Origin of the sequence: Actinomycetospora chlora (genome assembly GCF_039542135.1) — a bacterium.
GTDB lineage: Bacteria > Actinomycetota > Actinomycetes > Mycobacteriales > Pseudonocardiaceae > Actinomycetospora > Actinomycetospora chlora.
The window spans coordinates 1-56,304 of sequence record NZ_BAABHO010000028.1 but is presented as its reverse complement, the minus strand read 5'-3'; the positions used below and the strand labels follow the sequence as shown (position 1 = coordinate 56,304).

Here is a 56,304-nt window from a genome sequence, read left to right as displayed (position 1 = left end):
CTCAAGGACGTCGCCCTCGCGAACGCCGAGAAGGGCAAGGACTACTCCAAGAAGATCCTCGACAAGGCCGTCTCGCGCGGGAAGTCGACCCAGGAGAAGGCCGACGAGGTCCTCGCCCGGATCACGCCCACCGAGAAGGCCGAGGACGCCGCCGGCGCCGACCTCGTCATCGAGGCCGTCTTCGAGAGCCCCGACCTCAAGAAGCAGGTGTTCGCCGAGATCCTCCCGCACCTGGCGCCCGACGCCGTGCTGGGCTCGAACACCTCGACGCTGCCGATCACCGGCCTCGCCGAGGGCGTCGACCGCCCCGAGGACTTCATCGGCCTGCACTTCTTCTCGCCGGTCGACAAGATGCCGCTCCTGGAGATCATCCGCGGCGAGCGGACGAGCGACGCGACGCTGGCCAAGGCCGTCGACATCGCGCTGCAGATCAAGAAGACCCCGATCGTCGTCTCCGACAGTCGCGGGTTCTTCACCAGCCGCGTCATCGGCACGTTCATCAACGAGGCCGTGGCGATGCTGGGCGAGGGCGCCGCGCCGTCGTCGATCGAGCAGGCGGGCTCGCAGGCCGGCTACCCGGCCCCGCCGCTGCAGCTGATGGACGAGCTGACCCTGACGCTGCCGCAGCACATCCGCGAGGAGACGCGCAAGGGCGTCGAGGCCGCGGGCGGCACCTGGGTGGCGCACCCCTCCGAGGCGATCATCGACCGCATGGTCGAGCTCGGCCGCAAGGGCCGCTCGTCGGGTGCCGGGTTCTACGAGTACGACGAGTCCGGCAAGCGCACGCGCCTGTGGCCGGGGCTGTCCGAGGAGTTCGGCGCCGCCACCGGCGACCTGCCGTTCGAGGACATGCAGGAGCGCATGCTCTTCGCCGAGGCCCTCGAGACCGTGAAGTGCTTCGACGAGGGTGTCCTGCACACCATCGCCGACGCCAACATCGGCTCGATCATGGGCATCGGCTTCCCGGCCTGGACCGGCGGCGTGGCGCAGTACATCGACGGCTACCCCGGCGGCCTGCCCGGGTTCGTCGAGCGCGCCCGCATCCTGGCCAAGGCCTACGGCGACCGCTTCCAGCCCCCGGCGTCGCTGGTCGAGAAGGCGGAGAAGGGTCAGTCGCTGCGCGGCGAGTGACCCGCACGGCATAGCCGGCTCGCCCGGCTGCGCCCACCCCGCGAGAACGAACGGCGCCTTCGCTGCTTCCGAAGCAGCGGGGGCGCCGTTCGTTCGTCTCGGGGGACCGACGCCGCGCCCCCATACCGTCAGAGCTGACTGTCTCGTAGGCTCGGCGCCATGGGTGTGCTGGACGGCGTCAAGGTCATCGAGGTGGCGGGGATCGGTCCCGGGCCGTTCGCGGCGATGATGCTCGCGGACATGGGCGCCGACGTGCTGCGCGTCGACCGGCCCGCCGGGGGCCGCGGCCTGTCGCTCGGGGACCCGACGAAGGACGTCCTCGGGCGCGGGCGGCGGTCGGTGGCCCTGGACCTCAAGAGCGCCGAGGGCCTCGCGGTGCTGCTCGACCTCGTCGAGAGCGCCGACGTCCTGCTCGAGGGCTACCGCCCCGGGGTGGCCGAGCGGCTCGGGTTCGGGCCGGACGACTGCCACGCCCGCAACGAGCGGCTGGTCTACGGCCGGATGACCGGCTGGGGCCAGGACGGCCCGCAGGCCTCCCGCGCCGGGCACGACCTGACGTACCTCTCGACGGCCGGGGTCGTCGCGCACATGGCCGGCCCTGACGGGGCGCCGGCGATCCCGATCAACCTCGTCGGCGACTTCGGCGGCGGCGGGATGCTGCTCGTGGTCGGCGTGCTGGGCGCGCTGGTCGAGCGGGGCATCTCGGGCCGCGGGCAGGTGGTCGACGCCGCCATCGTCGACGGCGCCGCGATCCAGATGGCGATGATCTACGGCATGCGGGCGGGCGGCGTCTGGCCGAACCCGCGCGGCGGCAACATCCTCGACGGCGGCGCGCCGTTCTACCGGTCCTACCGCTGCTCCGACGGCGGCTGGGTCGCGGTCGGCGCGCTCGAGCCGCAGTTCTACGCCGCGCTGATGGCGGGCCTGGCCCTCGAGGGCGAGGACATCGCCACGAACCAGTGGGACCTGTCGCGCTGGCCGGAGTTCCACGCGCGGCTCGCCGAGGTGTTCGCGACGCGGACGCGCGACGAGTGGGCCGCCGACCTCGAGCCGACCGACGCGTGCGTCGCCGCCGTCCTCGAGATGGAGGAGGCCGTCGAGCACCCGCACAACCAGGCCCGCGGCCTGCACGTCGAGGCGTTCGGCGTGCGCCAGCCCGCGCCCGCCCCGCGCTTCAGCCGCACCCCGAGCGCCACCCCGACCCCGCCGGCGGCGCCGGGCCAGCACTCGACGGAGGTCCTCGCCGACTGGGGCATCGACCCCGATCGGGTGGCCAAGCTGCAGGAGGCGGGCGTCGTCCACCAGACCTAGGCTCTGCGGTCGGCCGTAGCGCAGAGGAGGGCCCGTGATCCTGACCCCGGCCGGGGCGTGGCGTGCCGCGGGCAACATGCGCGCCCGCGTCCTCGAGGGGCCGTTCGCGGACCTGCGCCGCATGCCCCGCTCCGCGTTCGACACCGGTCCCGGCGACGCCGGCGCGGCCGAGGTCGGACGCGCGCACGGGCTCGCGCGCGCCGGGTCCGTGAGCACCTACCGCTACGCCGTGCACCCGTCCGCGCGGCTGCGGGGCTCGCCGATCGTGCTGGTCTCGCCGCTGGGGGCGTGCGGCGTCGCGTTCGACCTGCGCCGCGGCAACAGCCTCGTCGAGCACCTCGTCGGCGAGGGCCGCTCGGTGTACCAGATCGACGACGAGGACCTCGTCGGCCACGGCGGCACCATCTCGCCCGGCCCCGCGGACCTCGAGCGGTGGGTCGACGAGATCCTCCCCCACGTCGTGCGCACCGTCAGCGCGCACCACGACGGCGCGCCGGTGCACCTCGTCGGCTGGTCGATCGGCGGGCTGCACGCCCTGCTGTCGGCGGCTGCGCACCCCGAGCTCCCGCTCGCGTCGGTCACGGCGATCGCGACGCCGTTCACGCTGGAGGACGTGCCCCCGGTGGTGGGCGCCCGCCCGCTGGCGGTGTCCGAGGGCGGTCCGGTGCTCGCCACGCTGCAGACGCTGCTGGCCCTCATGCCGCTGCCACGCCTGCTCAAGGCCCTCGGTCTGGGCTCGCTCGACGAGCTGCTGACCGCCCCGCTCACGGTGATCGCGCGGCTCGACGACCGCGACTTCCTCGCCCAGCTCGAGGCCGTCGACGACCTGCGCGCCCTCATCGGCGACCAGGCGCGCCTGGTGGGGACGTTCTTCCGGGCCATGGTCGCGCCCGAGGACCTCGCGGCCGGGCGGGTCCCCGTCGGCCACACCGTCGTCGACCTCGCGGACCTGCACCGGCCGGTCCTGCTGATCGCCGGCGAGAGCGACCGCGTCGTGCCGCCCCGGGCCGTGCGCAGCGGCGCCCGCCGGCTCATCGGCGCCGACACGCGGCTGACCACGGCTCCGGGCGGGCACCTCGGCGTCCTCACCGGCCGCGACGCCAAGGCCACGACGTGGGCGCGGATGTGCGGGTTCTTCGACCGCCACGACGCGCAGCCCACCGTCGAGGGCAGCTCGCCGGGCAGCCGCCGCGTGCTGCGTCCGGCCCACACGCGGCCCCGGTCCGCGGTCGAACCGCTGCGCCCGGCACCGGCGCTCCCGCCGGCGGCGGAGGTGACCGACGACGAGGCGCACGACACGCCGGACGCCGACGACGCGCCGCGCACCGCGCCGGTGCGCCCGGCCCGCCGGTCGGCCCGGCTGCCGGCGCCGAAACGGGCGGCCCGGTCGCCCCGGCGGCGCTGATCACGGTCCGTCGAGGACGTCGTCTACTGTGACGACGTGGTCTCGTTGCGCGATGCCCGCCGCGATCGCGGGTGGTCGCAGACCACGGCCGTCGCCCGGCTGCGGGAGCTGGCGGACCGCGGGCGGGTCGACGTCGCCAGCGCGGCCAGCCTGAAGACCCAGCTGTCGCGCTGGGAGAACGGCACCGTGCCCGACGAGCCCTACCGCACGCTGCTCGCCGAGCTGTACGAGCGGGAGCTGGGCGAGCTCGGCATCGACGTCACGCCCCACTGGGAGCGCAGCCACGAGATCCCGGGGCTGCTCACCGAGATCCGCGACGAGCTGCGCGCGCTGAACGAGACGCTGCGCGAGCGCCGCGGCTCGCCGCGCGACTGACCGCCGTCAGCGGTCCTGCGGGCGCGGCACCACCTGCAGGCGCTCCTCGGACGCGTCGAGCTGCCGGGTCAGCACCAGCCCCAGGGCGGTCACCGAGACCGTGCCGACGGCGGCCACGGCCTCCGCGGTCAGGTCGAGGACGTCGGCCAGAGGGCGCAGCGGCGCCAGCAACACGTTCACGTATCCCCTAGGACGTTCGGCGGTGCGGGACCTCCACGACGTCCGCGGCAACGGTGCCGTCCGGCGTCGGGGCCTCTCGCGAGCTCGTGCCCACCATCGTGCCAGCGGTCGCCAGTCCTGCGGCCCGGCGTGGCGGGAATTCACACGTCGGCCACAGGGAGCTGCGTCAACCGGTCGAACGAGTGCGCCGATCGGACCTGTGCTTCCGATGGCCGGCAGTGACCGTCGCTGCGCAGGCCCCGGCTCCCGCGGCGGCCTACGGTACCGGGCGTGCGCTTCCGCCAGCTCGGTTCGAGCGACCTGCAGGTCTCCGAGATCTCCCTCGGCTCCTGGTTGACCTACTCCGGCGGCGTCGAGGCCGACGCCACCGCGGCGTGCACCCGCGCCGCGTTCGACGCCGGCATCACGTTCTTCGACACCGCCAACGTGTACGGGCGCGGGGCGGCCGAGGAGGCGTGGGGCGCGATCCTCACCGATTACCGGCGGGAGGACTACGTGCTCGCCACCAAGGTCTACTTCCCGATGTCGAGGACCGACCGCGGCCTGTCCCCGGACCAGATCCGCAAGCAGATCGACGCGTCGCTGGCCCGCCTGCGCACCGACCACGTCGACCTCTACCAGTGCCACCGCTTCGACGCGGAGACGCCGATCGAGGACACCGTGGGGGCGCTGGCGGAGGTGGTCCGCGCCGGCAAGGCGCGCTACCTGGGCTTCAGCGAGTGGACGCCCGACCAGATCCGCGCCGGGCTCGCGGCCTGCCCCGACGACGTCACGTTCGTGTCGTCGCAGCCGCAGTACTCGATGCTCTGGCGCGCGCCGGAGGCCGAGGTGTTCCCGACGACCGCCGAGCACGGCATCTCCAACATCGTCTGGTCGCCGATCGCCGAGGGCGTCCTCACCGGCAAGTACCGGCCGGGCGAGCCGGTGCCGGTGGACTCGCGCGCGGCCAGCGACGAGATGAACGGGTTCATCCGCCAGAAGCTGACCGACCGCACGCTGGAGGCGGTGCAGCGGCTCGTCCCGATCGCCGAGGGCGCGGGGTTGTCGATGGCCGAGATGGCGCTCGCGTGGGTGCTGCGCCGCCCGGAGCTGGCCTCGGCCATCGTCGGGGCGTCCCGGCCCGAGCAGGTGCACGCCAACGCGGCCGCGGCCGGCGTCGAGCTGTCGGCCGACACCCTGGCCGCCATCGACGAGGCCCTCGGCGACGTCCCCGTCACCGGCCAGCAGCTCGCCCCCGGCGCCTCGGCCGGCATCACCCACCGCTGAGGCGCTGTCGCGCTCGTGAGCGATCCGGGTCGTCACCACGACCCGGATCACTCACCTGGGGCGCAGCCCCCTCACCGCGGCAGGCGGCGCCAGGCCCAGCGGGGCAGCAGGGTCATGGCCGTGACGAGCGGGCGCAGCGCGCCCGGCACCCACACGACGTCGCGTCCGGCGGCCAGGGCGTCGGCGGTCGCGTCGGCGACCTGGCCGGGCGTCGACGACAGCGGGGCGGGGTCGAGGCCGCTGTCGGCGGTCATGCGCCCGACGACGAAGCCGGGCCGCACGAGCGTGAGGTGCACCCCGGTGCCGTGCAGGGCATCGGCGAGCCCGGAGGCGAAGCCGTCGAGGCCGGCCTTCGCGCTGCCGTAGACGTAGTTGGCCCGCCGCACGCGCACCCCGGCCACCGACGAGAACACGACGATCTCGCCGCGGCCGCGGGCGCGCATCCGGGCGGCGACGTCGGTGAGCACGGCGACCTGCGCGACGTAGTCGGTGTGCACCACGGCCGCGGCGTGCGCCGGGTCGCGCTCGGCGCGGGCCTGGTCGCCGAGCACGCCGAACGCCAGGACGACCGTGTCCGGCAGCCCGTGGCGCGCCTCGACCGCGTCGAGGACCGCGGGCTGGCCGGCCAGGTCGTCGGCGTCGAACTCGACGGTGTCGACCACGGCACCGCTGCTGCGGACCGCGGCGACCTCGGCGTCGAGCTCGCCGGCCCGCCGCGCGGCGAGCACCACCGTCCCCGCGCGTCCGGCGAGGGCGAGGCGGCACGCGAGCGCCACCCCGATCTCGCTGCGGCCACCGAGGACGAGGACGACCGGGCGCGCTGGGGGCACCGCGGCAGCCTAGGCGGGCCCTCGCCCGCCGACGCCCGGCCCCGTAGCGTCACGGCGACCCGGAGGAGGGAGCACGCCGTGAAGATGGTGCACGCGCTGGTCCCGCCACACGGGCTCGACGGGGTGCGTCGCGCGCTCGAGCGGCACGCGGTGCTGGGGATGACCATCGCGGAGGTCCGCGGCCCCGTGGGAGACGCCCACCGCGAGGTCCACCGCGGCACCGTCCTCGTCGACCTCGCGCCGTGCCTGCGGATCGAGGCCATCGTGCACGACGAGATCACCGAGCGGGTGCTCACGGAGATCGCGTCTGCTGTGCACCCGGACGGCCGCCTGTGGGTCGTCCCGCTGGAGCTGGTCACGCGCGTGCGGACGGGGGAACGCGGCGCCGACGCCGTCTGAGACCGGACCGCCCGCCGCACGCGGCGATCCGCTGGGCGGAGTCCGCTGTCCATGCGTTGCGTCCGTCGGACACGATCGTCGGGCCACAGGGAGGCACCACCGGGCGAGGTGGTGCGGGGGGTGAGTTCCGCGACGACCATCGGGCGGCACCGCCGAGGCTCCGGGGATCCGGGTTTCGAGCACGCAGCGCTGTTCTACGACGACGACGATCACCTCGCGACCGGCGTCGTCGCCTCCGTGCGCGCCGGGCTCGAGGCCGAGGAGGCCGTCGTGGTCGTGCTCGCCGACAGCCACCTCACCCGGGTCCGCGACGTGCTGGGCGACGATGCCGGCGCGGTGGTGCTGCAGGAGGCGCGGCGTCTCGGGCGCAACCCGGCGCGGCTCGTGCCGGCGCTGCACACCTTCCTCGCCGAGCACCCCGGTCGCCGCGTGCGCGCCATCGGGGAGGGCCTGTGGTCCGGCCGCCCGGCCGAGGAGATCGCCGCGCACCTCCAGCACGACGCGCTCACCAACGTCGCCTTCGCCGACCGCCCGGTGACGATGCTCTGCCCGTACGACACCCGTGTGATCGACGCCGACGGCGCGGCCGACGCCCGCGCGGCGCACCCGCTGCTGGTCGAGGACGGCACGACGGTGCCGAACGCGACCTACGGCGACCCGGTCAAGCTCGCCGAGGCCGTCACCGGGCCGTTGGCGGACCCGCCCGAGGACGGGGAGACGCTGCTGTTCCGGGCGCCCCTCGGGCCGCGGACGGTCCGCCGGGCCGTCGCCGACCACGCGGCCGCCGCCGGGCTGGCCCCCGACCGCGTCGCCGACCTGTGCCTCGCGGTGCACGAGGTCGCGGTCAACACCGTCGTGCACACCGACGGGGCCGGGATCCTCTCGCTCTGGCACACCGACGACCGCGTCGTCGTCGAGATCCAGGACGGTGGCTACGTGGACGACCCGCTCGTGGGACGCCACCCGCCGGGCCCGGAGGACGGGCGGGGCTACGGCCTGTTCCTCACCCACCGGCTCTGCGACTTCGTCCGCATGCAGAGCACGCGCGACGCCGGCACGGTCGTCCGCATGACGATGTACCTGGACGACCACGGGCGCTAGTGTCCGTTCCTCCCGTCGACCCCCGGGAGCACGTCGTGGACGCCGCCGAGCTGCACGCCGCCATCACCGCCGAGCGTCTCTCGCTGGCCGACGTCATCGACACCCTGACACCCGACCAGTGGCGCCACCCCTCGCTGTGCACCGGGTGGACCGTCGACACCCTCGTCGCGCACCTGACGCTGACCTCGCGCATCACGCCGTTCGAGGCCGTGCGGGCGATGATCGGGGCCCGTTTCGACATCAACCGCATGATCGATCGCACCGCCCGGGCCCGCGCCGCGGAGTACCCGCCCGCGGACCTCGCGGCCCAGTACCGCGAGTCGGCCACGTGGACGGGACGCCCGCTCGGCACCAGGCCGCGCGACCCGCTCGTCGACGTCCTCGTGCACGGGCAGGACCTGGCGCGGCCCCTGCACATCCCGCACGCGATGCCGCCCGACCACGTCGTCCCGGCGCTGGAGTACGCCGTCGCCGCGTCGTTCTACGGCGCGTCGACGCGTCTCGCGGGGCTGCGCCTGGTCGCGACGGACGCCGACTGGGCACATGGCGACGGCTCCGAGGTGCACGGGCCGTCCGGCGAGCTGCTCCTCGTCACCACCGGCCGCGCCGCGGGGCTGCCCGGCCTCGAGGGCCCGGGCGTCGACGAGCTGGCCGCGCGGCTGTCCTGATCAGGCGAGGACCAGGCCGGCGTCGGGACGCCGGGCCGCGAGGAAGCACTCGAGCGCCGGCGCGGGCCGTCCGGACCAGCCCGAGGCCGTCCACGCCTCGAGCCACGACCGCACGGCGATCGTCGGCAGCAGCCCGTTCCAGGTCGTCGTCATCCGCTCCCACAGCGGCGGCCCGTCGGGCTGGGCCTCGGCGAGGTAGTGGTGCCCGACCACCGACGACAGCAGGGTCGAGCTGACCGCCTCGGGATCGGCCTCGTCGACGAGCAGGCCCCGCTCCTGCGCCCGCCGCAGCAGGACCTCGCTCTCCGACCGCCAGCCCTCGACCCACTTGTGCCGGTCGGCCTGCATCCCCGGGTCCTCCCGCATCACGCGCAGGCCGCCCTGCACGATCGGGTCGCACACGAGCCGCGCGATCTGGGCGTCGTAGACGACGAGCAGGGCGCGCAGCGGGTCGAGGTCGCGGGCGGTGATGCGGTCGACGACGTCGTCCCACGACGCGTGCAGCTCGTCGACCACCGCCCACCCCAGCGCCGCCTTCGACGAGAAGTGGAAGAACAGCGCGCCCTTCGTGCGCCCACCGTCGCGGACGATCTGGGACAGCGACGTCCCGTGGAAGCCCTGGGCGGCGAAGCGACGCGCGGCGCCGAGCAGGAGCTCGCGGCGGGTCGTGCGCGCCCGCGCCTGCAGCCCGCCGGCCACGGCGTCGTCGGACCAGCGGGACACCGGCGGCTCGAACCAGCGAGCCTCCGTCGTCATGGGCGGAGTATGGGGCCGCCCACGGGCGCGGACCAGGAGAACGGCGATGTCCGCGTCATTCGTCCCGGAACGTCGCGTTCGGGCGTCCCGGCGCACCACGGTGTCATCACGGGTCGGAGTGGCGGCCCGCCCGTCACCCGAGCAGCCGTATCGCGGGCGAGCAGTCACGGGCACCCTGTCACTCTCGGTGAATCCCAGGAGTGCGCCATGACCCTTCCACAGCAGCGGATGACCGCGGAGATCGACGGCGACTTCGTCGTGTTCCTCATCGGGGCACGTTTCGACCCGCGGCACCCGGTCCGCACGTTCCGCGACCTCGGTGGGCGGCGGGGGATGCGGTACATGCTCGACCACCTCACCGCGCACCCCGAGAAGGGCCTGCTGGGCTACACGTTCGGCTTCCCCGTGATCGTCCAGTACTGGCGGTCCTTCGACCACCTCGAGGCGTTCGCCCGCGACCGCGACGACCCCCACGCCGAGGCCTGGCGCAACTACTTCCGGCGCAACGCCCGGACCGGCATCTGGCACGAGACCTACCTCGTGCGGGCCGGGGAATACGAGGCGATCTACGGCAACATGCCCGAGTTCGGGCTCGGCAAGGCCGGGCGGACGGTGCCGCTCGCCGAGTCCAGCCAGGCGCGGCACCGGCTGCGCCGGCGCGAGACGGCGACGTCCTGAGCGCACGGGGTGGACGGTGATCACCGGCGCGCACGCCATCGTCTACTCCGCCGACGCCGAGGCCGACCGGGCGGTGCTCGCGGAGCTCCTGCGCGGGCACGGGACCGTCGACGCGGGCGGCGGCTGGCTCATCCTGGGCCTGCCGCCCGCCGAGGTCGCCGTCCACCCCACCGAGGGCCCGCCCCGGCACGAGCTCTACCTGATGTGCGACGACGTCCACGCGACCCTCACGGACCTCCGCGCGCGAGGGGTCGCCGTCGACGGCGACGTCAGCGACCAGGGCTGGGGCCTGCTCACGACCATCCGCCTGCCGGGCGGCGGCGCGGTGGGGCTCTACGAGCCCCGACACCCGGTGGCCGCCGGTACCTGACGGGAACACACCGACGCGACAAGGGGGACCGACGTGCCCGACTACGCCTACTTCTTCTCCTACCGGCCGGAGACCTGGGCCCAGCTGCTGGCCGGCCCGGGCGACCGGACGCCGGCCGTGCGCGCCACCGTGGAGGACGCCGGCGGCGAGCTCCGGTCCCTGTACTACACGCTCGACGCCTTCGGCGGGCTCGCGATCGTCGGCGCCCCCGACGCCGACACCGCGGCCACCATCGGGCTGGTCATCACCGCCTCCGGCGCGTTCACCGACGTGCGCGTGCAGCCCCTGGTGAACGCCGCCGACGTCGTGCCGGTCCTCGAACGGGCCCGCGACACGGCCGCCGGCTACCGGCGGCCCGGTCACTGATCCGACCACGAGAAAGGCCCGCCACCGGGGGTGACGGGCCTGGCGTGGCGGGTGAAGGATTCGAACCTTCGAAGCTTTCGCGACGGATTTACAGTGCGCGCCCATTGTGCGTCTGACCTGCGACGACGTCAGCGATCTTGGCTCTCGCCCGTGAATAGTCCGTGCGCGGACACGGGACCGGTCTCGGTGGTGATCTCCTCGCGGCGCGGGTCCTCCCCGGCCAGGCCGCGGGTCTGGAGTGCCAGGTACTCCTTCCCGCCTGGCACGGAGCGGCCCGCGGTCTGGCTGGCCTCGGGCGCGCCGCGAGGAGGTCGCCGCCGCCACTTGCTCTACCCCCTGATCTCCGAGCGGTGTCGGGTTCGGGCGGAGCCCGGTGATCTCTAGCAGGTCGACCGACGGTCGTGATGGAATGGATCAGTGCAGCAGGTGTTGGTGAGCGCCATCGCCGTCATCGGCACCCTGCTAGGTGCCACGGCCACGTACTTCTTGCAGCGAAAGATAACCGAGCGCGCCCACGCCGAGGGACGCAAGGAGCAGCGACGCAAGGAGCTCGTAGAGGCACTAGTCGCGTATGGCTCAGCGGTGATGTCGCTTCGCCGTGCCGAGTATGACCGCTGGAACCGGCGAAACGAGAGCCCAGACGGAGTCACGCCCCTGGAGACCAGGATGGAGGCGTATCGGCTCCGCGCTGAGGCTAGAAGCGCGCTCTTTCACGTCCGGCTTTTGGTCGACCCAGGTAGCCACGGCGAGCTGGTGAAGCAAGCAGAGTCGGCGCTGGAGCTGGCAAAGAATGCGTCGAAGGCAGCCACGCTCGAGGAGCTAAGCACTCGCGGGGAGGACGCCCGCGTGGCACTAGAACGAGTAATTGACGGCGCTAACCGGTTGCTCCGGTCTACCTCGTAGGGCGCAGAGCCGACTTCGGTGCAGCGACGCTGGCCGTGGCAGGCGGCGCCCAGAGAGCGTGCTCGGGCCGTGGCCGAGCACGGCGCCAGCCGCGCGCAGCGCCGCGGCCCGAGCGCGTGACTCTGGGCGCAATGCCTGCACGGCTCCAGCGGCCTGCGCCGCCGCAGGCGGCGCCTTGATGCCCTAGAGGATGATTCGGCAATCCGACAGGCTAGACTTCGCGACGGAATAATGCTTGACGGCGTACGTAAGCACCTCCGTACTGGAAAGGCATTGGCTGATAGATGGCAGTGCTCTCACGCCCTTCCGACAGTACTGAGGCGTACTTCTCCAAGCATGAGCAAGACCTGGTCGACGTGCGGCAGTGCCCGGCCGGCGAAGTCACGGTGGTTGCCGACGGAAGTCGACCCATAGCGGTTCGAATAGGACCCGACCACTATCTGACGCTCTGCTTGAACCTTGTCGAGCCGGACAGAAGGTCCAGCCCCCTCAAGGTCGTCATACTCTGCGCCGTAAACGGCGGCCAGGGTGGACAGCGTAGGAGATACAGCCGTCCTGGTCGATATGCGCCCGGCGTGGACTTGCTGGTCGAGTGCCCCGAGGATGATCAACCGACCCTAGATATCACAATAAAAACCGAACGCCGTGAGCGCCTTCGTGAGGAAAAGCACAATCTGCCGAGCCTACTTCTTTCCCTTGCAAGAACATTCCAGGGGCTTCGCTACGCCTATGGAGGTCATATTCGGGAGCTGCAAGCGACCTATTGTGCGGTAAGGTTCGACTACTCGCTGGCACGAATCGAAACTGCAAACCTCTTCAATAAGGCAGTTCTTACGGTTAGACGAACGATAATCGAGAAGGTGGGCCTGGGTCAAGGAACTACTCTCGTTGCGGATCGTATACTTCACGCGGCGGTCATGGCACATAGTTCGGCGTCCTTGCTGTGCGAGCACGTCGATAAAGTGTCACTTCGGGTGAACACGACCTTGAAGATGGGCGGAACCAACGACGTCGTCCGGGTCGGCCAGATGGAAACCGAGAGCAAGTCCGAGGTGCGGTCTTTGCGGGCTTCCCATCGCGAACGGCGCGTGCACGAAGCAACAAATAGCGATCTCATTGAAATTCAGGGGCCGGAGACCTCCCAGCTAGATGTTAGCGCAATTGAGGCCACCGGGGCCGAACCGCTCAACGTCTGGTGCTCGCATTGGTCCTCCGTCAGGATTCGAGGAGCAAGTACCTTCGTACACTTTCACGATCCGGTGTATCTGGCTACAGAGCAAGGCGCAGTCCTGACGAGATGTAGATTCGAGAAAGCGCACTTGGAGGCTAGTCCGGCGACGTCTATCCAGGACTGCGACGGAACTCTTGTGTTGGCAGATGCTCGCGAAACCACGCTACAAGGTCCCGTTACCGGAGGAAAAGCACTGATCCTTGGCCAGTACTCTCAGGCACTGGACCTCGCCCGGCCAAGCGAGTTTACGAATCCGCTGCCCGAGAAGACTCTCGAGAAGGCGGTCCTGCGACATTTCACCATGATTGGCGGCTCCGGCCGCACGCGGCTGCTTACTTCGGCGAAAGAGTCGAGCATCTTTGACCCCGTCCTAAAGTTTCCTCGTCGACGACCAATGTTTAGAAGAAGCGATATAAGGTGGGCGCCGGATACGCACACTGGCACGGACGAGCTCTTGGGTCAGGTCTGTTCCGAAAAGTCCACCTTGGGTTCGACACGCTCTATTGCCGAGTACGGCTCGATGGAAGCCAGACGACGGCGAGTAGATTCAAGACTCGAGTGGTGGCTTCTCTCGATATATCGACTCGTTGGATACGGACGGCGACCAGCAACAGCGACGATTTGTTGGCTGTTGTGCAGCCTCCTTGCAATTGGATGGAGACTCCGGGACGGCGTGAGCACGACAAACGTAGACGTCCTGGTGAAGGCAGGCTTGTCGACAGCCTTTCCCCCGCTTGCCGTGATTACGAAGGAAACACCCCTAACGTCGCCCGACCTAATGTTGAGGGTGGCGGTTGCTGCGGCCCTTGCGTTTCTGGTCGTAGCGCTGACGAGGTACGGCAGGATCAGCCGGAAGACGGACTAACTTGGCCGTGGGCGATTGCTCCCTTGCTGGTAGTACTCTGAGTGCGGCACCGCACTCGGAGGATGACATGTTTGGTTTGACCGTCCGCTTTGACCTCAATGACGAGGACGCGGCTCAGGGGTTCGACCAGCTCGTGGCGGAGACAGCGCCCGGCATCCGGGAGCAGGAGCCAGGCACCCTCCTGTACGCAGTGCACACGGTCGAGGACGCTCCGCTCGCGCGGGTCTTCTACGAGATGTATGCGGATCGTGAAGCCTTCGAGGCGCACGAGAGCCAGCCGCACACGAAGCGTTTCCTCAGCGAGCGTGACCAGTACATCGCCGAGACGCGGGTGGAGTTCCTGACGCCCACCGGCGGCAAGAACCTGCCGCAGTGAGCGCCCCGGGCGAGCAGCGGGCCTTCGGCCAGCGCGTCGCGTTCCTGCGCAAGAAGCTCGGGCTGTCGCAGGCGGAGTTCGCCAGCCGGCTCGACCGGTCCGAGACGTGGCTCAGCCAGGTCGAGCGAGGCGCCCGGCGCATCGACCGCATGAGTGTGCTTGAGCGGCTCGCGGATGCACTCGGGGTGCCCGTCGCTGAGCTGGCGCCAGAGCAGAAGGTCGTGCAGGCGGACGTCGAGCCGGCCGCGAGCGCCCTGAGCCTCGCGCTCTCCTCCAGCGACGCGCTTCATGCGGTGCTCGCCGGCACGCGGCCGTTCGACGTACGGGACCTCGACCGGCAAGCGGTCAAGGCGTGGGAGTACGCCCACGGGTCGCAGTACGACGAGCTGGCGACGCTCCTGACTGATCTGCTCCCCGAGCTGGAGCGCTCGGCGCGGAACGCCACCGGCGACGACGAGATCGTCGTCAACGTCGCAAAGGCGCGCTCGTACCTCGCGGTGGCTGGCGTGCTCTCCAAGCTCGGCGAGACCGGCGCAGCCTGGGTCGCGGTGGACCGCGCCATCACGGCCGCGGAGAAGGCCGGCGACCCGCTCCTGATGGCCGAGGGCGCGTTCCGGCTCGCGATCGTGTTCCAGGTCGCACGAAGGTTCGATCTCGCCATCCGCGCCGCGGAGTCGGCGGCACACGCGCTCGACGAGCGGGCCGCGGATGGCGACGCCCCTGCCATCGCGGTCCGTGGCGCGTTGAAGCTCCAGCTCGCGGTCGCGTCGGCGCGGCTGAACGACGCGCGCATGGCCTACCTTTACCTCGACGAGGCTCGGGCAGCCGCCGACGAGCTGGGCGAGGACCGCAACGACTACGAGACCGAGTTCGGGCCGACGAACGTGCTCCTGCACGACGTGGCCGTGGCGGTCGAGCTGGGCGACGCCGGTCGTGCGCTCCGGGTCGCCGAAACTGTGGATGCGTCGGGGCTGTCCCCGGAACGGCAAGGCCGGCTGCTCATCGACGTCGCCCGCGCGCAGGCCCAGCTCCGCCAGACCGACGCCGTCGTGGCGACCCTGCGCCAGGGCCTCGACCTCGCTCCGCAGCAGTTCGAGAGCCATGCCCGGGTCCGCGAGCTGGTCGCCGACCTCGTCCAGAGTGATCGCACGGGCTCGCAGGAGCTGCGCGATCTGGCACAGCGAGTGACCTGACAAGACCACCCGAATAGACCCGCACTATTAGTGCGGCACCCGTACTTTAAGTGCGTACGCTCCTCGGTACCTGGGCATGCGTGCCCCTGTGACGAGGAGATGGTGATGGCAGTCCCTTACGGACAGAGGTTCCCGGTCGAGTTCGAGACGGTGTTCCCGCAGGGCGGGTTGATGATGGGCGAGGTCTCGGCGGTGACCGAGTACCAGTCGCGCGAGGACCGTGCGAAGGGCCGGCCCGTGCGTCAGCAGGTCGACGAGGAGACCGGCAAGCGCATGTGGCGCGTGACGGTCTCGGACCCCTCGGCGACGCGTGAGGCCGACAAGTCGGTCTCGGTGACGGTGCTGGCCGAGCACCAGCCGGTGCCGCCGGACGGCATCGAGGTAGCTCCGGGCATCGTCGTCCGGCCGATTGAGTTCGAGGGCATGACCGCTGCCCCGAAGCTGGAGGGCCAGGGCGAGTACAAGCGCCTCGGCTACACGCTGCGCGCGACCGGCATGCGGACCCCGGCGGGTCAGGGGGCGCCGGCTCCCCGCTCGTCGTCCCGCGGCCCGGGAGCGCCAGGACCCGCCTCGACACCCTCCAGCGGTCAGGACCCGACCGACGGGAAGGCCGCGTGATGGCCGGTGTCGAGTCGCCCGAGCCCGGGATCGCGATGACGGTCGGCGTACATGTGCGGCCCGAGTCCCGGATGGGGTTCACCGTCCACGCCGACGAGGACCGCGTAACCGTCGACGTCGACGAGCGCATCGGAAGCCGGCTGACGCTGTTCCTGCACTCCGGCGAGCTGATCCGCCTCTCGGACTGCTTCGCCGCCGCGGTCGCGGAGCTACTCGCGGCCCAGCACGCCATCCGCGGAGCCTGCGGCTCCGTCTGACCCGGCGCCGGGGCGGGTCCTGGCGACCAACCTCTCCCCGTCCCGGCGCCTTCGCCCCTCCGCACACGACGGTGCCGGAGCGCTTCGCCCACGGTAGTGACCGCGGGTCCCGCCGTCCCGGTCCGTCGTGTGCCTCCGACCTCGGAAGGCACGACGATGGGTTCCCCACCTCAGACCCCGCGACCGGTTCACACGCCCGAACCGGTCCTCTCCCGCCTGCGACGCGACGTCGGACCGGGACGCGAGTTCCACAACCCGGCGACCGTCCGACTCGTGCTGCGCCGGGTCCTGTTCGACGGCGACGGACCGCCGTCCTGGCGAGAGCACGCCACCTGCGACGGCCTCGACGACCTGTTCTTCCCCGAGCCCTCCGACCCGGACGCGATCGCCACCTGCCGGGCCGTGTGCGAGTTCTGCCCCGTCCAGGCGGCGTGCCTGGACGACGTCATGAGCTGGGAGCGCTCTGGGCGACGTCACGGGGTCGTCGCCGGCTTGACGCCTGCTGAGCGGACCCGGCTGGCCCGAGAGCAGCGCGGCGAGCCCGACCCGGGAGGTGCGGTCGCATGAGCACCCCGAAGGCGGAACCGGTCGTGTCTGACCGCTGCGAGGTCTGTCGGGCGCGGATCGAGCGACGCCGCAACGCACCTCGCCGCTGCCCTGACCACCTCGACCAGGCCGCGCTGTTCGACGCCGCTCCCCTGCGTCGTCGTGCGGCCACCCGCCGGGCCGTGCTCGGCACCGCCCGTTCCCCGCGCACCCGTCGTTCGTCCCCACAGGAGCCGTAGATGTTCACGCACCAGCCCTTCCGCGGCTCGACGATCCGACGTCGCGCCGACGTCCAGCGCACAGCGATCGTGAGGGAGCCCGACACCCTCTCCAGCCGGCTCGGGCTCGCCGCCGGGCGTGGTCTGTTCCGCCTGGCTCTGCTGGCGGTGTGGGCCGCCGTGATGGCGATCTGGCTGCTGGCCTACGTGCCGATCCTCGGGGCCGTCGTCGCCCTGGCGGTGCTCCTCGGCGCCATGCAGGGCGTCGCCGGCTTCCTGGCGGTTCTGGCGGTGGCGCTGGCCGCCGGCGTCACGTGGTGGTGGTCGCACGGCGCCTCGTTCGATCGCCTGATCTCCTCGCGGGTGTTCCGGTTCGGCCGGCGCATCCGATATCGGAGCGGCTTCGCCGACCTCATGGCCTCGGCCGGCCTCCAGGCACGCGACGCCTCCGCCCGTCTCGTGGTGCCCCGGCTGCTGTGGTGCCGCCTCGGCCCGCACGCCGATCTGCTGACCGTCCAGCTCTGCCCCGGCGTCACGCGAGAGGACCTCGAGGAGCGGACCGACGAGCTGCGCTCCGAGTTCCGGGCCCTCGACGTCCGTGTCCTCGCCCACCGGCGACGCGGCTGGGTCTGGCTGCGCGTGATCTGCGCGGACACGCTGATGGAGGCGACCGCGCCCCCGAGCTCGGCACACGCCGTCGACCTCGAAGCGCTCCCCCTCGGGCGCCGGGAGGACGGCTCGCCGTGGCGGCTGCGGCTGCTCGGGCGGCATGTCCTCATGGCCGGCGCGTCCGGCTCCGGCAAGTCGTCGATGGTCGCCGGCCTACTGGTCGCGCTCGCCCCGGCGATCCGCGAGGGCCTGGTGCGCGTCATCGGGATCGACCCGAAGGGCGGCATGGAGTTCGGCATGTACGCCGAGCTGTTCCACCTCCTGGCCGCCGACAGCGACGAACACCTCGTCGTCGGTCTGGAGGCCGCGGCCGCGCTCACCGCGCAGCGCACCCGCGAACTGCGCTCCCGAACGCGTCAGCACGTGCCGACGACCGCCGAGCCGTTCTACGTCGTCCTCGTCGACGAGGTGGCTTCCCTGACCACCTATATCGCCGATCGCGGGCTGCGCAGCCGTGCTCAGGCCGCGCTCGGGCAGCTGCTCACCAAGGGCCGCGCCCCGGGCGTCTCCGTCGTTGGGTGCGTGCAGGACCCGCGCAAGGAGGTCGTCGGGCTGCGCGGCCTGTTCACCACGCGCGTCGGGCTGCGGATGACGGAGAAGACCGAGGTCGCGATGGTCCTCGGGGACGGTGCCCGGGACCGCGGTGCCCGCTGCGACCAGATCAGCGCGCTGACGCCGGGCATCGGCTACGTGGTCGACGACGAGGACCAGACGCTCACCAAGGTCCGGTCGGTCTACGTGGACGACGAGCAGATGCGCTGGCTCGCCCGCACCTACCCGAGCCCGACCCGCGAGGACATCGGATCGGTGATCCCGGTCCAGCGCGAGGAGGCCGGCCAGCGGAAGAAGGCCAAGACCGGAACTGCGAAGACCAGCGAGTCGAAGGAGGACTCGTCGTGAGTGAAGTGAAGGGCGGCCTCGCCGCACGCCGGGGGGACGGCAAGAACGGCGAGGCCTGGCCCGAGAGCACGTTGGGTGAACCAACGGACGTGACAACGGGCCTGCCCGTCGCGGACGGAGGCGCAAACGTCGGTGAGGAGCAGGCCGAACGCCGGACGCGTCAGGAGCGTGCGGTGCTCCCGATGGCCGCCGACGTGGCCCGGGCGATGGCCGCTGAGCACGGCGTCTGCATCCGCCCGGTGGCGCTGCGCCGGATCGACACCGAGACCTGCCGGACCGAGGTCGTCCCCGTCGCGTGCGGCTCGACACGGGAGGACGTGTGCGGCCCCTGCGCGGTGAAGGCCCGGACCCTGCGCATGGCGCAGTGCCGCGAGGGCTGGCACCTCGACGAGGAGCCCGACCTGTCCCCGCGCGAGCCGACCGACGAGGAGAAGAAGATCGTCGGTGCCCGGGCCGATCTCGTGGTGGCCTACCGCGCGGCTCGGGATCGCGGTGACGACGAGACCGCCGAGGAGCTGGCCGAGCAGGTCGACGACCTCGACGAGCAGTTGCGGGCGCTCGGGGTCCGCGGCCGGCTGGCTCCCCTCGACCCGCCGGAGCGGGCTCCCCGCAAGCGGTCCACCCGTCGACGTCAGGACGCCCCGAACCTCCCTCGGCGTCCGGTGGAGGACCGCACCGTCGGCCAGACCTTCGGCGCTGGGCGCTATCGGCCCTCGACGTTCGTCACGTGGACGCTGGGCAGCTACGGCCGCGTCCGCGAGGACGGGACACCGGTGGACCCGGCGAGCTACGACTATCGGCGTGCGGCCCGCGACGCGGTCCACTTCGCCGCCCTGCTCGACCGGCTGTGGCAGAACACCCGGCGCTGCGTCGGATGGGAGGTCCAGTACTTCGGCACCGTCGAACCGCAGCGCCGGGGCGCTCCGCACTTCCACGCCGCCGTCCGGGGCTCGATCTCCCGCGCCGACCTGCGCGCGATCACCGAGGCGACCTATCACCAGGTCTGGTGGCCCGCCCACGACCAGGCCGTCTACACCGCCGACAACCCGCCCCGGTGGGACGCAGTCCGGCGGGTGTTCACCGACCCCGACACGGGGACAGCCCTACCCTCCTGGGACGACGCCTGCGACGCCGTCACCGAGCCCGCGCACGTCGTGCGGTTCGGGGAGCAGGTGCACGTGAAGGGCATCCTCGGCGGCACCGAGGACGCCGGTCGCCACATCGGCTACCTGACCAAGTACCTGACGAAGAGTGTCAGCCACGCCGCCGGGCTCTCGGCCGCTGCCAAGGGCGAGGAGCAGGACGAGCAGGCGCGGCGGGTGAGCGACCGTCAGCGCGCCCACGCCCGCCGGCTGCATGCCGAGCTGGCGCAGACGCCGTGTTCGCCGCGCTGCGCGGTGTGGCTGCTCTACGGCGTGACCCCGAAGGGTGCCGGCGCCCGCACGACGCCCGGTGTCTGTCGCGGCAAGGCGCACCGCGCGGAGACGCTCGGGCTCGGCGGGCGTCGGGTCCTCGTGTCGCGGAAGTGGTCGGGCAAGACGCTGGACGACCACCGCGCCGACCGGACCGCGTTCGTTCGGCAACTGCTCGCCGACGTCGGGATCACCCCGACGACCCGGACCACCACCGGCGATCCGGCGGTGCGCTGGGAGCCGACCAGACCGAACGATCCGGACGTACCGGGGCGCCCGGTGCTGCTCCTGGCCGCGATCGCCGAACGCCAGCGATGGCGTGCGGAGTACACCGCGGCCCAGCTCGCCGCCTCGGGCGACCTCCCGTGCTCGGCAACCGACGGAGCGGCGGCGTGAGCGCCCGGGTCCCGGCACCGCGCCGGCCGGTGGAGAAGCTGACCGTCGAGCAGGTCTGCGACGAGCTGCAGGTCGCGCGCTCGACCTTCTACCAGTGGCGCCAGCTCGGGAAGGCGCCGAAGTGCATCCGGCTCCCGAACGGCGCGATCCGCGTCCGGCGGGCCGATCTCGACGCCTGGCTGGACGGCTGCGAGGTCCCGGCCTGATGGCCCCCGAGCGAGAGACCACCGTCGACGTCCGGGTGTGGGGCGTGAAGAAGCGTGAGGGCGCCCGCGGCACGACGTACCGCGTGCGGTGGATCGTCGCCGGCCACGAGTGGCACGACTCGTTCCCGCACCCCAAGCAGGCCGACGGGTTCCGCTCGGAGCTGGTCAGCGCGATCCGGCGCGGGGAACCGTTCGACCGGGCCACCGGCCGGCCTGTGTCATCGGCACCCGAGGTCGCCGTGGTGACGTGGTTCGAGCTGGCGTGCGACTACGTCGACATGAAGTGGCCGCGTCAGGCGGGCAAGAGCCGGCGCGGCATCGCGGAGTCACTGACCACGACGACGCCGGCTCTCCTGACCACCGACCGCGGCCGGCCGGACGACGACGTCCTCCGCGCCACGCTCTACGCCTGGGCCTTCAACGCGCCGGTGCGCGCTGCCGGCCCGCCCGCCGACGACGACATGGCCGCGGCGGCACGCTGGCTGGCTCAGCACACGGTGCCGGTCTCGGCGCTGGCCGATACCGTGCTCGTGCGTGCCGTGCTGGACCGCTTCACGCTGCGCCTAGACGGCGCACCGGCCAGCGCGAGCACCGTGACCCGCAAGCGCGCCACGTTCTTCAACATCGTCGAGTACGCGGTGGAACGGGAGCTGCTGCCGTCCAACCCGCTGCGCACGATCCGCTGGAGCGCACCCAAGCTGGCCGACACGGTCAACCCGCGGGCCGTGGTCAACCCGGCGCAGGCACGCTCGTTGCTCGAGGCGGTGAGGGTGCAGGGCAAGGCCGGGCCCGCGCTGGTCGCGTTCTTCGCCGCGATCTACTACGCCGCCCTCCGCCCGGCCGAGGCTGTGGAGCTCCGCCGCGACGCGCTGACGCTGCCCGAGGAGGGCTGGGGCGAGCTGTACCTCACCGGCTCCGCCCCGGAGACCGGCCGCGCGTGGACCGGGCTCGCCACCCGCCGGGAGCCGCGCGGGCTCAAGCACCGGGGGCGCCAGGACGTGCGGATCGTGCCCGCTCCCCCGCCGCTGGTCCGGCTGCTGCGCGACCATCTCGACAGCTTCGGCGTCGACCGTCAGGGCCGGCTGTTCCGCGGCGCCCGCGGCGGCCCGCTGGCCGGCAGCGTCTACCAGCGCGTGTGGCGCGACGCCCGCGGGAAGGCCCTGACGGCCTCCGAGGTCGCCTCACCCCTCGCGCGCCGGCCCTACGACCTCCGGCACGCCGCCGTGTCGACCTGGCTCAACTCCGGCGTTCCGGCACCGCAGGTCGCCGAGTGGGCCGGCCACAGCGTGAACGTGCTCTTGCGCGTCTACGCCAAGTGCATCGTCGGCCAGGAGGACGAGGCGCGGCGGCGGATCACCGAGGCGCTGGGCGAGGACCCGTGAGCGATCTTGTCTCTTGCCCGTGAAAGGGCGCGTGACGGTCACGGGCGAGCCGGCCGGCTGTCACCGTTGGGTTCACGTTCGGGTAGCGAGGAGACCGCACGCGGGAAGGGCCGCGATGGTCTGAAGGCGGTGTCCATCAGGGAGACGGAGGAGATGAGCACGGCACCGACTCCCTCGCCGACGAGATCGAGAAGGTCAGCCGTGACGCTTCGGCGACTCAAGGTGACCACGCGTCGGGGCCGTTGGGACGGACTTGCTGGCAGGTCTGAACGATGGTGTTCCACAGTCGGCGGGCCTCGGGATCGTGCGCGAGCCACTCATCGATCTGTGAAGACGCGGCGGTGTCGCCGTGAGCGGCGAGGACCTGCAGGTCCACGAGTCGGTCGATCCAGGCTCGGTCGACGTGGTCGGAGAGGGTCGGTTCGGGAACGGGAGAAGTAGTGATGGCGTTTCAGCCTTCTCTGCGGAGGGGCCCGGTCGTGCCCGCCACCGGCCCCCCTGCGGGCGGTGGGGGACACGACCGGCCCGAGACGCGCGGTATCGGCCGCGGACTCGAGGAGCCGTCGCGACGCGCCGAGGAGCAACGTCGTGACGGCGAATGGAGCGCATGACTCAGCGCCAGGACTAGTGGCGGAGCCGGATGCGGGGTGTGCTGGTCGCTTCCTAGGAGTGCCCAAGCCCCTGAGTGGGTCGTGCACTGAAGCCGAGGGTCCCTACGACCGGCGGCGGCGTTCCAGCTGGACAGGACTGTCCTCCATGAAGGCCTCGGTAAGCAAGCGGGAGGCACAGGACTTGTCGCAGGTCGCCGAGGGGGCCGGGCACAGCCTGAACGTGCCCCTGCGGGTCTACGCCAAGTGCATCGTCGGCCAGGAGAACGAGGCGCGGCGCCGGATCACCGAGGCGCTGGGCGAGGACCCGTCATTAACGATCCGTCCGTGCATCGTCCGTGGACACCGGCGCACGACCGGTCACAGCCGGACGGAGCCGAACACGACTCCGATCATGAGTCAGCCCCGTCGTCGCTGGTCAGCGAGCGAACGGGGCTGGTGGTGGCGGGTGAAGGATTCGAACCTTCGAAGCTTTCGCGACGGATTTACAGTCCGCTCCCATTGGCCGCTCGGGCAACCCGCCAGGGTGTGCCGCCCCGCAGGACGGCGTCGGAGAGACTACAGGCCGGGGTCCGACGCCCGTACGGGCGGGGGCCCGCCCGTACGGGCCGACACGTCAGGGAGGACGACGATGGCCAACCCTTCGTTCGACGTCGTGAGCAAGGTCGACCGCCAGGAGGTCGACAACGCGCTCAACCAGGCGAGCAAGGAGCTCTCCCAGCGCTTCGACTTCCGCGGCACGGGGGCGGACGTCTCCTGGGCCGGCGAGGAGGCCATCACCATCACCGCGGAGACCGAGGAGCGCTGCAAGGCCGCGATCGACGTCTTCAAGGAGAAGCTGATCAAGCGCGGCATCTCGATGAAGGCCTTCGACGTCGGCGACCCCTCGCTGTCGGGCAAGACCTACAAGGTCACCGGCTCCCTGGTCCAGGGCATCAGCAAGGACAAGGGCAAGGAGATCTCGAAGGTCATCCGCGACGAGGGCCCCAAGGGCATCCAGGCCCAGATGCAGGACGACCAGCTCCGGGTGACGGGCAAGAAGAAGGACGACCTGCAGGCCGTCATCTCCCTGCTCAAGGACCGTGACTTCGAGATCGCGCTGCAGTTCACGAACTACCGCTGACGGTCTGCCCCGCCGCGTGGCCTCAGACGGTCGGGACGGTCCCGCCGTCGATGACGTACTCGGCCCCGACGATGGCCGTGGCGCGGTCGGAGACCAGGAAGCCGACCAGGTCCGCGACCTCCTCGGGGTGCGCGAAGCGTCCCAGCGGCACGCCCCCGAGCGAGTCGAAGACGGAATGCTTCGCGGCGTCCCGGGTCACCCCGTTGACCTCGGCGAGCCGGTCCACGAAGTCCTCGTAGGCCTCGGTCTCGATCCCGCCGGGGCTGACGGCGTTGACCCGGACCCCCCGGGGCGCGAGCTCGTTGGCGAGCCCCTTGCTGTACGTGCGCAGCGCGGCCTTGGCCGCCGCGTACGCCAGGGACGCGTCGTACAGCGGCAGCTCGTGCTGGATCGAGGTGACGTGCAGGACGACGCCCGACCCGGCCCCGACCATCGCCGGCACGAGCGCCCGGTCGAGCCGCACGGCCCCGAGGAGGTTCAGGTTCAGCTCGACGAGCCACTGCTCGTCGGTGATCACCGCGAACCCGCCGGGCGGCGTCGAGGCTCCCCCGACGACGTGGACGAGCACGTCGAGCGGTCCGTCCTCGACGATCCGGGCGGCGACGGCGTCCGTGCCGGCCGCCGTCGACGTGTCCGCCGCGATGAACCGGTCGGGCCGGTCGTAGCCGTCGGGCATCGTCCGGGCCGTCGTGTACACGTCGGCGCCCATCTCCCGCAGCCGCTCGACCACGGCTCTGCCCGCGCCCTTCGAGCCGCCGGTGACGAGCGCCCGGCGTCCGTCGAGACGGTCGCGATCCGTTCCCATCGTGGTCCGTCCGCTCAAGCGTCGTGGTTGACGATGACGAGTTCGGCCACCAGGTCGTCCCGCAGCGTGAACCCGTAGTCGAGCTCGGCGACGCCGCCCGGGAACGTGCCCTCGAGCCGCACGGTGACCACCGCGTGGGTGTCGTCGACGCGGTGGGCGCCGATCTGCTGGGTCGTGAAGTCGAACCGGGACCCGGCGTCCCGCAGGAACGCGTGGACCTGCTCACGGCCGCGGACGGTCTCGCCCACGTCGACGAGCAGCACGTCGTCGGTGAGGAACGACGAGGCGGTGTCGTCGTCGTGGACGACGTGCGCGGCCATGAAGTCGCGCACGGTGGTCGGGAGCAGATCGGACGAGAAGTCGGTGTGCTGTGCCATGCGCCCACCGTGCGAGTTCGCGGCGCGGGAGGGTCAAGCCTGTGGACCCTCCCCCGGGGAGAGGGTCCACAGTGGCGCGGTGCTGACGATCGGCGAGTTCTCGCGGCTGACCCAGCTGAGCGTGCGCACCCTGCGCCGGTACCACGAGGCGACCCTGCTGGAGCCCGCCGTCGTGGACGAGGCCACCGGCTACCGCTACTACGCCGTCGACCAGATCCCGACCGCGCAGGTCATCTACCGGCTCCGCGAGCTCGACGTCCCCCTGGGCGAGGTGCGGCGGATCGTGCGGACCCCCGACCCCGACGTCCGGGCCGGCCTGGTGGCGGACCACCTGCAACGCCTCGAGGAGCAGCTCGACCGCACCCGGGCGGCGGTCGTGTCGCTGCGCCGCCTGCTCCGACCCGACCCCGCCCCGATCGAGGTCGAGCTGCGCGCGGAGCCCGCCCGGGCGGTCGCGGCGGTGGAGGCCGTCCTCGGCCACCGCGACGTCGAGGCCTGGTTCGCCGGCGCGATGGCCGAGCTGGAGGCGGCCGTCGGCGACGCCGCGACCGGGCCGCTGGGCGGCAGCTTCGACAACGCCCTCTTCGAGCAGGAGCGCGGTCACGCGCTCCTCTACCTGCCGACCGCGGCGCCACCGCGCACCGGACGCGTGCACCCGGTGACGCTGCCGGCCGCGGAACTGGCCGTCGCCACCCACGTCGGCGAGCACGACGGCGTGGAGGTGACCTACGGCCAGCTCGGGACCTGGGTGGTGGAGAACGCGATGTCGGTGGCCGGACCGGTGCGGGAGGTCTACCGCGTCGGCCCGCGTGACGCGAGCGATCCCGCCGACTGGCGCACCGAGATCGGCTGGCCGGTCTTCCGGGTCGCCTGAGGCGGTCGGCACCGCTCACGCGAAGGGCGAGCGTTCCCCGGACGCGTCGAACATCCGCACGTCGACGGCACGGAAGGCGTCCCCGACGTCGGGGGCGTCGCACCGCGCCCGCCACGCCTCGAGCTCCTCCCGGGAGCGCCAGCGCTCGAAGTTGTTGATCCGGGCGGGGTCGACCGAGTCGGCGGTGACGGCCGCGTCGAGGCAGCCCGGCGCCTCCCGGGAGCGGCGGACCAGGTCCGCGAACGTCCGGACCAGCTCGTCCCGCTCCTCGGGGGCGACCGTCACGTGTCCCGCGATGATGAGCATCATCTCATCGTAGCTACCAGGTGGTCCTGGACAAGGACTAGACGCGGCGGTGCCGGCCGACGTAGCGGACACCCACCGCGCCGGCGACGGCCGCGGCACCGAGCAGGGTGTAGGTCAGGCCGTCGGTGCCGTCGGCCGGGACGCTGCCGTCGCCGGCGTCGACGCCGCCGACCGGGTACTGCGGCGCGGCCTGGGCGACGACCGGCGCCGGGGTGGTGTCGACGTGCTCGTCCTCACGGTCGCTCCGGTGGTCCCCGTAGTCGAAGGACTCGCAGGCGAGCCCGTCGTCGTCGGCGTCGAGCCGCTCGGGGTCGGACGGGTCGGCGTCCAGGGCGTCCTGGGCCTCCTGCCGCGAGGAGAAGTCGGCGCAGTCGCGGTCCCGCGAGGTGTGGGTCGACGACGAGGACGAGGACGACGACGCGGGCCGGGTGACCTCGTGGGAGGAGCCCGACGAGCTGCTCGACGACCCGCCCGAGGTGCTGCTCGAGCCGCCCCCGAGGTCGACGTCGGAGATCGGCGAGGTCGAGGACGGACGGTGCGGCAGGTTCTGGCACGCGACGCCGTCGCTGTCCCCGTCGAGACGGTTGGGGTCGGAGGAGTCCTGGTCGAGGACCGCCTGCGCGTCCTCCTGGTAGTCGAAGTCTCCGCAGTTGTAGACGTCGTTCCCGGCGGCGAAGGCCATTCCCGTCCCCGGGCCCACGACGCTCAGCAGCGTCAGCCCGCCCAGCGCGGCGGCGCGGGCACGGCGGGTGCGGGTGGCGGCACGGTGTGCGGGCACGGATGGTCTCCCCCGGTTCGGTGGTGCTGGCGCGGTCGCGCTCGGCCGGGTCGTCGTCCGGAGATCCGCGATCGTTAGGGGTCGGCCGCACACACCACTCGGGTGGTGGCAATCCGGAGGGATCGGGCAACTCCTGCCCGCCCGCCGCGTCCTTGCCAAGATGCGCGGCATGAGCCAGCGGATCGTCGTCGTCGGTGGGGGCTTCGCCGGGGCGAGCGTGGCGCGGCGGCTGGAGAGGCGCCTACCCGAGGCCGACGTCCGGCTCGTCAGCCCCGACGACTACATGCTCTACCTCCCGCTGCTGCCCCAGGTGGCCGCGGGGCTGCTGCCGGCGCCGGCCGCGACGGTGCCGCTGTCGAGCCGGCTGCGCCGCACGGTGCTCGTGCCCGGCCGCGCGACGGGCGTCGACCTCGAGGCCCGGGAGGTGCTCGTCCGCAGCATCACCGGCAACGACCAGGTGCTGGCCTACGACCGGCTCGTGCTCGCGCCGGGCAGCGTCACGAAGGTGTCGGACATCCCCGGCCTGCGGGAGTACGGGCGGGGTTGCAAGACGCTCGCCGAGGCCGCGTTCCTCCGCGACCACGTACTCGCCCAGCTGGAGATCGCCAACACCTCGACCGACCCCGACGAGCGCGACCGCCGGTGCCGCTTCGTCGTGGTCGGCGGGGGCTACGCGGGCGTGGAGACCGCGGCCAACCTGCAGCTGATGACCACCGAGCTGGCGCGGCGCTTCCCGCGCCTCGACCCGTCGCTCGTGGCCTGGCACGTCGTGCAGCACCACGACGCGCTGATGCCCGGCCTCGGGGAGCGCCTCGGCGAGGACACGCGGCGGGTGCTGGAGTCGCGCGGGGTGCACGTCGACCTGTCCACGGGCCTGTCGGCCGTCGACGCGGGGTCGGTGACCCTCTCGGACGGCCGCCGGCTCGCGACCCGCACCCCGATCTGGGCCGCCGGCATCGCCCCCAGCCCGTTGATGGGCCGGCTGGGCGTCGACACCGACCACGGGCGACTGGTCGTGCGGGCGGACCTGTCGGTGCCCGGGCACCCCGAGGTCTTCGCGCTCGGCGACGCCGCGGCCGCCCCGGACCTCGCCTCCGGCCCCGGCGCGGTCTGCCCGCCCACCGCCCAGCACGCCTCCCGGCAGGCGCCCGTGGCCGCCGACAACGTCGCCGCGAGCCTCGCCGGTCGCCCGACGCGCGACTACCGCCACCGCGACCTCGGGATGGTCGTCGACCTCGGCGGGCACGACGCGGTGGCCAAGCCCCTCGGCATCGACCTGTCCGGGGCCGCCGGCGCCGCCGTCACCCGCGCCTACCACCTCTGGGCGCTGCGGGCGCCGTCGGCGATGACCCGCGTCGCCACCAACTGGGCCCTCGGCGCGCTGCACGGGGCGAGCGCGGTCCGGCTCGGGTTCCTCCAGGGCGCCAGCGGGCGCCTCGCCGACTTCGAGCACACCGACGACTACCTCGACCCCCCGCAGGTCCGCGAGGCCGTCGGCCGGCTCTCGGGCTGACTCACCCGGCGGCGCCACCCTCGAGCACCTCGAGACGGCGGTCCAGGCCGCGCAGCAACTCGAGGACGCGGTCGAGCTGCGGCAGCACCGGCCCGGCGGCGGCGTAGGGACGGGCGCTGCGGTCCGCGGCCAGGTCGCGACGGGCGGCGACGGCGACGCCCGCGACGTCGACCCCGAGGGCGTGCAGCACCGCCGCGGCGTCCTCGGCGCCGTCGGCGAGCACGCCGAGCAGCAGGTGCCGGACGCCGAGGGTCGGGTCGGCGGCCTCGTCGGCCACGCGCACGGCGGCGTCGATCGCCGCGACCGTGCCCGGGGTGTAGGGGCGGTGCGCGGCGTGCGGGTCGCCCCGGCGGGTGCGACGCCGCGCGGCCTCGTCGCGGGCACGGTCGAGGTCGACGGCGGCGAGCACGCGACGGCCCTGGTCGGCGTGGTCGCGCTCGTCGAGCAGGAGCGCGAGCAGGAGGTGGGCGGTGCCGAGACGCGCGTCCCCGGCCCGCAGCGCCTCGCGGTCGGCGAGCAGCAGGACGCGCAGCACCCGTTCGGTCTGGCGGGAGGTGAGGCTCATCCGTCCACGGTCGCCGCCCCCGCCGCCGGGCACCTCGGAGTCCGCCCCCGACCGGCCTCGGGGTCGGCTCACCACTCCTTGGCGTAGTAGTAGCTCGGTTCCGCGGCTCCCGGCTCGACGTGGCGGTAGCCGTGCGCGGCGTAGAAGCGGCGCGCGTCGACGTCCTCGCCGTCGACGTTCACCTCCACGAGACGCCCGCCGCGCTCCGCCGCCAGCGCCTCGACGGCGGCGAGCAGCGCGTGCCCGATCCGCTGCCCGCGCCGGTCGGGGCGCACGTACAGCTCGTCGAGCAGCGCCACCGGCGCGTCGGACCAGGCGTTCGGACGGAAGGAGACGACGGCCAGCGCGTCGGGCGGGTCGCCGTGGAGGAGGGCGACGAGGTCCGGGCCGGCGAGCAGGGTCCGGAGCCGCGTGGTCAGCACGCCGACGCCGGGGGTGGCCGTCTCGAACTCGGTGTTGAAGTCGTGGAGAAGGGCGGCGACCGTCTCGGCGTCGGGGACCCAGGCCCGCCGGATCTCACCCATCGACGTCGTCACGACGGGAGAGGATGGAGGCGGTCACGGCTGGCGGAGGTGGGCGAACACGATCGTATTGTCCTCGTAGTGGCCGACGCCGGGGTCGAAATCGCCGCCGCAGGTGATGAGACGGAGCTCCGGGTGCGCCGTGGCCCCGTAGACCTGGCGTTGCGGGAAGTCGTTCTTCGGCACGGTCCGCACGGCGTCGACGACGAACTCCCTCCGGGCGCTGTCGGCCGCCGTGACGATGATCCCGTCGCCGGGGCGCAGCCGGCCCAGGTCGTAGAACACCGACGGTCCGGCCGCCGCGGAGTCCACGTGGCCGATGATCACAGACGGACCCGGGCGGCCGGGGACGGGGGAGCCGCGGTACCACGCGGCCTCGTCGTAGTCCGGCCCCGGGACAGGGGTCTCGAGCGTGCCGTCGGGCTCGAGTCCCACCTGGTTGACGACGCTGTGGACGCCGATCACCGGGATGTCGAGCAGGACCGGCGGCGCGGTCGAGGCGGGGCGGCGCTCGGTCGGTGCGTCGTCGGCGGGCGCCGAGGCGGCGGCCACGGGTCGGTCGGCGCCCGCGACCGGCGGACCCGGATGTCCTCGCAGTCCGAGGACGGTCAGACCGACTCCGAGCAGGGCGAGCACGACAGCGACGGCCAGCAGGAGCCGCCGGCGACTCAGGTGTGGCATCGGCTCCCCTTCGCGGCGACCACCGGGCCGACCGCGGGCCGTCCCCCGACGAGACGGCCCGCGGTCGGTCGGACGGTGGTCAGCGACGGGCACCCGGAGCGCGACGACGCGCCGCCAGCACCCCGCCCGCGGCGATCAGCGCCAGCGCGCCGCCCGAGAGCAGCGCGATGTCGAGGCCGCCGGCGGTCGAACCACCACCGGTGTCGACCCCGCCCTCGGGCATCGCTCCGGTCCCCCCGGGCATCTGGCCCGAGCCCTGGCCCGGCAGGTTCACCACAATGGTCGCGGTGCCGACGGTGAGGCCACTTCGCACGGCATCGGTGTCGAACGCCTGGTTCAGGGCGTCCGCCGCGCTGCCGGAGAGGCGCACCGTGGTGCCGGTGAGGGTCGCGGTGCCCTCCGCGGCGTCGGTCTGGATCGGCTGCAGCGTCGAGCCGTCGAGGTCGAACAGCACCGCCGAGTCGGCCACCGTCTGGCCGTTGGCCGTCACCTTGCCCGAGAGGGTCGCCGGATTACCCGGGTCGATGACGAAATCGGTGAGCTCGACCCGGGTGTCGCCCTTGGTCAGGCTCAGACCGCTGCCGTTGTGCTCGATCCGACCCTGCACGTAGGGATTGACCGTGCCCGGCTCGTAGACGGTGACGTTGCCGCCGGTGATCGGGAACGAGACGCTGCCGTTCTCGAGCGACGCGCCCCCGATCGTGCCGGGGGTGACCTCGAGCGACTCGAGGGCGCCGGTGAAGCCCTCGTCGAGCGCGACCGACGACGACTGCCCGGTGAGATCGGGAATCTGCGCGATCGGCTCGGCGGCCGCGGCGCTCCCGACCGTGAGGCCGCTCAGCGCAAGAGCGGCGACGCCGGCGGTGACCAGCGCGGCCATCTTCCTGGGTGTCCTCATGGGGCCCCTTCCACACGACGCCGGCCTCGCCGCCGGCGCCTCTCGCCACCCTCTCCGAGCGCGGGATCGACACGGTTCGACGTTTTCCGGAAAATTCGGCACATCGAACCGGAAAGAGGGGACGAGCGAAGACTCCTCCCTTCTGGGAACGGAGCCGGCAATTCGTCGGACGATCGTCAGGAATACCTCACCGGGAGCACACGCTCCCGCCGGCGAATACCTCAGTCGCACCGGGCCATGGCCTCGAGGCGGGCGATGCGGTCGTCCAAGGGCGGGTGGGTGGAGAACATCCGCGAGAGGCCCTCGCCCGCCCGGAACGGGTTGGCGATCATCAGGTGGGACTGGCTGACCAGCTGCGGCTCCGGCGGCAGCGGGGCGGCGGCCGTGCCGTACTGCAGCTTGCGCAGCGCCGAGGCCAGGGCCAGCGGGTCGTGGGTGAGCGTCGCGCCGCTGGCGTCGGCCTGGTACTCCCGCGACCGGCTGATCGACATCTGGATGATCCCCGCCGCGAACGGCCCGATGATCGCGACGGCCAGCACCGCGAGGAAGTTCCGGTTGCCGCCGAACAGCTGCGCGGCGAGGACGAGGTAGGTGATGACGCTCGACAGCGCGCCCGCGACCGAGGAGATGAGGATGTCGCGGTTGTAGACGTGGGAGAGCTCGTGGCCGAGGACGCCGCGCAGCTCGCGCTCGTCGAGCAGCCGCAGGATGCCCTCGGTGGCGCAGACGGCGGCGTGGCGCGGGTTGCGACCGGTGGCGAAGGCGTTGGGCGCCTCGGTGGGGCTGACGTAGAGCCGCGGCATCGGCTGGTGGGCGTCGGTCGCCAGCTCCCGCACGATGCGGTACATCGCCGGCTGCTCGGCCTCGCCGACCGGGTAGGCGTGCATCGCGCGCAGCGCCAGCTTGTCGCTGGCGAAGTACGCGTAACCGTTGACACCGAGGGCGACCACCAGCGCGACCAGCAGGCCGGTCCGCCCGAACAACGAGCCCACGACCAGCACGATCGCGCTGAGCACACCCAGCAGCACCGCGGTCTTCAGGCCGTTGCGCACCGTGCTCCTCCTCGCCGACGTCCTCGCACGGAGAACGCCGCCGGGCCGGGCGCTAGTTCCCGGCGCGCGCCGCCTCGATCACCTCGCGCGGGGCGCCGAGGGCCTCGAGGTCCTCGGGCCGCCCGTGCCGGAGGAAGTGCTCGGCGCCCACCTTGACGAACAGCGCCCGCGCGGTGCCCGCGACCTCCCCGTCGAGCTCGCCGAGGAACCCGACCCCCGAGACGTAGATCTTCCGGCCGACGATCGCGTCGACCCGCGACCGGAACCACAGCGTGGTGCCGACGGGCACGGGGCGGCGGAAGTCGGTCTCGAGCCGCGCGGTCACCGCGGCCCGCGTGATCTGCGTGTACGCGGTGCCGAGGGCGTCGTCGAACGCCGTCATCAGCATCCCGCCGTGCAGGAGCCCCGGCGCGCCCTGGTGCTCGTCGCGGACGTCGAACCGGCTGTGTACCGACACCCCGTCCTCGCCGACCCACGACGCGAGCCGCAGGCTGCCCGGGACGTCGCCGCAGCCGCGGCAGCCCTCGTAGTGCGGCGTCGTCCGCTCACCGGGCCCGGGCGCCTTGGGGTGCTTCTGCGGCGGCGGCGCGTCGGCCGGCGGGTCGATGGAGATCGGCACGTCCCGGCACGTTACCCAGGCGAACGACCTCCCGGACCGCGAGCCGCATCACCTCACGGCATGCTGACGCCATGTCCCAGCCCGACGTCCGACTCGAGCGCCTCGACGGTGTCGCCCTGCTCACCGTCTCCGACCCGAAGCGCCGCAACGCCATGACCGGTGCCCTGTCCGACCGGCTCGTGGCCGTGCTGGAGGAGGTCGGGGCCGACACCGCGGTGCACGCCGTCGTCGTCACGGGCGACGACGACCCCAAGCCCGCGTTCTGCGCCGGCGGCGACCTCGACGAGCTCGCCGCGGCCGGGGAGGCCGGGCCGGACGCGCTGCAGCGCATCTACGCCGGGTTCCTGTCCCTGGCCGAGTGCCCGCTGCCGACGTTCGCGGCCGTCGACGGCCCCGCGGTCGGCGCCGGGCTCAACCTCGCCCTGGCCGCCGACGTCCGCATCGCCGGCGAGACGGCCCGCTTCGAGCCCGGCTTCCTGCGCCTCGGCGTGCACCCCGGCGGCGGCATGACGTGGATGGCGCAGCGGATCGTCGGACCCCAGGTGACGACGGCGATGCTGCTCGGCGGCGAGGCCCTCGACGCGACCCGGGCCGCCGAGCTGGGGATGGTGCTCAAGGTCGCGACGGGCGAGGGCAGCGACGGGCGGTCGGCCGCCGTGACCGAGGCGCTGCGGATGGCGTCGACGTCGGCGAAGGCCCCGCGCGAGCTCGCGATCGCGACCAAGGCGAGCATCCGGGCCACCGGGCAGCTCGACCGGCACCGCGACGCCGTCGCCGTCGAGGTCGGGCCGCAGCTGGAGTCGCTGCGCTCGGACGGGTTCCGCGAGGGCCTCGCGCGGGTGCGGGCGTCCACCGGCAAGAAGTGATCGCCGCGGAGATCGGGAAGCGGGTCCCGTCAGGCGGAACACGGACGTGCACGACGCGCCTGTTTCGGTCCAGCGTGTGACCCGTGACCGGCCGCCCGCGTGATCGGGAGCGGCGAGGTTAGCCTGAGTGGTCCGCCTTGTCCCGGGGGGACTCGCCACGCGGAGTTGCGAAGGGAAGCGATGGGGAGCGATGACCACTGACACCGCCGTCGGGCCGTCCGGTCGGGAGGTGCGCCAGACCCATCGGGTCGTCATCCGCTTCGCGGGCGACTCCGGGGACGGCATGCAGCTGACCGGTGACCGGTTCACCTCGGAAGCCGCGGCGTTCGGGAACGACCTGGCCACGCTGCCGAACTTCCCGGCCGAGATCCGTGCCCCTGCCGGGACCCTCCCCGGGGTGTCGAGCTTCCAGCTCCACTTCGCGGACTACGACATCCTCACCCCCGGCGACCGCCCCGACGTGCTGGTGGCGATGAACCCGGCGGCGCTCAAGGCGAACATCAAGGATCTCCCGCACGGCGGGATCCTCATCGTCAACACCGACGAGTTCACCAAGCGGAACCTCGCGAAGGTCGGCTACGACGCCAACCCGCTCGAGGACGACTCGCTGGCGCCGTACACGGTGCACCAGGTCGCCATGGCGACGCTGACTCGCGGCGCGCTCGAGCCGACCGGCATGAGCAAGAAGGACGCCGAGCGCGCGAAGAACATGTTCGCCCTCGGGCTCCTGTCGTGGATGTACCACCGCGGCACCGAGGGCACCGAGCAGTTCCTGCGCGAGAAGTTCGCCAAGAAGCCCGACCTCGCCGAGGCCAACATCCTCGCGTTCCGGGCCGGCTGGAACTACGGCGAGACCACCGAGAGCTTCGCGGTCACCTACGAGGTCGCGCCCGCGCGCCTCGCCGAGGGCACCTACCGCCAGATCACCGGCAACCTCGCGCTCGCCTACGGCGTCGTCGCCGCGGGGCAGCAGGCGAAGCTGCCCGTCTTCCTCGGCACGTACCCGATCACCCCCGCGTCCGACGTGCTCCACGAGCTGTCGAAGCACAAGGGCATGGGCGTGACCACCTTCCAGGCCGAGGACGAGATCGCCGGCATCGGCGCGGCGCTGGGCGCGGCGTTCGGCGGCGCGCTGGGCGTCACGTCGACCTCCGGGCCGGGCGTGGCGCTCAAGTCCGAGACGATCGGGCTCGCGGTGGCCCTCGAGCTGCCGCTGCTGATCCTCGACGTGCAGCGCGGCGGCCCCTCGACCGGGCTGCCCACCAAGACCGAGCAGGCCGACCTCCTGCAGGCGATGTACGGCCGCAACGGCGAGGCGCCGGTGCCGATCATCGCGCCGCAGTCGCCCGGCGACTGCTTCGACGCCGCGCTCGACGCGGTGCGGATGGCGCTGACCTACCGCACGCCGGTGTTCCTGCTCTCCGACGGCGCGATCGCCAACGGCTCCGAGCCGTGGCGCATCCCCGACGTGGACGACCTGCCCGACCTGTCGGTCACGTTCGCCACCGAGCCGAACGCCCCCGACGGCTCCGGCGAGTTCTGGCCGTACCTGCGCGACGACGACACGCTCGCCCGCCCGTGGGCCATCCCGGGTACGCCGGGTCTCGAGCACCGCATCGGCGGCCTCGAGAAGGCCGACGGGCGCGGCACGATCTCCTACGACCCGGACAACCACGACCGCATGGTCCGGCTGCGCCAGGCCAAGATCGCGGGCATCGAGGTCCCCGACGTCACCGTCGACGACCCGACCGGGGACGCCGAGGTGCTGGTGATCGGCTGGGGCTCGTCGTACGGGCCGATCGGGGCGGCCTGCCGCCGTGTCCGGGCGGCCGGCCTCTCGGTGGCCCAGGCGCACCTGCGCCACCTCAACCCACTGCCGGGCAACCTCGGCGACGTCCTGCGCTCCTACCGGCGCGTGGTCGTCCCCGAGATGAACCTCGGGCAGCTGGCGATGCTGCTGCGCGCGACGTTCCTCGTCGACGCGCACTCCTACACCAAGGTCGCCGGCCTGCCGTTCCAGGCCGAGGAGCTCGCCGGTGTCCTCACCGACGCCGTGAAGGGAGACCTGCCCGCATGACCAGCCCAGGATCTTCTCTGGCACAGGACTTGCCGACCCCCGGGATCGGCGGCCTGGACCTCGTCCCGACCACCGACGAGCCGCAGAAGGCCAAGGACTACACGTCCGACCAGGAGGTCCGCTGGTGCCCGGGCTGCGGCGACTACGCCGTGCTCGCGAGCGTCCGCGGCTTCCTGCCCGAGCTCGGGCTCAAGCGCGAGAACATCGTGTTCGTCTCGGGCATCGGCTGCTCGTCGCGGTTCCCGTACTACCTCGACACCTACGGCATGCACTCCATCCACGGGCGTGCGCCGACGATCGCGACCGGCCTGGCCGTGACGCGCCCGGACCTCTCGGTCTGGGTCGTCACCGGTGACGGCGACGCGCTGTCGATCGGGGGCAACCACCTGATCCACGCGCTGCGCCGCAACATGAACATCACGATCCTGCTGTTCAACAACCGGATCTACGGGCTGACCAAGGGCCAGTACTCGCCGACCTCCGAGGTCGGCAAGGTCACCAAATCGACGCCCATGGGCTCGATCGACGCGCCGTTCAACCCGGTGTCGCTGGCCCTGGGCGCCGAGGCGACGTTCGTCGGCCGCGCGCTGGACTCCGACCGCAAGGGCCTCACCGAGGTCCTGCGCCAGGCCGCCGCCCACCGCGGCGCCTCGCTTGTCGAGATCTTCCAGGACTGCCCGATCTTCAACGACGGCTCCTTCGACGTCCTGCGCAAGGGCGACGACGTGGCCGAGCGGCTGATCACCCTCGTCGACGGCGAGCCGATCACCTTCGGCAACGACGGCGAGTGGGGCGTCGTGCGCTCGGCGTCCGGCGGTCTCGAGGTGGCGCGGGTCGCCGACGTCGGAGCCGACGCGGTGGTCGTCCACCACGCCGGTGAGGAGGACCCGACCCAGTCCTTCGCACTCTCGCGGCTGTCCGACCAGGACCTCACCCACACCGTCACGGGCATCTTCCGCAAGGTCGACCGGCCCACCTACGACGACGGTGCCCGGGCGCAGGTCGCGGCCGCCACCGAGGAGGCCGAGGCGCGCGGCGACACGCTCGAGAAGCTGCTGCGCGGCAAGGACACCTGGGCGGTCATGCCCGAGCCGCTGAACGAGCAGTAGGACCCTTCCGCCCGGCCCGCCGCCGCAGCACCATGCGGCGGGGGGCCGGACCGGAGGGAGGCGCACGTGTGCGGGGACGGGTCGCCGACGGACGTCGGCCAGGCGATGCCACGCGCCGCACCCGGGGCGGCCGTCGACCCGATCGCGCTGGAGCCGGTGGACGCCGTCGAGGTCACGACGCTCGTCGACAACGTGTTCGACGCGCTGCTGACCGGCGACGAGCGCACCCGGCGGCCGGGCTGGTTCACCGCCCGGACCGCGGCACCCCAGTTCGAGGACGGTGAGACCCCGGTCGGTCTCGTGGCCGAGCACGGGTTCGCCGCGCTGGTCACCGTGCACCGCGCAGGCACCACGACCTCGCTGCTCCTCGACACCGGGCTCTCCCCGGACGCCGTCGTCACCAACGCCGACCGGCTCGGCGTCGACCTCACCGCGGTCCAGGGCATCGTGCTCAGCCACGGGCACTTCGACCACGCCGGCGGGCTCGCCGGGCTCGCGCGACGGCTGGGCCGGCGACGGATGCCGATCGTCGTGCACCCGCGGGCCTGGACGCGGCGGCGCCTCGCCGTCCCCCACCAGGAGCCCCACCTGCTGCCCACCCTCAGTCAGCGGGCCCTCGAGGGCGAAGGGTTCGCGCTGGTCGAGCGCCGGGAGCCGTCCCTGCTGGTCGACGGGTGCGTCCTCGTCACCGGCGAGGTCGACCGGACCACGGACTTCGAGCGGGGCATGCCGCCGGCGCACCAGGCCTGGACGGGCGGGGCCTGGGAGCACGACCCGCTGGTCCTCGACGACCAGGCGCTGGTCGTGCACGTCCGCGGGCGTGGCCTCGTCGTCGTCACCGGCTGCGGGCACGCCGGGGCGGTCAACATCGTGCGGCACGCCCAGCGGCTCACCGGGGTGCCGGAGCTGCACGGGCTGATCGGCGGGCTGCACCTCGGCGGCCCCGCGTTCGAGCCCGTGATCCCACCGACGGTGGCCGCGCTGACCGGCCTCGGGCCGGCCCTCGTCGTCTCGGGCCACTGCACCGGCTGGCGCGCCCAGCACGCACTCGCCGCCGCTCTCCCGGACGCCTGGACCCCGGGCAGCTCCGGCTCGACCTTCCGCCTCGCCGCCTGACCGCTCCTCGGCGCGGGTGCGGCACGGGTCACGCCGCGACGGCCGGATGGTCGTGGTGGAGTGCGGTGGTGGCCACCGTCGACCCGAACGTGCGGGCAGCCCCCGCGCAGGAGCGCGGCGGCACCGGTCGGGGGTACGCCGCCGCGGTCGGGGCCTACTGCCTCTGGGGGCTCTCGCCGGCCTTCTGGCCCCTGCTCGAGCCCGCGGACGCCGTGGAGTCCGTCGCGCACCGGGTGGCGTGGACGCTGATCGGGATGCTCGGCGTCATCACCGTCGCGCGGCGGTGGGGCGACCTGCGGGGTCTCCCGTGGCGGACGTGGGCGCTGATCACCGCCGGATCGGTGCTCATCGCGGTCAACTGGGGCACCTACATCTGGTCGACCACCCACGCCCACGTGGTCGACGCGGCGCTGGGCTACTACGCGACGCCGCTGGTGTCGGTGCTGCTCGCCGTCGTGGTGCTGCGCGAGCGGTTGCGCCCGGCGCAGTGGGCCGCCATCGGGCTGGCCGTCGCGGCCGTGGTCGTCATGACCGTCGGCACCGGGCGGCTGCCGTGGATCACGCTCGTGCTGGCCGTGAGCTTCGGGCTCTACGGTCTGGTGAAGAACCGGGTGCCCCTCGACCCGATCCCGGGGCTCACCGCCGAGGGCTTCCTGCTGGGCCCGCTCGCGATCGTGTTCATCGTCGGCATCCAGATCGCGGGCATCGGCACGTTCACCGGCCACGGCGTCGGGCACGCGCTGCTGCTCGTGGCCGCCGGGCCGGTGACGGCGCTGCCGCTGCTGCTGTTCGCCGTCGGGGCCAAGCGGCTGCCGCTGGCGACCCTCGGCGTGCTCCAGTACATCAACCCGACCCTGCAGTTCCTCTACGGCGTGCTGCTGAACGACGAGCCGATGCCGCCCTCGCGCTGGGTCGGCGTCGCGCTGGTCTGGGCCGCCCTGGCCCTGTTCACCGCCGATGCGCTCCGCGCGGGACGTCAGCCGTCGGTCAGCGGCTCCCGACGAACTCCGCTGCGGCGAGCTCCACGACGCGGTCCGCGCACCCCCACGCCAGGGTGACCCCGCTGCCGCCGTGCCCGTAGTTGTGGACCACCGGCACCGGCCAGGACCGTTCGGTCTCCAGCCGGTAGCCCCCACGGCGGTGCGGTCGGAGGCCCACCGACGCCGGGCCGGTCCGGCGCAGCGCCGTCGGTCTCCCGGCGCTCGCCATCCGGCTGAGGGTGCCGAGCTTCGACATGAGGAGCTCCTCGTCCTCACTGCTCGGCGTGGCCTCGACCGTGTCCGGGTCCGCCTCCTCGCGGATCAGCCCACCCACCACGACGTCGCGAAGCCGCGGGATGAGGTAGTACTCGTTGATGGCCACCGCCTTCAAGGACGCCAGGCGCTCCGGGTCGACCTCGAAGGGCACCAGGAGGCCGCGCACGGGCCGCACGTCGGTGTCGCCGACGAGGCTCCGTGCTCCGAGGCCGGTGCAGTTCACGACGACGTCGGCCGTGCGGCCGTCCGCGACCTCGTCGAGCGAGGTCAGCAGGCGCTCGCCGAAGGTCACCCCGGCGTCGATCGCCCGCTTCTGTAGCCAGTCCAGGTGGACCTTCATGTCGACCACGACGCTGTCGAAGGTCCACACCCGCGAGTAGCTGCGTCCTTCGCACTCCAGCTCGGTCGGCCGGATGCTCGACGGCGCGAGGATCTCCTGCAGCCACGTCGGGGGGTCGCTCTGGCCGGCCTCGAGGTACTCCTTGTTCGTCACAGAGCGCAGGCCCGCCGCCGCGCCCTCGTGCCGCCGCAGGGTGTCGTAGGCGTGCCAGCTCGGCTCCACGACCGACCTCTCCACGGCTCCGCCGAGCATCTCGGCCGTCTCTCCCGAGGCCCACGCCGGGAGCCAGAAGGCACAGGCCGTCGTCGACACCATGGGGAAAGCCGTGGTCGACACGACGGTCACCCGGGAGCCGGCCTCCGCGAGCCGCAGCGCGGCGGTGAGCCCGGTGACCCCCGAGCCCACGACGACGGCCGAGCGACCCGCGAGCACGCCGGCACCGGGGGCAGGTGACGAAGCCACCGCGCCCCCCTACGTCCGCCCCACGCGCTGGGACGCCGTGGGGCCCTACCCGTCAGCCATGGAGGTTAGCCGACGAGGCCGGAGTGAGCACCGGGTCGACTGTGGCAAATGGTGCACGAGTTGCTCGGCCTCGGACGTGCCGAGCTCCTGGAGCGCCGCGTCGTCCAGCTCTTCCTGGGGATCCAGGAAGATCGCCCACAGGACGACCTCCCGCCCCGAGGCCCGCCCGCGCAGGGTGGTGCGGCCACGGGTCTCCGCCAGCGGCGTCGCCTCGAGCCACGGCCGGAGGCTCTCGTGGTAGGCCTTCCGCTCGTACTCCTCGTAACGCCTCGGCAGCACGGTGACGACGATGTCGGCCGGCTCCACGAGGTCGGCGGCGCCCACGTCGCCACCGGGATCCGGCGACGGGGCCCACGTATCCACCTCCGCGGCGAACGCCCCGAGTCGCAACGCCTGCCAGATGGCGACGTCCTGCGAGCAGGCGAGCTCGTGCTGACGCGCGAGGCGGCGGCGCATCCGGCCCGGGACGGCGCTGCCCGGCGCGCACGACCGCTCGACGGCGTCGAGGTGCTCGACGAGCCGCGACTCCCACATCACGCGATCGACGTTCAGCTTCTTCAGGCACCAGTCGACCCGCTCCGAGCCGTCGTCTCCGCCCGGCGAACCCACCTTCTTGTCATCGATGAGCACGCTGGTGGAGACGGTCAGACCCGTACCCCTGAGGAAGGCCACGAGCGCGGCCGCGACGGTGCTCGTGGCCTCGATCTCCCAGTCGGTGCCCCGCTCCGACCAGGGCCAGCAGTGGTGAGCGAACTCGACGTCGACGACCGGGCCGCCGGACCGCTCGCGGCGCACGTCGGGGACCGGGGTCCTCACACGCACATCGGGCACCAGGGGCGTCCTGACGTCGACCGGGTCAAGCTCGGATGCCGGGAGCGTAACGATCGACGGAGACGTGACGGGGGCCACCCCGATCCGCAACGCCGAAGGGGTGTCGGGATCGACCCCATCGGGACACGGTTCGGCCGGGAGCGGCGAGGCGGCGGGAGCGAGAACCGGCGCGCTCATCGGCCGGGACCTCCGTCGACGTCGGCCGCCGTCAACCGGGCCCCCGAGTCGACGGCGAGGCGACGCAAGGCATCGAAGTCGACCATCTTGCCCATGATCCGGGCCTTGTCGTCGGTGAACTCGGCCTGCTTCCGGTCGACCGAGACGGGGACCGCCGTGCGCAGGAGCGTGTCGTCGTAGAGGACGAAGTCCTCGTGGTGTCGCCGGGGCACCATCGCGAGGTCGAGGACGTAGGTCTGGATCCCGAGCTCGAGGTGCCAGCGGAACGTCGACGCGAGCGCCTCGCGCTCACCCGGTCCGACCAGGAAGATCCGGGTGATGTCCAGCTCGGGGTTCTCGCTGCGGGCCTTCACGTGGTGGTCGCGGTAGATGTCGCCCGGCGGCTGCCCCCACCAGGCGTGGTCCTCGTAGCTCACCGCACGCAGGTGCGACCGACAGGACCGGACGGCGAGCTGGGTGACATAGGGCTCGTCCTCCGACGAGCACTGCAACGTCCCGCCCGCCAGGAGCCTGAACTCCGCGTCGAACTCGCGGAGCCGGTCCACCGCGCGCTCGTACATGAACGTCGAGCGCTTCGGCAGGTCGCGCGTCGCCTGCCGGAGATCAGCCAGCAGCTCCGGGACGTTGCTCGCCGGTCGGGGGCGGGGCGACGCGGGCGCGGCCACGACGCCCTCGTGACCGGCGAGCACCGCCAGGTCCTGGGCATCCTCGCCGAGCGCGCGGACCAGCTGCTCGACGTGCTGACTCGAGGGACGGGACGGCTTGCCCGTCTTCGAGTTCTCGCCGTTCTCCAGCACGCGCAGGTACGACGCGCTGATGCCGGCTCGATCGGCCAGCTCCCGTACCGAGAGGCCCGCGGCCACGCGCAGCTCGCGAAGGCGCCCGGCCAACGTGCTGAGGTCCGGCTCGGACACGGCCCCTGCCCCTCTCTGACGTTGTGCACGAGCAAGCTCGGCGCATCATACGACGCTCCAAACGCCTCCTTGGTTGAGTCCCACGTGGACATAACCGGTCAAGGTCGTTCGGTAGTCAAAGTATGTGCGGTATGTTCGCCCGGTGGCGCACACACCACACTAGGTAGTAGCGCAGCCGGACTGACAGCTCAGCATACCTCGTGAGGCTGCGGTCTCCGGACAGCATCTGACGAGCACTGCAGGAGCGTGACGCATGGTCGATCACCACCGTTGGGCCCCACTCCCCCTGCCACCCCACCCCACGCGGGCCGATCGCCTGGAGTACGACGGCCAGGCCAGCAGAGCCCGGATCGCCATCCGCAACATCTGGATGGAGTTCCACACCGGCCTGCACACCATGACCGGGCCGGCCGCACCCGTCAGCATCCTCACCTGGGATCCCCCGCTCGTCGGGCCCATCACCCTGGGCCCGCCGACGCGGTGGTCTGTGGAGCTGCGTCCGGGCCAGCGGGCCGCGGACTTCCGCGCCCTCGCCGGCCGCCTCGCGAGCGCCTACGAGGTGGACGACGTGGTCGTCGCCGACCTCGCCCGCGGATGGATCTCCATCTGGCTGGTCGAGCACGTGGGGGCGGAGACCGTGCCCACCCCGGATGTCCCGGCCCGCCCCGCCGTCGAGCCGACACGCCCCGCACCGGCGCCTGTCGGGCAGCCGTCGGCACGCCGGACCGGTCGCATCCGCCATCACCGGTTGCCCCTCGGCAGCCGGTGGCGGCGGCGCCCGTTCGGTGGTCCTCGGACCTCGCGCTGAGGACGGCGGAGCCCGTGGACCCGATCGACCTCCACCAGGCGGTCGTCTCCGCCCGGGGCGTGGTGGTCCCGGCCCTCCTCGTGGGTGGTGTGCTCACGGGGTGGGTCGGGGCCGGGCGCGTCGCCCCCGGCGCGAGGGTGGCCGCCTATGCCGGCTGCTGGATCGGCGTGCTGCTCACCTGTTGCTGCAGCCTCCTGCTCGACGGCGCCACGGCGCGGGTCGCGGTCCCGTGGTGGCTCGGCCTCGTCGGTGTCCCAGCCGGCGTGGTCCTGACCGCCGCGTTCTGGGCCCTGCGCCAGAGTCGTGCCGTCGGGCTGCTCTGCCTCTGTCAGGTCTTCGGGGCGTCGGCGGCGCTCCTCGCCTTCCTCGCCGTCCCCGGGCTGCACGACGCGGTGTCCTGGCTGGCGCTCGCCGAGGCCGTCGGGACGGCGGCGATCTTCCTGCTCCCCCGCCGGGTCGCCGACTGGGTCGCCGTGAGGGAGGCCGACCGGGCGATCTACTACCGCTGGCGAGCCGAGCAGCGCGACGACCGCCTGCCCGACGAACGTCGTCGACGGCGTTCGCGGTGGGAGGCGGCGTACACCCGACGCCACATGATGCGGCGACGGGGCGGTGACCGATGAGCACCGGCATCCGGTCGACCTCGCTGGCCGACCGCGTCACCGTCCCGCACCCGCGCTCCTGGGCCCTCCTCGCCACGGTCTGGCTCGTGCTCGGGCTCGTGATCGCCGTGGCGGCGGTCCACCCCCGCGTGCCGGCCGTCGCCGAGGCGACGGCGGGCGTCCCCGGCGTGGCCGTGACCGGCGCGCTCGACGTGCTCGCCGTGCTCAGCGCACTGGCCGCGGTGCTGGCCGCCCGCCGGATGCTCTACGACCGGCTCGCGGACCGCCCCGGGCCGGTCGTCATCACCTCCTTCCAGGGCACGCCGGCGCGGGCCGTCACCGAGGACATCCTGGCCGACTTCCGCGAGGTGCTCACCGCCATGAGCCTCTCCAGCCCGGAACCCGTTCCCCACGAGCCGTCCTCCGACGGCGTCCTGGACGACGCCCGCACCGTCTTCACCGACCCGAAGAGCGCCGTGTCGACCGTCGTCTCGCTGGTGACGTCGCTGCTCCGGGTGCGCCACGCCTACCGGGTGTCGGTCCAGCTGCGGACCGGCGCGGCCGGAGCGCGGTGCGGCATGTCGGTGCACGTGTCACGGATGCCGAGCAGGCGCGGAGACGTGCGCACGGTCTGGGCCGACGACTGGCACAGCGCCGCGACGCGGGCCGCCCACGTCGTCGGGGCGTACGTCATCCCGCGGAGCCGGCTCTCCACACGGGCCCCGTGGCGGGCGTGGCACGGGCTCGAGATGCCGACCGAGCTCTTCCACCAGAGCCAGCGGGCCACCGAGCACCTGCGCCACCGCGAGTACGACGAGGCGCTCGCGGCGCTGCACGCCGCCCTGGAGCACGATCCGCTCAACCCCCACCTGCGCATCCAGCTCGGCCAGGCCTACGAGCAGCTCGGTCTGTTCCTCGACGCCACGGCGGTGTACGCCGACATCGTCGCCGTCGAGTCGTGGCACGACCGGAGGCTGTGGCGCCGCCTGCGGCAGCTCCTCAACGACGACACCTCGGGGCCTCCCCCGCGGCGGTGGGCCCGCAGTCCGCACGGGCCGGACGCCCTCCTCATCGCCCGCTACCGCCTGGTGTCGCGTCTCGCGGCGGCCGAACAGCTGGTCCACCAGTGGCGGACGGGAGAAGCGGACACCGCCGCGGCCGGGTCCGGGCCCGGCAACCCGCGCCGGGCCGCAGAGCGGGAAGCCTTGCGGGCCCGCCTGCGCATCTGGTTGCGCTCGTACGCGGTCCGCTACGTCCTCGACGAGGTCGACCACCGGACGGACGAGACCCCGAGGCAGACCCTCGAGCGCCTGGAGCGGGAGAGCCCGCAGCGCTTCCGTCACCTCGTGCAGTACGTGGCCCTCACCGAGACGGACGCGCTCATCGACGACTACCGGTGGTCGCAGGGTCGGCGTCGCCCCGGGATGATCGTGTCCCAGACCGGGCTGAACCTGCTGCGCATCTGGGCCCGTCTCTACACCGACGACGCCACCGCCGATCTCGGGCGCCGCCCGGGGCGGTGGCCGAAGTCCCCGGAGCGGCTCGACCTCGAGATCGCCCGATACCTGATGCTCAAACCGGCGAGGACGCGCTCGTGGAAGGAGTACTACAACGCCGCCTGCGTCGTGGCGGTGGCGTTGCGGGGGTGGACGGGCGACGACGCGACCGCGCGGCGGCAGCGCCACAAGTTGGCGCTCCAGGCGGTGCGTCACCTCGAGCGGGCGGTCACCACGACCGACAGCGGGTATGTCGGCCGGTATGCGCAGTGGCTGTCGGCCGGGGATCCCGACCTGAACCCGCTCCGGGCCACGCCGGAGTTCCACGACTTCCTGGCCCGGCACCTGCCGGACCGCGGTACGCGCATCGTCACCCCTGAGGACCGGCTGCTGCCCCTGGTCATCTCGCACCACGTCCTGCGGGTGATGGCCGGCTTCTGCCGCGCTCGCGCCGGGACGTGGAGGGCGGGCGGTCCCGGTGACGGCTCCGACGCGGCGGCGCACCGCGACGAGGCCGTCGCGCTCGCCCTCGCCGGTGACTACGTGCGCAATCCGCGGCACTGGCCGACCCGCGCGGCGCTGATCGGCGCGGCACGGGCCGCGGCGGCCGCCGGCGACCGTCCCGCACCGACGAGCGCGCTCCCGCATCCCGGCGACGACCCGGTCCTGCGTCGCCGCAGCGGAGACACCGGCGGGCGCGACGACAGGGCCACCCCTGCCGACGGCCCGGAACACGTCCTCGTCACGACGGTCATGGACGCGCGCGACGCGGTCTGGGTCGTCCTCGACGACAGGATCGCGACGGCCGAGCACCTGCCCGTCGCGTCCGGTTCGGCGATCGAACACGCCGTCGCGGCGGCCTTCTGGGACGACCTCGCCCACGAGCTGGAGCGCGCCATCGGTGTCCCGACCACCGACCGCCCCCGCCCGTGAGCGGGCTCAGCCGATGCGTTCGACGGTGTAGTCGAGGAGGTTCGCCAGGGCGCGGCGGGCGGGGCCGTCGGGCAGGGCCGCGAGCTCGGCGCGGGCGGCGTCGGCGCGGGCGTCGAGCGCGGCCCGGGCCTCCCGCAGCCCCGCGGAGCCCCGCAGCAGCTCGAGCGCCTCGTCCACCTCGTCGTCGACCAGCTCGCGGCTGCCGACGCCCAGGGCCCGCAGGCGCGCCACCTCGGGGCCGTCGCCGGCGAGCGTGTAGAGCACCGGAAGCGTCGCGACGCCCTCGCGCAGGTCGGTGCCCGGGGTCTTGCCCGAGTCCCCGGACGGCGAGGCGATGTCGATGATGTCGTCGGACACCTGGAACGCGGTGCCGATGATCTCGCCGAAGCGACTCATCGCCGTCACGTGCTCGGGCGGGGCGCCCGCGAACATCGCCCCGAAGCGCCCCGAGGTCGCGATCAGCGAGCCCGTCTTCTCGGCCACCACCGCCAGGTAGTGCTCGACGGCGTCCTCGCCCTCGCGCGGCCCGCGGGTCTCGCGCATCTGGCCGGTGACGAGCTCGGCGAACGTCTCGGCGATGATCCGCACCGCGTCCGGCCCGAGCTGCGAGACCAGCCGCGAGGCGTGGGCGAACAGGTAGTCGCCGGTGAGGATCGCGACGGTGTTGTCCCACCGGTGGTTGGCGCTCTCCGCGCCCCGGCGCATCGTCGCCTCGTCCATGACGTCGTCGTGGTACAGCGTCGCCAGGTGCACGAGCTCCACCGACGTCGCCGCGACGACGACGTCCTCGGAGGTCCCGCCGGCGAGCTGCGCGGCGAGCAGCGTCAGCAGCGGGCGGAACCGCTTCCCGCCGGCCTCGATGAGGTGCAGCGACGTGTCGGTGACGAACCGGTAGTCGCTGTGCACCTCCCGGCGCAGCAGGTCCTCGACGCGCTCGAGGCCGTCGCTCACGGCCGCGGCGAGCTCGGGGTCCGGGATCGGCAGCCCGGCGACCTGGGTCAGTTGGGGGCCGGTCATCAGCCGAGGAAGGACAGGCCGTCGGCCCACCCGAGGACGGCGGTCGGCACGACGCCGAGCAGCAGGGTCACCACGACCCCCAGTGTGATCGCCACCGTCGTGAACGGGCCAGGCACGGAGACGGTCGGACCGTCCGCAGCGGGCTCGGAGAAGTACATGAGCACGATCAGGCGCAGGTAGAAGAACGCCGCCACCGCGCTGACCACCAGGGCCACGATGACCAGCGGCGCCATGCCGTCGGCCAGGGCCGCGGAGAACACCGCGAACTTGGCCGTGAAGCCACTGGTGAGCGGGACACCGGCCAGCGCCAGCATGAGGAACGTCACCGCCGCGGCGACCACCGGCGAGCGCCTGCCGAGCCCGGCGTACGCCGAGAGGTGCGTCGCCTCCCCGTCCGGCCCGCGGACCAGCGACACGAGACCGAACAGCGCGACCGTCGTGAACCCGTAGGCCAGCAGGTAGAACAGCGTCGCCGACAGCCCGGCCGGCGTCACGGCCATGGCGCCCAGCAGCAGGAAGCCGGCGTGCGCCACCGACGAGTAGGCGATCATGCGCTTGACGTCGGTCTGGGTCAGGCCCAGCACGGCCCCGATCACCATCGACACGATCGCGACGACCCACAGCACGCCGCGCCACTCCCACACCGTCGAGCCGAACGCGACGGTGAACACGCGCAGGATCGCGCCGAAGGCCGCGACCTTGGTGCAGGCGGCCATGAAGGCGGTGACCGACGTCGGCGCGCCCTGGTAGACGTCGGGCGTCCAGGTGTGGAACGGGCCCACCGACGCCTTGAACATCAGCCCGACCACCAGCAGCGCCAGCCCGCCGAACAGCAGCGAGTCCGGGCGCAGCGAGCCGGCCGCGGCCAGCGAGATGTCGGAGAGCTTCACCGAGTCCGCGTAGCCGTAGAGCAGCGCCAGGCCGTAGAGGAAGAACGCCGAGGAGAACGCGCCGAGCAGGAAGTACTTGACCGCCGACTCCTGGCTCATCAGCCGCCGGCGCCGCGCGAGCCCGCACAGCAGGTACAGCGGCAGGCTGAGCACCTCGAGCGCGACGAACATCGTCAGCAGGTCGTCGGCCGCGCAGAACACGAGCATGCCGCCGAGCGCGAACAGCGTCAGCGGGTAGACCTCGGTGTGGCCCTCGACGGCCTCGCCGCCGCGTCCGGAGCGGCCGCCCCGGCCCCGCTGGCCGTCCCGGCCACCGCCGCCCGCGGAGCCCGGCGAGCCACCGCGCGCACCGGCCGAGACGCGCTCGCGCGCCTTCTCGTAGGCCTCCGCCTCGCCCAGCGCCACCGGGTCGGCGACGAACGCGCCGCCGGCCTCGATCGAGCGGTCGGCGAGCAGCAGCACCGAGGGCACCGCGAGGGCGAGCAGCGTGCCCCACAGGAACAGCGACGGGCCGTCGACGGCGAGCGCGCCGGCCAGCGTCGTCACCCCGGGAGCACCCGAGGTCGCGCGGACGACGACGGCCAGGAGCGCCAGGACGACGGCGACGAGGGTCAGCCCGAGCTGGGCCCGGCTGCGGCCGCGCAGCGGCATGATCGCCTCGAGCAGCACGGACAGGCACGCCGCGGCGAGCACGATGAGGACCGGCGCGAGGGCGCCGTAGTCGACCGACGGGAACGCGGGCGCGGTCATCGCGGGACTCCGGTGGTCGGGGCGGCCGGGGCCACCGGGTCGGGGACGCCGACCTCGGACATCGTCGCCGACACCGCCGGCTCGAGGACCGCGAGGACGGGGCCCGGGAAGAAGCCGAGCACGAGGACGAGGGCGACGAGCGGGGTCATGATGGCGACCTCGGCGCGGGTGAGGTCACCGAAGCGGCCCGTGGTGCGGCGGGCCGCGGAGTCGTCGGCGGTCTGCACGTCGCCGGTGGCGTCACCCGAGCCGCCGCCGCCGAGCGCCGCCGCCGACGCCGCACCCGGCCCGTCACCGACCACCGCGGCGCCGCGCACCGGGCCGGTGAACACCCGCTGGTAGACCCAGAGCACGTAGAGCGCGGCGAAGATGATCCCGACGGTCGCGATGACGGTGAACACCGGCCGGTTCGGGAACGCGCCGATGAGCACGAGGAACTCGCTGACGAACGAGTTGGTGCCGGGCAGCGAGAGCGTCGAGAGGCCCGCGATGAGGAACAGCCCCGCGAGCAGCGGCGCGATCCGCGCGACACCGCCGTACTCGGTCATCGACGCGGTGCCGCCGCGGCGGATCAGCAGGCCGACGGCGAGGAAGAGCATCGCCGTCGAGATGCCGTGGTTGACCATGTAGAGCGCCGAGCCGGCGATCGCCTGCGAGCTGAAGGCGAAGATGCCGAGCGCGATGAAGCCGAAGTGCGCGATCGAGGTGTACGCCACGAAGCGCTTCATGTCGGTCTGGGCCGCGGCGAGCAGCGCGCCGTAGAGCACCCCGATGACCGCGAGCGTGAGCACGAGCGGGGCGAGCTCCCGCGACGCCGCCGGGAACAGCGGCAGCGTGTAGCGCAGGAACCCGAACACGCCGACCTTGTCGAGCAGGCCGACGAGGATCACGCCGCCCGCGACCGGCGCCTCGGCACCGGCGTCGGGCAGCCACGTGTGCAGCGGCACCAGCGGCGCCTTGATCGCGAACGCGGCGAAGAACCCCAGGAAGAGCGGGATCTGGGTGGACAGCGGCAGCTGCCCGGCCATCTGCTGCAGCGCCGCCCAGTCGAACGTGCCCTGCCCCAGCCGCGACTCGCTGGCCACGAAGAGCCCGATCACCGAGGCCAGCATGATGAGGCCGCCGAGGAACGAGTACAGGAAGAACTTCACCGCCGCGTACTGGCGGCGCGGCCCGCCGAAGCGCCCGATGAGGAAGTACATCGGGATGAGCATCGCCTCGAACAGCACGTAGAACAGGAACACGTCGGTGGCCGCGAAGACCCCGACGAGCACGCCCTGCGTGGCCAGCATCAGCGCGGTGAACCCGGCTCCGGTGCGCCCGGGCGGGAGCTTCTCGGCCCACGCGAACCCGAGCACGATCGGCACGAGCACGGCGAGCAGCGCGATCATCGTCAGCGCGATGCCGTCGAGCCCGAGCGCGAAGCGGGTGCCGAACGCCGGGATCCAGTCGACGGCGAGCTCGAACTGGAACCGCGGCGTCCCCGGCCCGGTGCGGAACAGCGCCCACACCACGGCGACGAGCACGAGCGAGACCGCCGAGAACCCGAGCCCGACGAGCTTGCCGGCGCGGTCGAGGTGCTCGCGGGTGGCCATGGCGCCGCAGACCGCGGCCCCGACGAGCGGGACCAGCAGCAGGGCGAGCAGCAGCGCGCTCACGAGAAGGCGCCCACGGTGAGCAGGGCCGCGACGAGCACGACGGAGCCTCCCAGGATGGTCAGGGCGTAGGAGCGGACGAAGCCGGTCTGCGTGCGCCGCAGCCGGCCCGACGACCCGCCGAGCAGGGCGGCGGTGCCGTTGACCGCGCCGTCCACGCCGCGGTTGTCGAGGTAGACCAGCGCGCGGGACAGCCAGATGCCCGGCCGGGCGATGAGGCCCTCGTTGATCGCGTTGGCGAAGAGGTCGGCCCGCGCGGCGCGCACCGGCAGGCTGACCCGCTGCGGGCGCTCGACGGGCACCGGCCGCCGGCCCACCGCGAGGTAGGCGGCGCCGGCGCCGGCCACCATGAGGATCGACGCGAACACCGGCACCAGGCCGGTCGGGAAGACCGCCGGGAGCTCCGCGGGCTCGACGAACGCGCCGATCGAGGGCTCCAGGTAGTCGGCCAGGCGCTCGCCGAGGACGAGGAACGCGCCGGCGCCGATCGACCCGACGGCCAGCAGCATCATCGGCACGGTCATCGACGACGCCGACTCGTGCGGGTGGTAGTGCTCCGGCGGGTCCTCGAGGTCGGACGGGTCGATGCGCCGCGGGTGCAGGTCGCGCCAGCGCTCGGGCCCGAAGAAGGTCATGAGCATCAGGCGCGTCATGTAGAACGCGGTGAGCCCGGCGGCGAGCAGCGCGGCCACGCCGAAGATCCAGCCGGCGACCGGCCCGGCGGTCAGCGAGGCCTCGATGATGAGGTCCTTGGTGAAGTAGCCGGACAGGAACGGGAAGCCGATCAGCGCCAGGTAGCCGAAGGTGAACGTCCAGAACGTCACCGGCATGTGGCGCCACAGCCCGCCGAAGCGGCGCATGTCGGTCTCGTCGGCCATCCCGTGCATCACCGAGCCGGCGCCGAGGAACAGCCCGGCCTTGAAGAAGCCGTGCGCGAGCAGGTGGGCCAGCGCCGCGGCGTAGCCGACCGGGCCGAGCCCGACGGCCAGCATCATGTAGCCGATCTGGCTGACCGTGGAGTACGCCAGGACCTTCTTGATGTCGTCGTAGGCGCACCCGATGATCGCGCCCAGCACCAGCGTGATCGCGCCGACGATCGTCACCACGAGCTGGCCCACGGGCGCGAGGTCGTAGAGCGGGTTCGCGCGGGCGATGAGGTAGACGCCGGCGGTGACCATCGTGGCCGCGTGGATGAGGGCCGACACCGGGGTCGGGCCCTCCATGGCGTCCGGGAGCCACGCCTGCAGCGGGAACTGGCCCGACTTGCCGCACGCGCCGAGCAGCAGGAGCAGCGTGATCGCGGTGAGCGAGCCCGGGGAGAGCTCCCCGGCGCGGGCGAACACCTCGGCGTACTGGGTGGTGCCGAGGTCCAGGAACAGGATGAAGATCGCCAGCGCGAGCCCCACGTCACCGACGCGGTTCATGAGGAACGCCTTCTTGGCCGCGCTGCCCGCGGTCCGGCGCCCCGTGTAGAAGCCGATGAGCAGGTAGGACGCGAGACCCACGCCCTCCCAGCCGAGGTAGAGCGTCACGAACCCGTTGCCGAGCACCAGCACGAGCATCGCGGCGACGAACAGGTTGAGCTGCGCGAAGAACTTGCGCCGCTCCGGGTCGTGGGACATGTAGCCCACGGAGTAGATGTGGATCAGCGAGCCGACGCCGGTGATGAGCAGCGCGAACGTGATCGACAGCGGGTCGATCCGCAGCCCGAACTCCACGTTCAGCGCGCCGACGGCGAACCAGTCGTAGAGCGGCAGCTCGCGCACCCGCTCCTCGACGGGCTGCGCCAGCGAGCCGGCGAAGAGCACCGCGGCGACGACGAACGACGCGACGACGGTGGCGACGCCGAGCAGGTGGCCCCAGCGGTCGGTGCGCCGCCCGCCCACGAACAGCACCAGCGCCCCGAGCGCGGGCAGGGCGACGAGCAGCCAGGCCACGCCCGCGGCCCCCTCGGCGGGGAGCACCTCGGGGAGCGGGGCGGCGGCCATCAAGGTCGACACGACTGGAGAACCCCCGTCAGTACTTGAGCAGGTTGGCGTCGTCGACCGAGGTCGTCCGGCGCGTGCGGAAGATGGCCATGATGATCGAGAGACCGACGACGACCTCGGCCGCGGCGACGACCATGACGAAGAAGGCCATGATCTGGCCGCCGAGGGAGCCGTTGATGCGGGAGAACGTGACGAGCGTCAGGTTCACCGCGTTGAGCATGAGCTCGATGCACATGAACACGACGATCGCGTTGCGCCGCACCAGCACGCCGACGGCGCCGATCGCGAACAGCAGCGCGGAGAGCAGCAGGTAGATCGTGGGGCTCATCGCGCGCCCTCGCTCTCGTCCTCGCCCAGCCGGTCGTGGGTGCTGCCGACCCGGTCGCCGTCACCGTCGGCGTGACCCGTCAGCGCCCGGGCGTCGACCCCGCTCGCGGGGCCGGTGTCGGAGCGCACGTCGGCGATGTCGGTGTCGAGGCGCTCGCGGCGCGTCGCCTCGATGATGCTCGACAGGGACGCCGGTGCCACCGAGCCGTCGGGCAGCAGCGCGGGCGTGGCCACCGAGTCGGCGGTGGCGAACACGCCGGGACCCGACCGCGAGCCGTACCCGCTCAGCGGGCCACGGAGCCGCTCGACCACCCGCTCCTTCTGGCTCGGGGTGGCGCGGCGGGCCCGGCCCGCGAACGTGTAGACCATCGCGCCGACCGCGGCGGTGATGAGCAGCGCCGAGGTCAGCTCGAAGGGCAGCAGGTAGTCGCGGAAGATGCTCGTGCCGAGCGCCTGGACGTTGCCGCGGGCCTCCGGGCCGTAGCCCGGGCCGAGCCCGACCGGCCCGACGGTGGTGAGCGTCTCGGCGACGGCGGCGACGGCCAGTCCGCCCAGCCCGACGCCGAGCACCGCGGCCGCCAGCCGCTGCCCGCGCAGCACCTCGACGACCGAGTCCGACGCGTCGCGGCCGACCATCATCAGCACGAACACGAACAGCATCATGATCGCGCCGGTGTAGACGATGATCTGCGTGAAGCCGAGGAACGGCGCCTGCTGGACCATGTAGAGCACGCCGAGCGAGAGCATCGTCAGCACCAGCCACAGCGCCGAGTGCACGGCGTTCCGGCTGAAGATCATGCCGAGGCCACCGGCCAGCGCCACCGGCCCGAGGATCCAGAACACCACCGACTCGCCGGTGCTCATCTCCCCGCCGCCGGTCAGCGGCGCGGCCGCCAGGAGCGCGCTCACCGCGTCTCCCCGGTGCTGGTCGTGGCGCTGTCCGCCACCGCGTGCGCCGACACCGTGTCCTGGGGCGCGGGCTCGCGCGACGGGGCCATGGCGACCTCGTCGCGCACCGCGTCCTGGACGTCGCCGCGGCGGGCCATCTCCGGGCCCTGCACGTAGTAGTCCTGCTCGTCCTCGCCGAGACGCATCGGGTGCGGCGGCTGCTCCATGCCCGGCAGCAGCGGGGCCAGCAGGCGCGCCTTGTCGTAGATCAGGTCCTGGCGGTCGTCGTCGGCGAGCTCGTACTCGTTGGTCATCGTCAGCGACCGCGTCGGGCACGCCTCGATGCACAGCCCGCAGCCGATGCAGCGCAGGTAGTTGATCTGGTAGATCGCGCCGTAGCGCTCCCCCGGCGAGTAGCGCTCCTCGTCGGTGTTGTCGCCGCCCTCGACGTAGATCGCGTCGGCCGGGCAGGCCCAGGCGCACAGCTCGCAGCCGACGCACTTCTCGAGGCCGTCCGGGTGGCGGTTGAGCTGGTGGCGCCCGTGGTAGCGCGGGGCGGTCACCTTCTTCACCCGGGGGTAGTCCTCGGTGACGACCTTGCGGAACATCGTCCCGAAGGTCACGCCGAACCCGGCGATCCCGTCGAACATGCCCATCAGGAATCTCCTTCCCGGCTCGCCCCGGCGCCCACGGTCTCGCCGTCCTTGTCCGGCGACGTCGTGACGGCACGGCGGCGGCGCTTCGGGGTGGGCGGGACCGTGAGGTCGAGCGGCGGTACGGGGTAGTCGGCGGCCACCGGCGGCTCGGGATCCTCCTCCGGTGCCGGCTGGTCGGGCAGCAGCAGGGCCGCGCCGACGAGCAGCACGAGCGCGACGCCGCCCACGATGAGGATCTGGCCGGTGGTCAGCTCGGCGCGCAGCACGCGCAGGGTGGCCACGAGCATCAGCCACACCAGGCTGACCGGGATGAGCAGCTTCCAGCCGAGCCGCATGAACTGGTCATAGCGCTGGCGGGGCAGCGTCCCGCGCAGCCAGACGTAGACGAAGAGGAACACCATCGTCTTGCCGAGGAACCAGATCAGCGGGAACCAGCCCTCGTTGGCGCCCGCCCACAGCGAGAGCGGCCACGGGGCGCGCCACCCGCCGAGGAACAGCGTCGTGGCCACCGCCGAGAGCGTGACCATGTTGACGTACTCGGCGAGGAAGAAGAGCGCGAACTTCAGCGACGAGTACTCGGTGTGGAAGCCGCCGACCAGCTCGGACTCGGCCTCGGGCAGGTCGAACGGCGCGCGGTTGGTCTCACCGACCATCGACACCGCGAAGATCAGGAAGCTGACCGGCAGCAGCCAGACGTACCAGCCGCCCTCCTGCGCGGAGACGATGTCCGCGGTCGAGAGCGAGCCGGAGTAGAGCACCACCGCGATGATCGAGAGGCCGAGCGCGAGCTCGTAGGAGATCACCTGGGCGGCGCTGCGCAGGCTGCCGAGCAGCGGGTACGGCGAGCCGGACGCCCAGCCCGCCAGCACGATGCCGTAGACGCCGATCGACGAGCAGGCCAGCACCACGAGGACGCCGACGGGCAGGTCGGTCAGCTGCAGGGCGGTGCGCTCACCGAAGATCGAGACCTCGGGCCCGAGCGGGATCACCGACCACGCCACGAACGCCGGCACCACCGAGAGCACCGGCGCGATGAAGAACACCGCCTTGTCCGCGAGGACCGGGCGGATGTCCTCCTTGAACGCGAGCTTCAGCCCGTCGGCCAGCGACTGGAGCAGGCCGAACGGGCCGTTCCAGTTCGGGCCCGGCCGCTGCTGCATGCGACCCACGACCCGGCGCTCGAACCAGATCATGAACAGCGTCATGACCATGAGGCCGGCGAAGATGACGACGACCTTGATCAGGGTCAGCCAGAACGGGTCGTCCGCGATCAGGGTCTGGTAGTACCCCGGCGGGGGAACAGGGCTCACACAGCACTCCCGGGGTGGGAGGGGCTGGTCACGCGGACCGGACCCCCGTGGGTGAGGCCGAGACCGGCCAGCGTGACGGGACCGCCCGGCTCGACCACCCGGGCCGGGGCCCAGACGACGTCCTCGGGCAGGTCGGTGAGCTCGACGGCCAGGTGGAGCTCGCCGCGCGGGCCCGCGATCGTGGCGACGTCGTCCTCGGCGAGGCCGAGCCGCCGCGCCGTCGCCGGCGCCAGCCGGATCTTCGGCGGGCGGGCGGTGCCGGCGAGCTCGGGCTCGTCGGCGAGCAGGGCACCGCCGTCGAGGAGCTGGCGCCAGGTGGCGAGGCGGAGCCCCCGGTCCCGCTCCTCGGGCACCTCGACGACGTAGGACACGTCGACCTCGGTGACCCCCGACGGCGAGGCCACCAGGTACTCCTCGGTGACGAGCAGCGCCGCGTGGTGGTCCGCGGGACGGTCCGGGTGCTCCGGGCCGCGCACCGGACCGACCTGCGCCGGACGGCCGATCCCGATCCGCGCGAGCTCGGCGGCCGCGGCCTCCGGGGTCTGCGTGAACAGGTCGACGTCCATCTCGACGGCCAGGGTGTCGAGCACCCGGCAGTCGGGCAGCGTGATCGCCGCGCGCCCGCCGACGTGGCCGGCCGACCCGCCGGACGGGTCGATCGTCGTGGCGAAGCGGCGGTCGCGGCCCTCCCAGTTGCGGAAGGTGCCCGACTTGTTGATGACGGGCGCCACCGGGAGGACGACGTCGGCGTACCGCGTGACCTCGGAGGTGGTCTGCTCGAGGCTGACGACGACGTCGGCCGCCTCCAGCGCCCGCCGGGCGAGCGCGGGGTCGGGCAGGTCGGCGAGCTCGACGCCGCCGACGACCAGGCCCGCGAGCTCGCCGGACGCGGCGGCCCGCAGGATCGCGGCGGTGTCGCGGCCCGGGGCGGCGGGCAGCTCGGTGCCCTCGGCGAGGCCCCACGACGACGCCAGCTGCGCGCGGTCCACGTCGTCGAGCGGGCGGCCGCCGGGCAGCAGGGTCGGCAGCGCGCCGGCGTCGACCGCCC

59 protein-coding genes and 1 tRNA gene (1 of these 60 only partly in view) are annotated in these 56,304 nt (G+C 72.8%); 33 read left to right on the top strand and 27 right to left on the bottom strand.

Annotated features, from left to right (window positions below):
- The 4 genes from ABD994_RS17815 to ABD994_RS17800 form a co-directional block, all read left to right on the top strand.
- Window positions 1-1,131: the 3' portion of a 3-hydroxyacyl-CoA dehydrogenase NAD-binding domain-containing protein gene (locus tag ABD994_RS17815; RefSeq protein WP_345417807.1), read on the top strand. It extends 1,026 nt beyond the left edge of the window; the window shows 1,131 of its 2,157 coding nt (coding positions 1,027-2,157); its start codon lies beyond the left edge, outside the window; its stop codon occupies window positions 1,129-1,131.
- Window positions 1,132-1,290: 159 nt separating this feature from the next.
- Entirely contained in the window at window positions 1,291-2,442 is a 1,152-nt protein-coding gene (locus ABD994_RS17810) for a CaiB/BaiF CoA transferase family protein (protein WP_345417732.1), read from the top strand.
- Window positions 2,443-2,476: 34 nt separating this feature from the next.
- On the top strand, window positions 2,477-3,847 hold the full coding sequence (locus ABD994_RS17805; RefSeq protein WP_345417729.1) for an alpha/beta fold hydrolase: 1,371 nt from the start codon (window positions 2,477-2,479) through the stop codon (window positions 3,845-3,847).
- Window positions 3,848-3,883: 36 nt separating this feature from the next.
- On the top strand, window positions 3,884-4,222 hold the full coding sequence (locus tag ABD994_RS17800; protein WP_345417726.1) for a helix-turn-helix domain-containing protein: 339 nt from the start codon (window positions 3,884-3,886) through the stop codon (window positions 4,220-4,222).
- Between the two features lie 6 nt (window positions 4,223-4,228).
- On the opposite strand, the gene ABD994_RS17795 is transcribed toward ABD994_RS17800, so the two are convergent.
- Window positions 4,229-4,402 carry a hypothetical protein gene (locus tag ABD994_RS17795; protein ID WP_345417723.1) on the bottom strand — a complete coding sequence of 58 codons (174 nt, stop codon included), beginning with the start codon at window positions 4,400-4,402 and terminating at the stop codon, window positions 4,229-4,231.
- 270 nt (window positions 4,403-4,672) lie between these two features.
- On the opposite strand from ABD994_RS17795, the gene ABD994_RS17790 reads away from it, so the two are divergent.
- Window positions 4,673-5,668 (top strand): aldo/keto reductase family protein, encoded by a 996-nt coding sequence (locus ABD994_RS17790; RefSeq protein WP_345417720.1) that lies wholly within the window; start codon window positions 4,673-4,675, stop codon window positions 5,666-5,668.
- 71 nt (window positions 5,669-5,739) lie between these two features.
- Here the strand turns inward: ABD994_RS17790 and dprE2 are convergent, their stop codons facing one another.
- A complete protein-coding gene (gene dprE2, locus ABD994_RS17785) occupies window positions 5,740-6,498 on the bottom strand; it encodes a decaprenylphospho-beta-D-erythro-pentofuranosid-2-ulose 2-reductase (protein WP_345417717.1) in 759 nt (252 codons plus the stop codon).
- Window positions 6,499-6,582: 84 nt separating this feature from the next.
- Here dprE2 and ABD994_RS17780 point away from each other — a divergent pair, with 84 nt between their 5' ends.
- The 3 genes from ABD994_RS17780 (at window position 6,583) to ABD994_RS17770 (ending at window position 8,666) form a co-directional block, all read left to right on the top strand.
- Entirely contained in the window at window positions 6,583-6,897 is a 315-nt protein-coding gene (locus ABD994_RS17780; RefSeq protein WP_345417804.1) for a P-II family nitrogen regulator, read from the top strand.
- Window positions 6,898-7,017: 120 nt separating this feature from the next.
- Complete coding sequence (locus ABD994_RS17775; protein WP_345417714.1) at window positions 7,018-7,998, top strand: anti-sigma factor RsbA family regulatory protein; 981 nt, start codon at window positions 7,018-7,020, stop codon at window positions 7,996-7,998.
- Window positions 7,999-8,033: 35 nt separating this feature from the next.
- On the top strand, window positions 8,034-8,666 hold the full coding sequence (locus tag ABD994_RS17770; RefSeq protein ID WP_345417711.1) for a maleylpyruvate isomerase family mycothiol-dependent enzyme: 633 nt from the start codon (window positions 8,034-8,036) through the stop codon (window positions 8,664-8,666).
- Here ABD994_RS17770 and ABD994_RS17765 read toward each other — a convergent pair whose 3' ends face one another.
- Window positions 8,667-9,422, bottom strand: coding sequence for a TetR family transcriptional regulator (locus ABD994_RS17765; protein ID WP_345417708.1), 756 nt, complete (start codon window positions 9,420-9,422; stop codon window positions 8,667-8,669).
- Between the two features lie 207 nt (window positions 9,423-9,629).
- On the opposite strand from ABD994_RS17765, the gene ABD994_RS17760 reads away from it, so the two are divergent.
- The 14 genes from ABD994_RS17760 (at window position 9,630) to ABD994_RS17695 (ending at window position 22,008) form a co-directional block, all read left to right on the top strand.
- Window positions 9,630-10,100 (top strand): DUF4188 domain-containing protein, encoded by a 471-nt coding sequence (locus ABD994_RS17760; RefSeq protein ID WP_345417705.1) that lies wholly within the window; start codon window positions 9,630-9,632, stop codon window positions 10,098-10,100.
- Between the two features lie 16 nt (window positions 10,101-10,116).
- Complete coding sequence (locus tag ABD994_RS17755; protein WP_345417702.1) at window positions 10,117-10,470, top strand: VOC family protein; 354 nt, start codon at window positions 10,117-10,119, stop codon at window positions 10,468-10,470.
- Between the two features lie 33 nt (window positions 10,471-10,503).
- Window positions 10,504-10,836, top strand: a complete 333-nt coding sequence (locus tag ABD994_RS17750) for a GYD domain-containing protein (RefSeq protein WP_345417699.1) — start codon at window positions 10,504-10,506, stop codon at window positions 10,834-10,836.
- Between the two features lie 432 nt (window positions 10,837-11,268).
- A complete protein-coding gene (locus ABD994_RS17745) occupies window positions 11,269-11,739 on the top strand; it encodes a hypothetical protein (RefSeq protein ID WP_345417696.1) in 471 nt (156 codons plus the stop codon).
- A 575-nt stretch (window positions 11,740-12,314) separates the two neighbouring features.
- Window positions 12,315-13,835 (top strand): hypothetical protein, encoded by a 1,521-nt coding sequence (locus tag ABD994_RS17740; protein WP_345417693.1) that lies wholly within the window; start codon window positions 12,315-12,317, stop codon window positions 13,833-13,835.
- A gap of 67 nt (window positions 13,836-13,902) precedes the next feature.
- Window positions 13,903-14,211: a putative quinol monooxygenase gene (locus tag ABD994_RS17735; RefSeq protein WP_345417690.1), complete on the top strand. Its 309-nt coding sequence runs from the start codon at window positions 13,903-13,905 to the stop codon at window positions 14,209-14,211.
- Complete coding sequence (locus ABD994_RS17730) at window positions 14,208-15,404, top strand: helix-turn-helix domain-containing protein (protein WP_345417687.1); 1,197 nt, start codon at window positions 14,208-14,210, stop codon at window positions 15,402-15,404. The genes ABD994_RS17735 and ABD994_RS17730 overlap by 4 nt, the downstream gene beginning before the upstream one ends.
- Window positions 15,405-15,509: 105 nt before the next feature.
- Window positions 15,510-16,022, top strand: coding sequence for a hypothetical protein (locus ABD994_RS17725; protein WP_345417684.1), 513 nt, complete (start codon window positions 15,510-15,512; stop codon window positions 16,020-16,022).
- A complete protein-coding gene (locus tag ABD994_RS17720) occupies window positions 16,022-16,279 on the top strand; it encodes a hypothetical protein (RefSeq protein ID WP_345417681.1) in 258 nt (85 codons plus the stop codon). The genes ABD994_RS17725 and ABD994_RS17720 overlap by 1 nt, the downstream gene beginning before the upstream one ends.
- Window positions 16,280-16,552: 273 nt before the next feature.
- A complete protein-coding gene (locus ABD994_RS17715) occupies window positions 16,553-16,846 on the top strand; it encodes a WhiB family transcriptional regulator (protein WP_345417678.1) in 294 nt (97 codons plus the stop codon).
- Window positions 16,847-17,064: 218 nt separating this feature from the next.
- Window positions 17,065-18,612, top strand: coding sequence for an FtsK/SpoIIIE domain-containing protein (locus ABD994_RS17710; RefSeq protein ID WP_345417675.1), 1,548 nt, complete (start codon window positions 17,065-17,067; stop codon window positions 18,610-18,612).
- 182 nt (window positions 18,613-18,794) lie between these two features.
- Window positions 18,795-20,420, top strand: a complete 1,626-nt coding sequence (locus tag ABD994_RS17705) for a replication initiator (RefSeq protein ID WP_345417801.1) — start codon at window positions 18,795-18,797, stop codon at window positions 20,418-20,420.
- On the top strand, window positions 20,417-20,626 hold the full coding sequence (locus tag ABD994_RS17700) for a helix-turn-helix transcriptional regulator (RefSeq protein ID WP_345417672.1): 210 nt from the start codon (window positions 20,417-20,419) through the stop codon (window positions 20,624-20,626). Before ABD994_RS17705 ends, ABD994_RS17700 begins: the two co-directional genes overlap by 4 nt.
- Window positions 20,626-22,008 carry a tyrosine-type recombinase/integrase gene (locus ABD994_RS17695; RefSeq protein WP_345417669.1) on the top strand — a complete coding sequence of 461 codons (1,383 nt, stop codon included), beginning with the start codon at window positions 20,626-20,628 and terminating at the stop codon, window positions 22,006-22,008. The genes ABD994_RS17700 and ABD994_RS17695 overlap by 1 nt, the downstream gene beginning before the upstream one ends.
- A 217-nt stretch (window positions 22,009-22,225) precedes the next feature.
- Here the strand turns inward: ABD994_RS17695 and ABD994_RS17690 are convergent, their stop codons facing one another.
- The gene (locus ABD994_RS17690) at window positions 22,226-22,384 is read right to left on the bottom strand and encodes a hypothetical protein (protein WP_345417666.1); all 159 of its coding nucleotides are present in this window, start codon (window positions 22,382-22,384) and stop codon (window positions 22,226-22,228) included.
- A 671-nt stretch (window positions 22,385-23,055) separates the two neighbouring features.
- Window positions 23,056-23,139 (bottom strand) — tRNA-Tyr (locus ABD994_RS17685).
- A gap of 108 nt (window positions 23,140-23,247) precedes the next feature.
- Here ABD994_RS17685 and ABD994_RS17680 point away from each other — a divergent pair.
- Window positions 23,248-23,739 carry a YajQ family cyclic di-GMP-binding protein gene (locus ABD994_RS17680; RefSeq protein WP_345417663.1) on the top strand — a complete coding sequence of 164 codons (492 nt, stop codon included), beginning with the start codon at window positions 23,248-23,250 and terminating at the stop codon, window positions 23,737-23,739.
- Between the two features lie 22 nt (window positions 23,740-23,761).
- Here the strand turns inward: ABD994_RS17680 and ABD994_RS17675 are convergent, their stop codons facing one another.
- Complete coding sequence (locus ABD994_RS17675; protein WP_345417660.1) at window positions 23,762-24,544, bottom strand: SDR family oxidoreductase; 783 nt, start codon at window positions 24,542-24,544, stop codon at window positions 23,762-23,764.
- A gap of 14 nt (window positions 24,545-24,558) precedes the next feature.
- Entirely contained in the window at window positions 24,559-24,921 is a 363-nt protein-coding gene (locus tag ABD994_RS17670) for a nuclear transport factor 2 family protein (protein WP_345417657.1), read from the bottom strand.
- Between the two features lie 79 nt (window positions 24,922-25,000).
- Here ABD994_RS17670 and ABD994_RS17665 point away from each other — a divergent pair, with 79 nt between their 5' ends.
- Complete coding sequence (locus ABD994_RS17665) at window positions 25,001-25,795, top strand: MerR family transcriptional regulator (RefSeq protein ID WP_345417654.1); 795 nt, start codon at window positions 25,001-25,003, stop codon at window positions 25,793-25,795.
- A gap of 15 nt (window positions 25,796-25,810) precedes the next feature.
- Here the strand turns inward: ABD994_RS17665 and ABD994_RS17660 are convergent, their stop codons facing one another.
- Together ABD994_RS17660 and ABD994_RS17655 are read right to left on the bottom strand one after the other, a co-directional pair.
- On the bottom strand, window positions 25,811-26,101 hold the full coding sequence (locus ABD994_RS17660) for a putative quinol monooxygenase (RefSeq protein WP_345417652.1): 291 nt from the start codon (window positions 26,099-26,101) through the stop codon (window positions 25,811-25,813).
- A gap of 37 nt (window positions 26,102-26,138) precedes the next feature.
- Window positions 26,139-26,879, bottom strand: a complete 741-nt coding sequence (locus ABD994_RS17655) for a hypothetical protein (protein ID WP_345417649.1) — start codon at window positions 26,877-26,879, stop codon at window positions 26,139-26,141.
- A 169-nt stretch (window positions 26,880-27,048) separates the two neighbouring features.
- Here ABD994_RS17655 and ABD994_RS17650 point away from each other — a divergent pair, with 169 nt between their 5' ends.
- The gene (locus ABD994_RS17650) at window positions 27,049-28,392 is read left to right on the top strand and encodes an NAD(P)/FAD-dependent oxidoreductase (protein WP_345417646.1); all 1,344 of its coding nucleotides are present in this window, start codon (window positions 27,049-27,051) and stop codon (window positions 28,390-28,392) included.
- 1 nt (window position 28,393) lies between these two features.
- On the opposite strand, the gene ABD994_RS17645 is transcribed toward ABD994_RS17650, so the two are convergent.
- From ABD994_RS17645 to ABD994_RS17620, 6 genes are all read right to left on the bottom strand, one after another.
- Window positions 28,394-28,957, bottom strand: a complete 564-nt coding sequence (locus ABD994_RS17645; protein WP_345417643.1) for a Clp protease N-terminal domain-containing protein — start codon at window positions 28,955-28,957, stop codon at window positions 28,394-28,396.
- A gap of 68 nt (window positions 28,958-29,025) precedes the next feature.
- Window positions 29,026-29,493 carry a GNAT family N-acetyltransferase gene (locus tag ABD994_RS17640; RefSeq protein WP_345417640.1) on the bottom strand — a complete coding sequence of 156 codons (468 nt, stop codon included), beginning with the start codon at window positions 29,491-29,493 and terminating at the stop codon, window positions 29,026-29,028.
- A 21-nt stretch (window positions 29,494-29,514) separates the two neighbouring features.
- Window positions 29,515-30,159 (bottom strand): class F sortase, encoded by a 645-nt coding sequence (locus tag ABD994_RS17635; protein WP_345417638.1) that lies wholly within the window; start codon window positions 30,157-30,159, stop codon window positions 29,515-29,517.
- A 79-nt stretch (window positions 30,160-30,238) separates the two neighbouring features.
- Window positions 30,239-31,057: a hypothetical protein gene (locus ABD994_RS17630; protein ID WP_345417637.1), complete on the bottom strand. Its 819-nt coding sequence runs from the start codon at window positions 31,055-31,057 to the stop codon at window positions 30,239-30,241.
- A gap of 221 nt (window positions 31,058-31,278) precedes the next feature.
- Window positions 31,279-32,109, bottom strand: a complete 831-nt coding sequence (htpX, locus tag ABD994_RS17625; RefSeq protein WP_345417635.1) for a zinc metalloprotease HtpX — start codon at window positions 32,107-32,109, stop codon at window positions 31,279-31,281.
- Window positions 32,110-32,161: 52 nt separating this feature from the next.
- Window positions 32,162-32,728, bottom strand: coding sequence for a PaaI family thioesterase (locus ABD994_RS17620; RefSeq protein ID WP_345417633.1), 567 nt, complete (start codon window positions 32,726-32,728; stop codon window positions 32,162-32,164).
- Between the two features lie 71 nt (window positions 32,729-32,799).
- On the opposite strand from ABD994_RS17620, the gene ABD994_RS17615 reads away from it, so the two are divergent.
- From ABD994_RS17615 to rarD, 5 genes are all read left to right on the top strand, one after another.
- A complete protein-coding gene (locus tag ABD994_RS17615) occupies window positions 32,800-33,594 on the top strand; it encodes an enoyl-CoA hydratase-related protein (protein WP_345417631.1) in 795 nt (264 codons plus the stop codon).
- A 190-nt stretch (window positions 33,595-33,784) separates the two neighbouring features.
- A complete protein-coding gene (locus ABD994_RS17610) occupies window positions 33,785-35,671 on the top strand; it encodes a 2-oxoacid:acceptor oxidoreductase subunit alpha (protein WP_345417629.1) in 1,887 nt (628 codons plus the stop codon).
- Window positions 35,668-36,780: a 2-oxoacid:ferredoxin oxidoreductase subunit beta gene (locus tag ABD994_RS17605; RefSeq protein WP_345417626.1), complete on the top strand. Its 1,113-nt coding sequence runs from the start codon at window positions 35,668-35,670 to the stop codon at window positions 36,778-36,780. The genes ABD994_RS17610 and ABD994_RS17605 overlap by 4 nt, the downstream gene beginning before the upstream one ends.
- 66 nt (window positions 36,781-36,846) lie before the next feature.
- Window positions 36,847-37,896 carry an MBL fold metallo-hydrolase gene (locus tag ABD994_RS17600; RefSeq protein WP_345417624.1) on the top strand — a complete coding sequence of 350 codons (1,050 nt, stop codon included), beginning with the start codon at window positions 36,847-36,849 and terminating at the stop codon, window positions 37,894-37,896.
- Between the two features lie 68 nt (window positions 37,897-37,964).
- Window positions 37,965-38,954, top strand: coding sequence for an EamA family transporter RarD (gene rarD / locus ABD994_RS17595; protein ID WP_345417621.1), 990 nt, complete (start codon window positions 37,965-37,967; stop codon window positions 38,952-38,954).
- Here rarD and ABD994_RS17590 read toward each other — a convergent pair.
- From ABD994_RS17590 to ABD994_RS17580, 3 genes are read right to left on the bottom strand one after another with little or no spacing between them, the layout of a single operon-like run.
- The gene (locus ABD994_RS17590) at window positions 38,884-39,954 is read right to left on the bottom strand and encodes an FAD-dependent oxidoreductase (RefSeq protein WP_345417618.1); all 1,071 of its coding nucleotides are present in this window, start codon (window positions 39,952-39,954) and stop codon (window positions 38,884-38,886) included. The genes rarD and ABD994_RS17590 overlap by 71 nt on opposite strands.
- Window positions 39,955-39,999: 45 nt before the next feature.
- A complete protein-coding gene (locus ABD994_RS17585) occupies window positions 40,000-41,022 on the bottom strand; it encodes a hypothetical protein (protein WP_345417615.1) in 1,023 nt (340 codons plus the stop codon).
- Window positions 41,019-41,936, bottom strand: a complete 918-nt coding sequence (locus ABD994_RS17580; protein WP_345417612.1) for a helix-turn-helix domain-containing protein — start codon at window positions 41,934-41,936, stop codon at window positions 41,019-41,021. Before ABD994_RS17580 ends, ABD994_RS17585 begins: the two co-directional genes overlap by 4 nt.
- 253 nt (window positions 41,937-42,189) lie before the next feature.
- Here ABD994_RS17580 and ABD994_RS17575 point away from each other — a divergent pair, with 253 nt between their 5' ends.
- Genes ABD994_RS17575 through ABD994_RS17565 form a run of 3 tightly spaced genes read left to right on the top strand, consistent with a single transcriptional unit; the run spans window position 42,190 to window position 45,775 of the window.
- Window positions 42,190-42,744, top strand: a complete 555-nt coding sequence (locus tag ABD994_RS17575) for a hypothetical protein (RefSeq protein ID WP_345417609.1) — start codon at window positions 42,190-42,192, stop codon at window positions 42,742-42,744.
- Between the two features lie 14 nt (window positions 42,745-42,758).
- Window positions 42,759-43,367 (top strand): hypothetical protein, encoded by a 609-nt coding sequence (locus ABD994_RS17570; protein ID WP_345417606.1) that lies wholly within the window; start codon window positions 42,759-42,761, stop codon window positions 43,365-43,367.
- On the top strand, window positions 43,364-45,775 hold the full coding sequence (locus ABD994_RS17565) for a tetratricopeptide repeat protein (protein ID WP_345417604.1): 2,412 nt from the start codon (window positions 43,364-43,366) through the stop codon (window positions 45,773-45,775). The genes ABD994_RS17570 and ABD994_RS17565 overlap by 4 nt, the downstream gene beginning before the upstream one ends.
- A gap of 6 nt (window positions 45,776-45,781) precedes the next feature.
- On the opposite strand, the gene ABD994_RS17560 is transcribed toward ABD994_RS17565, so the two are convergent.
- The 9 genes from ABD994_RS17560 to ABD994_RS17520 form a co-directional block, all read right to left on the bottom strand.
- A complete protein-coding gene (locus ABD994_RS17560) occupies window positions 45,782-46,792 on the bottom strand; it encodes a polyprenyl synthetase family protein (protein ID WP_345417601.1) in 1,011 nt (336 codons plus the stop codon).
- Window positions 46,792-48,432 carry an NADH-quinone oxidoreductase subunit NuoN gene (nuoN, locus tag ABD994_RS17555; RefSeq protein ID WP_345417598.1) on the bottom strand — a complete coding sequence of 547 codons (1,641 nt, stop codon included), beginning with the start codon at window positions 48,430-48,432 and terminating at the stop codon, window positions 46,792-46,794. Before nuoN ends, ABD994_RS17560 begins: the two co-directional genes overlap by 1 nt.
- Window positions 48,429-50,090 (bottom strand): NADH-quinone oxidoreductase subunit M, encoded by a 1,662-nt coding sequence (locus ABD994_RS17550; protein WP_345417595.1) that lies wholly within the window; start codon window positions 50,088-50,090, stop codon window positions 48,429-48,431. The genes nuoN and ABD994_RS17550 overlap by 4 nt, the downstream gene beginning before the upstream one ends.
- Window positions 50,087-52,075, bottom strand: coding sequence for an NADH-quinone oxidoreductase subunit L (gene nuoL / locus ABD994_RS17545; protein ID WP_345417797.1), 1,989 nt, complete (start codon window positions 52,073-52,075; stop codon window positions 50,087-50,089). Before nuoL ends, ABD994_RS17550 begins: the two co-directional genes overlap by 4 nt.
- 28 nt (window positions 52,076-52,103) lie before the next feature.
- The gene (nuoK, locus tag ABD994_RS17540) at window positions 52,104-52,403 is read right to left on the bottom strand and encodes an NADH-quinone oxidoreductase subunit NuoK (RefSeq protein ID WP_274190868.1); all 300 of its coding nucleotides are present in this window, start codon (window positions 52,401-52,403) and stop codon (window positions 52,104-52,106) included.
- Window positions 52,400-53,266 carry an NADH-quinone oxidoreductase subunit J gene (locus tag ABD994_RS17535; RefSeq protein ID WP_345417794.1) on the bottom strand — a complete coding sequence of 289 codons (867 nt, stop codon included), beginning with the start codon at window positions 53,264-53,266 and terminating at the stop codon, window positions 52,400-52,402. Before ABD994_RS17535 ends, nuoK begins: the two co-directional genes overlap by 4 nt.
- Before the next feature lie 41 nt (window positions 53,267-53,307).
- A complete protein-coding gene (gene nuoI, locus ABD994_RS17530) occupies window positions 53,308-53,946 on the bottom strand; it encodes an NADH-quinone oxidoreductase subunit NuoI (protein WP_345417592.1) in 639 nt (212 codons plus the stop codon).
- A complete protein-coding gene (gene nuoH, locus ABD994_RS17525; protein ID WP_345417589.1) occupies window positions 53,946-55,256 on the bottom strand; it encodes an NADH-quinone oxidoreductase subunit NuoH in 1,311 nt (436 codons plus the stop codon). Before nuoH ends, nuoI begins: the two co-directional genes overlap by 1 nt.
- A partial coding sequence (locus tag ABD994_RS17520) for a molybdopterin dinucleotide binding domain-containing protein (RefSeq protein ID WP_345417586.1) occupies window positions 55,253-56,304 on the bottom strand: 1,052 nt, incomplete at its 5' end. The genes nuoH and ABD994_RS17520, both read right to left, overlap by 4 nt.

Coding starts and splice junctions, on each gene's coding strand:
- ABD994_RS17535 (WP_345417794.1), bottom strand. CDS start 53,266: ATGAGCACCGGCGAGTCGGTGGTGTTCTGGATCCTCGGGCCGGTGGCG.
- ABD994_RS17760 (WP_345417705.1), top strand. CDS start 9,630: ATGACCCTTCCACAGCAGCGGATGACCGCGGAGATCGACGGCGACTTC.
- ABD994_RS17735 (WP_345417690.1), top strand. CDS start 13,903: ATGTTTGGTTTGACCGTCCGCTTTGACCTCAATGACGAGGACGCGGCT.
- ABD994_RS17630 (WP_345417637.1), bottom strand. CDS start 31,057: ATGAGGACACCCAGGAAGATGGCCGCGCTGGTCACCGCCGGCGTCGCC.
- ABD994_RS17675 (WP_345417660.1), bottom strand. CDS start 24,544: ATGGGAACGGATCGCGACCGTCTCGACGGACGCCGGGCGCTCGTCACC.
- ABD994_RS17575 (WP_345417609.1), top strand. CDS start 42,190: ATGGTCGATCACCACCGTTGGGCCCCACTCCCCCTGCCACCCCACCCC.
- ABD994_RS17610 (WP_345417629.1), top strand. CDS start 33,785: ATGACCACTGACACCGCCGTCGGGCCGTCCGGTCGGGAGGTGCGCCAG.
- nuoI (WP_345417592.1), bottom strand. CDS start 53,946: ATGGGCATGTTCGACGGGATCGCCGGGTTCGGCGTGACCTTCGGGACG.
- ABD994_RS17615 (WP_345417631.1), top strand. CDS start 32,800: ATGTCCCAGCCCGACGTCCGACTCGAGCGCCTCGACGGTGTCGCCCTG.
- ABD994_RS17710 (WP_345417675.1), top strand. CDS start 17,065: ATGTTCACGCACCAGCCCTTCCGCGGCTCGACGATCCGACGTCGCGCC.
- ABD994_RS17765 (WP_345417708.1), bottom strand. CDS start 9,422: ATGACGACGGAGGCTCGCTGGTTCGAGCCGCCGGTGTCCCGCTGGTCC.
- ABD994_RS17605 (WP_345417626.1), top strand. CDS start 35,668: ATGACCAGCCCAGGATCTTCTCTGGCACAGGACTTGCCGACCCCCGGG.
- ABD994_RS17660 (WP_345417652.1), bottom strand. CDS start 26,101: ATGCTCATCATCGCGGGACACGTGACGGTCGCCCCCGAGGAGCGGGAC.
- nuoL (WP_345417797.1), bottom strand. CDS start 52,075: ATGGCCGCCGCCCCGCTCCCCGAGGTGCTCCCCGCCGAGGGGGCCGCG.
- ABD994_RS17670 (WP_345417657.1), bottom strand. CDS start 24,921: ATGGCACAGCACACCGACTTCTCGTCCGATCTGCTCCCGACCACCGTG.
- nuoK (WP_274190868.1), bottom strand. CDS start 52,403: ATGAGCCCCACGATCTACCTGCTGCTCTCCGCGCTGCTGTTCGCGATC.
- ABD994_RS17565 (WP_345417604.1), top strand. CDS start 43,364: ATGAGCACCGGCATCCGGTCGACCTCGCTGGCCGACCGCGTCACCGTC.
- ABD994_RS17645 (WP_345417643.1), bottom strand. CDS start 28,957: ATGAGCCTCACCTCCCGCCAGACCGAACGGGTGCTGCGCGTCCTGCTG.
- ABD994_RS17705 (WP_345417801.1), top strand. CDS start 18,795: ATGGCCGCCGACGTGGCCCGGGCGATGGCCGCTGAGCACGGCGTCTGC.
- ABD994_RS17635 (WP_345417638.1), bottom strand. CDS start 30,159: ATGCCACACCTGAGTCGCCGGCGGCTCCTGCTGGCCGTCGCTGTCGTG.
- ABD994_RS17695 (WP_345417669.1), top strand. CDS start 20,626: ATGGCCCCCGAGCGAGAGACCACCGTCGACGTCCGGGTGTGGGGCGTG.
- ABD994_RS17780 (WP_345417804.1), top strand. CDS start 6,583: ATGGTGCACGCGCTGGTCCCGCCACACGGGCTCGACGGGGTGCGTCGC.
- ABD994_RS17560 (WP_345417601.1), bottom strand. CDS start 46,792: ATGACCGGCCCCCAACTGACCCAGGTCGCCGGGCTGCCGATCCCGGAC.
- ABD994_RS17725 (WP_345417684.1), top strand. CDS start 15,510: ATGGCAGTCCCTTACGGACAGAGGTTCCCGGTCGAGTTCGAGACGGTG.
- ABD994_RS17810 (WP_345417732.1), top strand. CDS start 1,291: ATGGGTGTGCTGGACGGCGTCAAGGTCATCGAGGTGGCGGGGATCGGT.
- ABD994_RS17650 (WP_345417646.1), top strand. CDS start 27,049: ATGAGCCAGCGGATCGTCGTCGTCGGTGGGGGCTTCGCCGGGGCGAGC.
- nuoN (WP_345417598.1), bottom strand. CDS start 48,432: ATGACCGCGCCCGCGTTCCCGTCGGTCGACTACGGCGCCCTCGCGCCG.
- ABD994_RS17720 (WP_345417681.1), top strand. CDS start 16,022: ATGGCCGGTGTCGAGTCGCCCGAGCCCGGGATCGCGATGACGGTCGGC.
- ABD994_RS17585 (WP_345417615.1), bottom strand. CDS start 41,022: ATGAGCGCGCCGGTTCTCGCTCCCGCCGCCTCGCCGCTCCCGGCCGAA.
- ABD994_RS17680 (WP_345417663.1), top strand. CDS start 23,248: ATGGCCAACCCTTCGTTCGACGTCGTGAGCAAGGTCGACCGCCAGGAG.